Here is a 55494-nt window from a genome sequence, read left to right as displayed (position 1 = left end):
CAGAAGGGCAAGATCAACGCCCAGATCCCGGCTGCGCGTATGGGTTCGCCCGAAGAGATCGCGGCGGCGGTTCTGTATCTGGCCAGCAATGAAGCCGGTTATGTCACCGGTTCGACCTTGCATGTGAACGGTGGCATGGCCATGCTGTAAGCGGATTGCCCCCGATCAGGATGGTCGGGGGTTGTTCCGTTGGCAGGAGATGCCATATTGCGAAAGCGTTTGCCTTGGCATGAGGATGTGCTATAGGCGGCGCAGATTTATCGAGGGTGTGCTTGGGTTCACCCGTGAATTGCCGGTTCGCCGGTGAACAAGAGCCGCCCTTCGGGGCACAAACCAAACCCGCCATCGGGGCGGGCGATCACAGGGCCTCGGGCCCATGACGAATGAGGAATTGACATGAGCGACGTCGCAGACCGCGTGAAAAAGATCGTTGTAGAGCACCTGGGTGTTGAAGAAGACAAAGTTGTTGAGAACGCTTCGTTCATCGACGACCTGGGCGCAGACAGCCTCGACACCGTGGAACTCGTGATGGCTTTCGAAGAAGAGTTCGGCATCGAGATCCCGGACGACGCAGCCGAAACCATCCAGACCTTCGGCGACGCAGTGAAGTTCATCACTGAAGCTTCCTAAGTTCTGACGCCTTTCGAGGCGTAGAAGAGCCCCTGCCGAAAGGCGGGGGCTTTTTCCTTTTTGGGGCAGTTTTGCCCGCGTTGCCGGATTCGACTTCGATTTTGCCGATTTGGGAATATCACCCTGCGGTGTTAGGCTTTCATCCTGAGAGGGGCCGATGTGGAGAGGGCCATACATTTTCCGGGAGGAAACCATGATCGTATATCCAACAATCGAATTGAAAGGCGGCAAGTGCGTCTCGCTGTATCGCGGGCGTCCGGAAGAGCCGACAATCTGGCATGTGGATCCGGTAAAAACGGCGCAGTCCTTCGTGGAGAGCGGTGCCGAGTGGCTGCATGTGACCGACATGGACGCGTTGTTCGGGGACGGCAATAACGACGAGCTGATCGAAGACATCATCCGCACGGCCGGAGCATCGGTGCAGGTTGGCGGCGGTGTGCGGTCGCGTGAGCGGATCGAAAGCTGGATCGACAAGGGCGCGGGCCGCGTGGTGATCGGCACGCTGGCGGTGCAGGATTCGAACCTCGTGAAGGAGATGGCGAACCGCTATCCGGACCAGATTGTCGTGGCGATTGACGTCTTCGAAGGCAAGCTTATGACCGATGGCTGGCGCAACTCAGGCGCGCTTGAGCCGCAGGATGTGGTGAAGGCTTATGACGACGTGCCGCTGGCCGGTGTTCTGGTGACGGATATTGATGCCGATATTGGCGATCAGGACGGCCAGCTTGGTGTCATTTCGGGCATTTCGGCGGCGACGCGCCATCCGGTGATCGCTCGGGGAACCGTGCATGCGTCGGATGACGTGTCGCGTTTGAAATACGTATCCAATATCTCGGGCACGCTGATCAGCAAGTCGTTGTTCACCAAGGACGTTGATCTTGGCGAGGCACTGGCGCTGGCCCAGCCCGAACCGGAAGCGCGGGCGGCGTTCCAGTAAGCAAGTGATGTGACTCAAGGTCACCTATGGCGCTGGCCCAAGCCGGGTTGGCGCTATTTCTTTGGGCGGAAGGCAACCGATTGACTTCGTGAGGCTTGCCCCCATGTGCAAAGGCGCGGTAAGAGCGTGCAAGCAATTGAGGAAAGGGCAACATCATGCGTCGTGTCGTCGTTACTGGTCTGGGTTTGGTTACACCGCTTGCAAGCGGGGTCGAGGAAACCTGGTCGCGTATTCTTGACGGTCAGTCCGGGGCAGGGCCCATCACCCGTTTCAACACGGAACGCGTGACGACCAAATATGCCTGTGAAGTGCCTTATGGCGACGGAACTGACGGCACCTTCAACCCTGATGACTGGATGGCGCCGAAAGAGCGCCGCAAGGTGGATGACTTTATCCTCTACGGTCTGGCCGCAGCCCAGCAGGCAGTGGAAGACTCGGGCTGGAAGCCGGAAGAGACCGAGGCGCGTGAACGCACCGGTGTGATGATCGGGTCGGGTATCGGCGGTTTGCAGTCGATCGAACAGACCACGCTTTTGATGGCCGAAAAAGGCCCGCGCCGGGTATCGCCGTTCTTTATTCCGGGTGCCCTGATCAACCTGATTTCCGGTCAGGTCGGCATTCAATACGGTTTCAAAGGCCCGAACCACGCGGTTGTGACCGCCTGTTCGACCGGTGCGCACGCGATTGGTGACGCAGCCCGTCTGATCATGTTCGGCGATGCGGATGTGATGGTTGCCGGTGGTGCAGAAGCGGCGATCTGTGAAATCGGCATCGCGGGCTTCAACGCCTGTAAGGCGCTGTCGACCTCGCGCACGGAAGACCCGACCATTGCCAGCCGTCCCTATGACGCGGACCGCGATGGTTTCGTGATGGGCGAAGGGGCCGGTGTCGTGGTTCTGGAAGAATACGAACACGCGGTTGCCCGTGGTGCGAAAATCTATGCCGAGGTCCTGGGCTATGGCCTGTCGGGTGACGCCTATCACATCACCGCGCCGTCGGAAGATGGTGAAGGCGGTGAGCGTTCGATGCGCGCGGCGCTGAAGAACGCGGGTCTTGAGCCGAAGGACATCGATTACATCAACGCGCACGGCACCTCGACGATGGCTGACGTGATTGAACTGGGCGCGGTCGAGCGCATGATGGGCGAGGCTGCGGGCAAGGTGACCATGTCCTCGACCAAGTCGATGACCGGCCACTTGCTGGGTGCGGCTGGCGCGATCGAAGCGATCTTCTCGATCCTCGCGATCCGCGACCAGGTTGCGCCGCCGACCATCAACCTTGATACGCCGGCGGTTGAGACGCCTGTTGACCTTGCTCCGAACAAGAAGGTCGAGCGCGAGATCAACGTGGCGCTGTCCAACTCGTTCGGTTTCGGCGGCACCAACGCATCGGTGATTTTCGGAAAGGTCGACTAAATGTGGCGACACATCGCGTCGAACGCGATAACGCTGCTGATCGTGGCAGTGTTCCTTTTGGGCGGCGTCGTGATCTGGGGGAAATCCCAGTATGAAGGCGCTGGCCCGCTGGGCGAGCCGATCTGCCTGCGGGTTGCGCCCGGATCGACCATGAGCCGGGTGTCGCGTGATCTCGAGACACGCGGCGCAGTCAGCAATGGCGCGATTTTCCGGATTGGTGCGGATTACACCGAGAAAGCTGACAAGCTGAAAGCGGGGTCTTTCCTTGTGCCTGCCGGTGCGTCGATGGAAGAGATCGCCGATATCGTCACCCGCGGCGGAGCAAGCACCTGCGGCACCGAAGTGGTGTATCGCATCGGTGTGACCCGTCAGGCGGTGCAGGTGCGCGAGCTTGATCCCCAGACCGGCAAGTTCGTGGAAGTTGCAGCGTTCAACCCTGTTGAGGGCGAGGCGCCGGATGCCTTTACCAAGGTGCGTGCGCAGGCGGATACCCGGTATCGCATTGCCATTGCCGAAGGCGTGACCAGCTGGCAGATCGTCGATGGCCTGAAGCGGGTGGATCTCTTGAACGGCGAGGTCGATGTGCCTGCCGAAGGATCGCTTGCGCCCGACAGCTATGAGGTGCGCGTGGGTGACAGCCGAGCCTCGGTGATTGAGCGGATGCAGGACGCACAGGATGTGCTTGTGGCTGCAGCCTGGGAGGCGCGGTCGCCGGATACGCCCTTGAAATCTCCGGAGGAAATGCTGGTTCTGGCCTCGATCATCGAGAAGGAAACCGGCGTGCCGGAAGAACGTCGTCAGGTGGCGAGCGTGTTTACCAACCGTCTCAAGCGGGGCATGAAGCTGCAAACCGACCCGACGGTGATCTATGGCATCACGCGTGGTGAAGGGGTGCTGGGCCGTGGCCTGCGCCAGAGCGAATTGCGCCGCGAGACACCGTGGAACACCTATGTGATCGAGGGCCTGCCGCCGACACCGATTGCCAACCCGGGCCGTGCGAGCCTTGAGGCGGCGGTTGATCCGGACGAGACCAACTTTATCTTCTTTGTTGCGGATGGAACCGGTGGTCACGCTTTTGCGCGGACGCTGGAAGAGCACAACCGCAACGTGGCCAAGTGGCGCCAGATCGAGGCGGAACGGGCCAACCAGTAAGGTTAGCTAAATCAAAGTTTAGGGCGTCCGGTTGGGCGCCCTTTTGCTTTGGTGGGCCTTCTGCCTGCGTGCGCTGCGTTAACTGGAAATCGGTGGCCTCTGCCTAGCGTGCCCTTGCGGGACGGGGGATGTCTCGCGGTCGGGGGAACGTGGGCAGTGTGAGGCAGCAGGCAACTTATGACGACATCAATACCGCCAACCGGAGGCCGCGCGCTTGAGGGCGAGGTGACCCATGTCAGGGCGCTGTTGGCGGGGTTGGCCCGTACGATCCGGGGGCTTCAACAACGCTTGCAGACGGGGGAGGCGCAGACCTTGGCAGATGCGGGGGCGGCGATGGCCGAGCTGCGCGCGATGGTCCGCATTGCCATAGAGACGGAGAAACGGTTTGAAAAATGCCAGCAGCAAGAGACGGGACGCGGCGATGCCCGGCGGCTCGAACTTGAAACCGCAAGGGATACGATCGGGCGCCGCCTTGATCGCCTCAGAGCCGCACGAGACGCGGGAGAGGTTTCTGAATGACCTGAGCGAGGGAGAGCTGCTGGCTCTGCCTTACCTGTTCGAGTTCTGGGCGTTTGATCACCAGTTGCCACCCGAAGGGGACTGGACGACCTGGGTGATCCTGGGCGGTCGTGGGGCGGGCAAGACACGCGCCGGAGCGGAGTGGGTCAGGGCGCAGGTCGAAGGCAACGGGCCGGAAGATGCAGGGCCAGCCAGACGTGTGGCGCTGGTGGGTGAGACGGTGGATCAGGTGCGCGAGGTGATGGTCTTTGGGGACAGCGGGATCCTTGCCTGTTCCCCGCCTGACAGGATGCCGGAGTGGGAGGCCGGGCGCAGGCGGCTTGTCTGGCCCAACGGGGCGGTGGCGCAGGTGTTTTCAGCGCATGATCCTGAGAGTCTGCGTGGGCCGCAGTTTGATGCGGCCTGGGTGGACGAACTGGCGAAGTGGAAAAAGGCCCAGGAGACATGGGACATGTTGCAGTTCGGATTGCGTCTTGGGGTGCATCCGCGGGTCTGTGTGACCACGACACCGCGCAATGTCGAGGTTCTGAAGGCGTTGTTGTCGCGCGAGGGAACCGTTGTCACGCGGGCTGCAACCGAGGCCAACCGGGCGTTTCTGGCAGAGAGTTTTCTGGCGGAAGTGCGGGCGCGCTATGCGGGTACGCGGCTGGGACGGCAGGAGTTGGACGGGGTGCTATTGGACGAGGAAGACGGCGCCTTGTGGTCGCTGGACATGCTGGACGGGTTGCGGGTTGATGGGGTGCCGGACCTGGACCGCATAGTTGTGGCCGTCGATCCCCCCGTGACCGGGCATTCGGGATCGGATGAATGCGGGATCATCGTGGCAGGGGTCGTGACGCGCGGGGATGTCGGGCATTGGCAGGCCTATGTGCTGGACGATGCCACGGTCAGTGCAGCCAGCCCAGCAGCCTGGGCGCAGGTGGCGGTTGCGGCGATGGAGAGCTGGCAGGCAGACAAGCTGGTGGCCGAGGTCAATCAGGGCGGTGATCTGGTGGCCGAGGTGGTGCGCCAGATCGACCCGATGGTGCCGTTCAAGGCGGTGCGGGCCTCGCGCGGGAAGGTGGCGCGGGCCGAGCCTGTGGCGGCGCTTTATGAACAGGGGCGGGTGCATCACGTGGGTGCGCATTCGGCGCTTGAGGATCAGATGCGCCGCATGACGCAGGCCGGCTATCAGGGGCAGGGCAGCCCCGACCGTGTGGATGCGCTTGTCTGGGCCCTGCACGAGCTGATGGTGGAACCCGCGGCCAAGTGGCGGGCGCCCCGTATGCGCGGCCTCTGAGCACCGTACGGTGGCGAGGGCGCGAATTAACGAATTTCCCGCAGAGTGTGTCTTGTCCGGAGCGAAGAACAAAACGCCGGGTCCAGAGCAGGAGCAACATAAAGATGCTATTCGATTTTTTTCGACACCATGAGGCAGAGGCTGCGCCGGAGCAGAAAGCAAGTGCGACCGGTCGAGTGGTGGCCTGGCACAGCGCAGGTCGCGTGGCCTGGAGCCCGCGTGACACCGTTTCCCTGACCCGGACCGGGTTTTCGGGCAATCCGGTGGGGTATCGCTGTGTAAAGCTGATTGCCGAAAGCGCGGCGGCCCTGCCTTTGGTCTTGCAGGACGGGGTGCATCGCTACGAAACGCACCCGCTGGTGTCCCTTTTGAAGGCGCCGAATCCGGCACAGGGCCGCGCCGAGCTGTTCGAGGCGCTTTATGGCCAGATGCTTTTGTCCGGCAACGGCTATGTCGAGGCCGTGGGCGGTGACAGCGGTGTGCCGCTGGAACTGCACGTGCTGCGCTCGGACCGGATGAACGTGGTGCCGGGTGGGGATGGCTGGCCGGTGGCCTATGAATACAGCGTCGGCAATCGTAAGCACCGGTTTGATATGACGGCCGGTCAGCCGATCTGTCATTTGCGAAACTTCCATCCGCAGGATGATCATTACGGGTTTTCGCCGTTGCAGGCGGCGGCGATGGCGGTGGATGTCCACAATGCGGCGTCGCGGTGGTCAAAGGCGCTTTTGGACAATGCCGCGCGGCCGTCGGGGGCGATTGTTTACAAGGGCTCGGATGGTGCAGGGGGCCTGAGTGCGGATCAGTATGACCGCCTGGTCGGAGAGATGGAGACGCACCATCAGGGTGCGCGCAATGCCGGGCGACCGATGTTGCTGGAAGGCGGGCTGGACTGGAAGCCGATGGGATTTTCGCCGTCGGACATGGAGTTCCAGAAGACGAAAGAAGCCGCTGCGCGCGAGATTGCACTCGCCTTTGGGGTGCCGCCGATGTTGTTGGGAATCCAGGGGGACGCGACCTATTCCAATTATCAGGAGGCGAACCGCGCCTTCTATCGGCTGACGGTGCTGCCGCTGGCGACGCGAGTCGCACAAAGCGTCGGGGCGTGGCTGACCAAATTCTCAGGCGAGGATCTGACCTTGAAGCCCGACCTTGACCAGGTGCCCGCATTGGCCGCCGAGCGGGATGCGCAATGGGCGCGGGTGCAGGCGGCGGATTTCCTGACCCAGACCGAAAAACGCCGCTTGCTGGGACTGCCGGTCGAGGCGGATGGGGCTGCGGATGAGTGATGGCAAGCGGTTTGGGTTCGAGGCTTTTGACTGTGCGCCTGCCTTGCGGCTGGAAGCGCACGAGCGGGTGGCCAAGTTGCAGTTCGACAGTCTGAACCGGCGTTTGGACAAGATCGAGGCGTTGATCGAGCGGCTGGAGAAACGGCTTTGGTTAACGGTTTACGGGGTGGTCGGGGTGATCCTGGCGCAGGCGCTTCAATCGCTTCTGACAGTCACCCCCTAGGGATACGAGAGGACGGAACATGCAGGTGGATACGGGGTTGGAGCACAAGTTCGCGCGCTTTGGGGCGGCGATTTCGATGCAGGACGAGAACGTGATCGAAGGCTATGCCAGCCTGTTCGGCAAGGCCGATCAGGGGGGCGATGTAGTGGCAAAAGGCGCCTATGCGACATCGCTCAGGACGCTGCTGGCAGAGGGACGGGCCGTCAAGATGCTCTGGCAGCACGATCCGGCGCAGCCGATTGGCGTCTGGGAAGAGGTGCGCGAGGATGACAGGGGACTGTGGGTCAAGGGGCGGCTTCTGCCGGATGTCGCCAAGGCCCGCGAGGCGGCCGCGCTGATCGGTGCGGGGGCGATTGACGGGCTGTCGATCGGCTATCGCACGCTGCGGGCAACAAAGAACACCAAGGGCGAGCGGCTCTTGCAGGAACTGGAGCTTTGGGAGGTCTCATTGGTGACCTTTCCGATGCTGCCCAGTGCGCGTGTGTCGGCCAAGGGGGAGAGCCCCGAGGCGCAGACACTGCGGGAGATGGCGGCGGCCTTCGAGGGCGCCCGCCGGGAGCTGAGGCGCGAGTCGCGTCCGGCGTAACTCAAGGTTCGAGGAAAAATGGATGGGTAAGACCGAGACGAAGGCTCGGGCCGGAGAAGGCGTGTCTCTGGCAGCCGAGGTGAAGTCCTCAGTGCAGGGTTTTATGCGCGACTTCAGTGACTTCAAAGATGATATTCACGCGCGACTTAAGAAACAGGAAGAGCAATTGACCATGCTTGATCGCAAATCTCAGACTATCGCACGGCCCGCGCTGGCGGCCGCAACCGATTTTGACGCCCCGCATCAAAAGGCGTTCACCGCCTATCTGCGTTCGGGCGAGGACGACGCGCTGCGCGGCCTTGATCTTGAGGGCAAATCGATGTCGACGGCTGTCAACAGTGACGGCGGGTACCTGGTGGACCCCCAGACGGCGGACACCATCCGGTCGGTGCTGAACACCACGGCCTCGATCCGTTCGATTGCCAATGTGGTGAATGTCGAGGCCACGTCCTATGACGTGCTGATCGACACTTCGGATGCGGGCGCGGGCTGGGCGGACGAGACCACCAGCACCACCGAGACCGGTACGCCGAACATCGAGCGTATCACGATTGGCCTGCACGAGTTGTCGGCGCTTCCGAAGGCCTCGCAGCGTCTGCTGGATGACAGTGCCTTTGACATCGAAGGCTGGCTGGCCGGGCGTATCGCTGACAAGTTCGCCCGTGCTGAGGCCGCGGCCTTTGTGAACGGTGACGGCATCGACAAGCCGACGGGCTTCATGTCGCACCCGATTGTGGCTGATGACAGCTGGAGCTGGGGCAACCTTGGCTATGTCGCGACGGGCATCGATGGTCAGTTCGCCGACGGTGATGCGCTGATCGACGTGATCTATGCGCTGGGGGCGGACTATCGCGCCAATGCGAGCTTTGTGATGAACTCCAAAACTGCCGGTGCGGTACGCAAGCTGAAGGACAACGACGGCCGTTTCCTCTGGGCTGACAGCCTGGCCGCGGGTGAACCCGCGCGTCTGTTGGGCTATCCGGTGATGATTGCCGAAGACATGCCGGACATCGCGGCAGGTGCCAATGCGATCGCCTTTGGTGACTTTGCGGCCGGCTACACGATTGCGGAACGTCCGGACCTGCGCGTGCTGCGTGATCCGTTCAGCGCCAAGCCGCATGTGCTGTTCTATGCGACCAAGCGCATTGGCGGCGACGTGAGCGATTTCGCGGCGATCAAGTTCGTGAAGTTCTCGTCAACTTGATGAGCGCAAGGCAGGGCGGTTCGACCGCCTTGCCCGGGCGTGCGCCACGTTTAGGCGTTGTCAGGCAGTCCCCTCGGCCGGATCGGTGCGAGTGGCGCGCGCCCGAATTGTCGGAGGGAAGAGAGTTTCCGGAGTTTTTCCATGATGTTAGTCGAAGAGACATCTGTGCCCCTGGCGGTGCTTCCGGTTGCACAGTTCAAGGCCCATCTGAGATTGGGTAGCGGGTTTTCCAAGGACAGCCTTCAGGACGGTGTTCTGGAAAGCTTCCTTCGGGCGGCCATGGCGGCGATCGAGGCGCGGACCGGAAAGGTTCTGATCGTGCGGTCGTTCCTGTGGACGCTGCAAGACTGGCGCAACGAACAGGGGCAGGGTTTGCCCGTGGCCCCGGTCAGCACCGTGACTTCGGTGTCGCTGGTTGATGCGGCCGGTGATGATGCGGTTGTGGCGCCAAGCGCCTATCGCCTTATTGCTGACGGCCTGACGCCCGAACTGCGCCCGGTGGGGGGATGCCTGCCATCGGTGCCGCACAACGGGCAGGTCGAAATCAGATTTGACGCCGGTTTTGGCGCGGCATGGGAGGACGTTCCCGTCGATCTGCGGCAGGCAGTCTTCCTGCTGGCGGCGCATTACTATGAGTACCGCGATGAAACCGCGCTGTGTAGCGGCTGTATGCCTTTTGGCGTGAGCAGCCTGATCGAGCGGTACCGTCCCGTGCGTCTGGGGGGCACGCGATGAGCCGGGTGCTTCTTTCCCGCCAGCTGACGCTGGAGGCGGTCGAACGGGTGGCCGATGGGGCCGGTGGCTATGCCGAGACCTGGCAGGCGCTGGGTCTGGTTTGGGCCGAGGTGACGGCACGCAGCGGTCGCGAACGCGATGGCGGTGACGTCACGCTTTCAACTACGCGCTATCGGATCATCCTGCGTGCGGCACCTGTTGGACAGTCGTCGCGCCCGGTGCCGGGGATGCGGTTTCGCGAAGGAAACCGTGTTTTCACGGTCCTTGCCGTTGCCGAGCATGATGCGGCTGGCCGCTATCTGAGGTGTGAGACGACAGAAGAGGTGGTGGTATGAGCTATGGTGTTTCTGCCGCGCTTCAATTGGCAATATATGATTTTTTACAAGCAGATACGATGCTTTCCTCACTTCTTGGGGGGCGGTGTATGACGCGCTTCCTGCGGGTGATTTGCCAGCGACCTATCTTGTCCTGGGCGCAGAGACCGCTTTGGATCGGTCTGATGGGTCGGGTACGGGCGCAGAGCATCGCCTGATCATTTCGGTGGTCTCGCAGGCGGCTGGATTTGCCGAAGCCAAGGCCGTGGCGGCCGCGGTTTGCGATGCGCTGCAGGGGGCGGACCTCACGCTTTCGCGGGGACGACTGGTGTTCCTGAATTTCCAACGCGCGGTGGCGAAACGGGTTGGTAGCGACAACCAGCGCAGGATCGACCTGCGGTTTCATGCACGTGTCGAAGACGATTAACAACATATCGGAGTGACGAATATGGGTGCCCAGAATGGCAAGGATCTTCTGATCAAAGTGGACCTGACCGGAGATGGTCAGTTCGAGACAATCGCGGGGCTGCGGGCGACGCGGGTGAGTTTCAATGCCGAAAGCGTTGATGTCACCAGCCTTGAGAGCCAGGGGGGATGGCGTGAACTGCTGTCAGGCGCAGGGGTGAAATCGGCGGCGATTTCCGGTTCGGGCGTGTTCAAGGACGCCAATACAGACGAACGCGCGCGCCAGATTTTCTTTGACGGTGAAACCCCCGGTTTCCAGGTCATCATTCCCGATTTCGGCGTCGTCGAAGGGCCGTTCCAGATGACGGCGATCGAATACGCAGGCAGCCACAACGGTGAGGCGACCTACGAGATGTCGATGGCCTCTGCCGGGGCGCTGTCCTTCGTGGCGCTGTGAGCATGGTGAACCCTTGGGCCGGTGAGGTGGCGCTGGAGATCGATGGCCAGCGGCATGTTCTCAAGCTGACGCTTGGGGCGCTGGCCGAGCTGGAGGCGGGTCTCGAGAGTGAAACCTTGGTTGGCCTCGTAGAGCGGTTCGAAGGTGGGCGGTTTCAGACGCGAGATGTTCTTGCGCTGATCGTGGCCGGATTGCGTGGTGGCGGCTGGCAGGGGACCGCGCGGGATCTGTTGCAGGCCGAGATCGCGGGCGGGCCGATGCAGGCCGCGAAGGTGGCGGCCGATCTTTTGGCGCGGGCTTTTGCTGTACCGGACGGGGCTGATGGCGGGTCTTGATTGGCTGGGGCTGATGCGCGTGGGCCTGCAAGGGTTGGGTCTGCGACCTTCCGAGTTCTGGGCGCTTACGCCCGCTGAGTTGAACCTGATGCTGGGAAGACGGGGCGCGGCGCAGACGATGGATCGTGCCGGGCTGGATGCCCTGCTTGCCGCTTATCCTGACAGGAGGGAAGGACAGGACAATGACTGAGAGCGATGGATTGGATGACTTCGCCGACCAGGTAGACGCGCTTGAAGCCAATTTGGCCCAGGCCACATCGGTCGCCGCGAGCTTCGACACGGAGTTGCGCACGATGCGGCGTTCCCTGTCGGCAACGGGACAGGACGTGAAGACGCTGGAACGTGGTCTGAGCCGTGGATTGCGCAAGGCCTTTGAGGGGCTGGTGTTTGACGGAGACAGCCTGTCGGAGACTTTGGACCGGATGGCGCGGACCATGATGAACACCGCCTATAATGCGGCGCTGCGCCCCGTTACCGACCATTTCGGCGGCATGATCGCAAACGGTATTGGCGGCCTTGTGCAGAACATTCTGCCATTCGAACAGGGCGGCAGCTTTGTGCAGGGGCGCGTGATGCCTTTTGCCAAGGGGGGCGTTGTGACGGGCGCGACCACTTTTCCGATGCGGGGCGGTATCGGGTTGATGGGCGAGGCCGGACCGGAAGCCGTGATGCCGCTGGCGCGTGGTCCCGACGGGCGGCTTGGGGTGCAGGCGGCGGGAAGCGGGCGTGCCGTCAACGTTGTGATGAACATCCAGACGCCGGATGCCGAGAGCTTCCGCCGCTCATCGGGGCAGATCGCTGCGCAGATGGGGCGTGTTCTGGGGCGCGGGCAGCGCAACCTTTGATCGGAGGAATGTGACATGGGATTTCATGAGGTGCGGTTTCCGGCCAGCCTGAGTTTCGGGTCTGTTGGGGGGCCGGAGCGGCGCACGGATGTGGTGACGCTGGCCAATGGCTTCGAAGAGCGCAACACGCCCTGGGCGCACTCACGCCGCCGCTATGATGCGGGTGTGGGGATGCGCAGCCTGGATGATGTCGAGCAGCTGATCGCCTTTTTCGAAGCACGACGCGGGCAGCTTTACGGATTTCGCTGGAAAGACTGGTCGGATTTCAAATCCTGCCCTGCTTCGGGCGAGGTGGGATACCGGGATCAGACCATTGCCGTTGCGGATGGCGAGAGGGCCAGTTTCGCCCTTCAGAAAACCTATGTGTCGGGCGAGGGGCGCTATGACCGCCCGATCTGCAAGCCGGTCGCCGGTACGGTGCGCATGGGTATCGAGGGGGACGAGATGTTCGAGGGCGTGCACTATGAAGTGGATGTCGCCACGGGGGTCGTGACCTTCGACAAGATCCCCGACGAGGGGCGCGAGATCACCGCAGGGTTCGAATTTGATGTGCCGGTGCGGTTTGACACGGATCGCATCCAGACAAGCGTGGCGAGTTTCCAGGCGGGCGATGTGCCTAATGTGCCGGTTGTCGAGGTGCGGGTCTGATGGCGCTTCAGGAGGCATTGCAGGCGCATCTGCAAACGGGGTTGACCACGGTGGCCCGCTGTTGGGGCATTCGCCGCTCGGATGGTCTGCGATACGGGTTCACCGAGCATGATTGCGATCTTGCGTTCGAAGGGTTTGTTTTCAAGGCAGAGACCGGTTTGACGGCGCTGGCGATTGAACAGGCGACCGGGTTGTCGATCGACAACTCCGAGGCACTTGGCGCGCTGAGCGATGCGGGGATCACCGAGACCGATATCGAGGCCGGCCGTCTGGACGGGGCCGATGTGAGCTGCTGGCTGGTGAACTGGGGGGACGTGACCGAGCGCAGCCTGGTGTTTCGTGGGCAGATCGGCGCTTTGACCCGTGCGGGCGGTGCCTTTCGCGCCGAGTTGCGGGGCCTGAGCGAGATGCTGAACCGTCCCATCGGGCGCGTTTACCAGAAACCTTGTACGGCTGTGTTGGGGGATGCCGCCTGTGGCTTTGATCTGGACGGGGCGGGTTATCATACGCTGCTGACCGTTGAAGAGGTGCAGGAGGGCCGCGTGTTTCGCTGGGCAAGCCTTGCGGGGTTTGAGGACGGTTGGTTCACCCGTGGGGCGCTTTCCTTGCATTCGGGAGAGGCCGCTGGTTTGCGGGGGATGATCAAACGGGATGCGTTTGAGGCGGATGGCAGGCGCGTTGTGGAACTGTGGGAGCCGATCCGGGCCAGTATCAACGCTGGGGACGAGGTGCGGTTGGATGCGGGGTGTGACAAGCGGTTTGAGACCTGCCGTCTGAAGTTCGCCAATCAGCTCAACTTTCGGGGATTTCCTGACATTCCGGGCGAGGATTGGCAGATGAGCTATCCCAAGCAGAGCAGCGTGAACACCGGTGGGAGCCTGCGGGGATGACGGCGGTTGTGTCCCTGGCGCGGGAGTGGATTGGTACACCCTATCGGCATCAGTGCGCCGTGAAGGGCGCAGGCTGCGATTGTCTTGGGCTGGTGCTTGGGGTTTGGCAGTCTTTGAACGGTCGTTTGCCCGAACCCGTGCCTGCCTACACGATGGACTGGTCCGAGCCTCAGGGGGACGAGGTTCTGTGGCAGGCGGCGGCGCGCTGGCTGGTTGCCAAGCCGCTTGAGGAAGAGGCCCCGGGCGATGTTCTTCTGTTCCGGATGCGGGCGGGCAGCGTTGCCAAGCATCTGGGGATTGCGGGGCGGACCGGCGCGAGGGCGAGTTTCATTCATGCCTATGCCGGACGGGCCGTTGCCGAAAGTGCGCTGAGCACACCGTGGCGCCGCCGGATCGTGGCGCGGTTTTCATTTCCATTGGAGGGTGCGTGATGGCGACACTTGTTCTTTCGGCTGCCGGTGCGGCGATTGGGGGCTCGATCGGGGGCAGTGTTGCGGGGCTGTCGGCGGTTGCGATTGGGCGTCTGGCGGGGGCAACACTGGGTCGTGCCATTGACCAGCGCATCCTTGGGGATGGCACGCAGGCGGTGGAGACAGGCAAGATCGAGAGGTTTCGCCTGAATCAGGCGTCCGAGGGGCGGCCCGTTTCGCAAGTCTATGGTCGGATGCGGATTGGCGGGCAGGTGATCTGGGCAACGCGCTTTGCCGAAAGCGTTGCGGTCAGCGGGGGCGGCAAGGGCGCAGCGCCCCAGCCGGAAGTGCGCGACTATAGCTATACTGTTTCCCTTGCCATCGCGCTGTGTGAGGGCGAGATCAGCCATGTTGCGCGGGTCTGGGCGGATGGTGTCGAAGTCGCGGCCGGTGATCTTAACATGCGCGTCTACAAGGGGACGCAGACGCAACTGCCCGATCCGTTGATCGAGGTGGTCGAGGGAGAGGGGCTTGTGCCTGCTTATCGCGGCACGGCTTATGTGGTCATGGAGGATATGCCGCTTGCGCCCTTCGGGAACCGTGTGCCGCAGTTTTCATTTGAAGTGTGCAGGCCCACCCACAAGGAGCAAAATTCGGCAGAGGGCGATATTGCCCATGCGGTCAAGGCCGTCGCCCTGATGCCGGGCACCGGAGAGTATGCGCTGGCCACAACCCCTGTGTTCGTGAGCGGCGCGCCGGGCCAGTCGCAAAGTGCCAATGTGAATTCCCCGTCGGGGCAGACGGATTTTGTGACATCTGTTGGCGCGCTTGAGAACGAACTGCCGAACTGTGGTGCGGTGTCGCTGATCGTGAGCTGGTTCGGGGATGATTTGCGCTGTGGTGACTGCGAGATCCGGCCCAAGGTCGAGCGCAAGGAAGCCGATGGCAGCAATATGCCATGGCAGGTGTGCGGTGAGACGCGGGCCACGGCCGAGGAGATTGCCCGGATTGAGGACCGTCCGATCTATGGGGGGACGCCTGCGGATGCCGCGGTGATCGAAGCGATCCAGCACCTGAACGAGGAGGGTAAGAGCGTGATGTTCTACCCCTTCCTGTTGATGGAGCAGTTGGCGGGCAATGGCTTGGCCGATCCGTGGAGTGACAATGCCGACCAGCCGGTGCTGCCCTGGCGCGGGCGGATCACGACGTCGAAGGCGGCGGGTCAGGCGGGAACGCCGGATGGCATGTCGGCGGCAGAGGCTGAGGTTGCGGCCTTTTTCGGGAGCGCGACGGCTTCGGATTTCACGGTAGGCGAGGGAAGCGTATTTTACAGCGGGCCACAGGAGTGGCGCTACCGTCGTTTCATCCTGCATTGCGCCGCCCTGTGTGCCGCGGCTGGCGGGGTTGAGAGCTTCTGCATCGGGTCGGAAATGCGGGGGCTGACACGGATACGCGGGGCAGGGAACCAGTTTGTCGCTGTACAGGCCTTGCGGGCGCTGGTGAGCGAGGTTCGTGCGCTTCTTGGGCCAGATGTGAAGCTGACCTATGCGGCCGACTGGAGCGAGTATTTCGGATACCATCCGCAGGACGGATCGGGGGACGTGTTCTTCAACCTCGATCCGCTTTGGGCCGATCCCGAGATCGCCTTTGTCGGCATCGACAACTATATGCCGCTTTCGGATTGGCGTGAGGACGATGACCACGCCGATGCGGATTGGGGATCGGTTTACAATCCCGACTACCTCAAGGCCAATATCGAAGGGGGCGAGGGGTACGAGTGGTTCTACCATTCGAGTGAGGCGCGCGCGGCGCAGATCCGCACGCCGATCACCGATGGCGCGCATGATGAGCCTTGGGTGTTTCGCTACAAGGACATCGCCAACTGGTGGGGGCAGGATCACCACGAGCGCATTGGCGGTGTGCGTCAGGAAGACCCCACAGACTGGGTGCCGCAATCCAAACCCATCGTCTTTACCGAAATGGGCTGTGCGGCTGTGGACAAGGGCACGAACCAGCCCAACAAGTTTCTTGATCCCAAGTCGTCGGAAAGCAGCCTGCCACGATATTCCGACGGACGCCGGGACGATCATATCCAGGCCCAGTATCTGCGGGCGATGATCTCCTACTGGGGGAACAGTGAAAACAACCCGGTCTCGGAGATTTATGGTGCGCGGATGGTGGATATGAGCCGCGCCCATGTCTGGGCCTGGGATGCGCGCCCGTTTCCGTTCTTTCCCAATAGCCGCGATCTCTGGAGTGACGGCGCAAGCTATGCGCGGGGGCACTGGATCAACGGACGGAGCGCAACGCGGCCGCTGGCCTCGGTGGTGGCCGAGATTTGCCTGCGCTCGGACATGCCGCATTTCGATGTTTCGCAATTGCACGGTGTCGTGCAGGGATATGTGGTGGGCGAGGTCAGCGATGCGCGATCCGCTCTCCAGCCCCTGATGATGCAACACGGGTTTGATGCCGTGGAACGGGACGGGGTGATAAAGTTCATCATGCGCGCTGGGCAAGACGTGCATGTGTTGGACACCGATCGCTTTGCCGTTTCTGAGGATATTGACGGGACCGTTGACCGGCAGCGGGATGCCGAAGCCGAGACCACGGGGCGTGTGCGGGTTCAGTTTGTTGAAGCCGATGGCGACTTTGCGGCTCTTGCCGAGGAAGCGGTGCTTCCCGAGGACGCGACACATGGGATAACGGGGACTGAGCTGCCGATCAGCATGGGGCGTGCCGAAGGGCGCCAGATTGCAGAGCGCTGGCTGAGCGAGGCGCGTGTGGCGCGTGAACGGGCGCGTTTTGCCTTGCCGCCTTCAGTTTTGAACATCGGTGCAGGCGACGTGGTGAACCTGAAGGGCGACGGCGGGCCGTTTCGTATCGAGCGTATCGAGCAGGGGCACTACCAGATCGCCGAGGCCGTGCAGATCGAAGCCTCGGTCTACAAGCCAACCGGTTATGAGGATCAGACGGCCAGCACCAGGCCCTTTGCCGCGCCGGTTCCGGTTCTGCCGCTCTTCATGGACCTGCCGCTGCTGAGCGGTGACGAAACGCCCCATGCGCCGCATCTGGCGGTCACGGCAACGCCCTGGCCGGGGAGCGTGGCCGTCTATGGTTCGGACAGGGATGCCAACTATGCGCTGACCCAACTGGCCACCAAGCGCGCCACGATTGGTGTCACGGAAAGCGCCCTCTGGCGCGCGCCGACGGGGCTTTGGGACGAGGGGCCGGTGCTTCAAGTCAAACTCCTGTCCGGTGCCTTTGAGGGCGTTGATCCGGCGGCGCTGTTGGCAGGCGGCAATGCCGCGGTGCTCGGGGATGGCACGCCGGGCAACTGGGAGGTGTTCCAGTTCCGCGATGCCGAACTTGTGGCGCAGGACACATGGTGGCTGCGCGGCCGTCTGCGGGGGCAGCTTGGGACGGATGCCTTCGTGCCCGAGGTCTGGCCACTGGGGTCATGGGTTGTGCTTCTGGACAAGACCGTCGAACAGCTTGACCTTGCGCCCTCGACGCGTGGGCGTCAGCGGCACTATCGCATTGGTCCGGCGCAGCGGGGGTATGATGATCCGTCCTATCTGCACCAGACACATGCCTTTGCGGGCGCTGGGCTGCGCCCCTACAGCCCGTGCCACCTGAGCGCGACAGCGCATGGCTCGGGTGATCTTGCGGTGACCTGGGTGCGCCGGACGCGGTTTGATGGCGATGAGTGGGAGGTGCCGGAGGTGCCCCTGAACGAGGAGCGGGAGGCCTATGCCCTGCGTGTTCTCAAAGACGGGGCCTTGGTGCGCGAAGAGGAGGTTTCGCAACAGGGCTGGGATTACACGGTGGCAGACCAGTCTGCCGACGGCATTGTTCCACCTTACGAGATCCAGGTGGCGCAGGTTTCGGGGCGATTTGGACCGGGGCCATTTGCTTCGCTGACCATTTCCGCCTGAGATGCGGCGGGTCATGCACGGGGATGTGGTGGCGGTGGCGCGGGTTCTGCTTGCGCTGCCTAACGACAGCCGCAGGACCCGTTGTGAAAGCATGATCCGCCAGTCGCACGCGGCGCATCACTATTTCAAACGCTTCGGATACAGCCATCCGCGATGGGGGGACGGGTCTCTCATGTCGATCGCGCACAGATTTCCCATGCGGCCAGAGCCAAGCTTTTCCGACAGCGAATACTGCCGGTGCGTCGCGCAGGTGTTGAGATGTCTGGAGGAGTGGCGCCTTAGCCGGAGGCGCAGCTGATACAGCGCAGGACGGCCGGATCGAACTCCAGACGCTTGCGGGCGATCTCTTCGCCGCAGTCCTCGCAATATCCGAACTCGCCCTCGTCGATCCGCCGCAAGGCCGCGTGTAGCGCCAGCTCGGTCGCGTCCCTGCGGACCTGATTGGCCTTGGCCATGGCCTGGGATTGCAGGGCATCCATGCGGCTCAGGCGGCCCACGGCCTGCTGGTCCAGCATGACGGTGGATTGCCCGTCCTGTCCCCTTTGGTTTTCACGTTCCAACGCCGCAAGCCTGTCGTGGATCAGCGTTCGAAACCGGCTCAACTCTTTGTCATTCATGCGTGTGATGCCTTCGATCAGGGTTTTGAATTTGCTGCGCGTAGACTATGTAGTGTAGTCTAAAGCCAACAAAGGATGGATTGCCATGGCTGAGACACGCGCGAAAATCACTGCGGTTGACCCGGTTTGGGCCCGTATCACTGCGGAAGCGGAAGAGGCGGTTCGCGACGAACCCCTGATGGGCGGCCTGGTCCATGCCTGTGTGCTGCACCACAAATCCATCGAGCGGGCGCTGAGCTATCGCTTTGCGGCCAAGCTGTCGTCGAATGAGATGTCGATGGTGGTTCTGCGTGAAATCGCTGACGAGGCATTTTCCGAAGACAAGGGGCTGATCGAAGCGGCCCGCGCCGACCTGATGGCGATTTTCGACCGTGATCCGGCCTGCCACCGCCTGTTGCAACCGATCCTCTACTTCAAAGGATTTCAGGCGGTTCAGGCCTATCGCATCGGCAACTGGCTCTGGCGGGAAGGGCGCAAGGATCTGGCCTATTTCATCCAGATGCGCACCTCCGAGATTTTCGGCATCGACATTCATCCGGGCGCCCGTATCGGCAAGGGCATCATGATCGACCACGCGCATTCCATCGTGATCGGTGAAACCGCCGTGGTGGGCGACAACGTGTCGATGCTGCACTCGGTAACGCTTGGCGGGACCGGCAAGGAAGAAGAGGATCGCCACCCGAAAATCGGTGATGGGGTTCTGATTGGGGCTGGCGCGAAAGTGCTGGGCAACATCAAGGTTGGCCATTGCAGCCGCATCGCCGCCGGTTCGGTTGTCCTGCAGGAAGTGCCGCCCTGTTCGACCGTGGCAGGCGTTCCCGCCAAGATCGTCGGCGAGGCCGGTTGCGCCCAGCCGGCAGTCGAAATGGATCAGATCCTGCACGACGGTGCCAAGGGCTGAAGCATTGTTGATTTGTTGAGGGTGTAACCCTATATTTGACCCAGGAAAGGAGGTGCCGGATGGTTGAACTTATCAAGACTCACAAGGTCAATGCGATCTTCGCTCTGGCACCTGTCATGGGGGCCATCTTAGCTGTTGCCTTGGTGATCCTGTAACCTTTCCTTCGTCTTTCCGAGACCTGTCTCCACGCCCTCCAAGGTCAATTGCCGCGCCGACGGTCAGGCCAAGATAGATATATCCCAACACTGCTTCGAAACCGGCCAGCAGGCGCAGGTCCGGGTGCGGTTGAAAATCGCCATAGCCGAGGGTCGTGAAGGTCACGACCGAAAAATAGAGCCCCGAGAGAAAACGGCTGTCCAGATTCGCCGTTGCGACGCTGCCGTTCGCGATGTCAAACTGCACGGTCTGCGTTCCAACACAGATCGGTGAGGTGCACATGATGCCCGCTGCGCTGTGCAGCAGGGCGAAAAACAGGATCATCAACGCGCCGTTGGTAAAGATCGTGCCCCAGGCAAAGCGGTTGGACACATTCCTGCTAAAATGGGCAAGAAACACCGAGACCGCGCTTGCGCCCAGCAAAAGCGAAACGATCAGCGCGGCAAGTGGTTGCTCGGAAATCGGCTGTCCCCCGAAAAACGCTACGATTGTTCCGACAACAACGCCAGCTGTCGGAACAATGCAGAACAAAACCGTTTCACGGGTCATTCGGGCTTATACCAGCATGGTCATCGGGTTCTCGAGGTTGTCGACGATGGCCTTGAGGAACTCTGCCCCCAGCGCGCCGTCGATCACGCGGTGATCCACCGACATGGTGACAGACATTACCGTCGCCACCGTCACTTCGCCATCAGCACCGACCACGGGTTTCTTCACGCCTGTGCCCACGGCCAGGATCCCCGCATGCGGCGGGTTCACGATGGCGTCGAAATTGTCGATGCCGAACATGCCGAGGTTGGAGATCGCGAAACTGCCGCCCTGGTATTCATGCGGGGCCAGCTTGCGGTCCCGTGCGCGGCTGGCAAGGTCCTTCATCTCGGTCGATAGCGCCGAAAGGGTCTTGCTCTCCGCATCCTGAAGGACCGGGGTGAACAACCCGCCTTCGATAGCCACCGCAACCGCCACGTCCGAGGCTTTCATCTTCAAAACGCGATCACCGGCCCAGACGGCATTGGCATCGGGCACCTGTTGCAGGGCAAGGGCGCAGGCCTTGATGATGAAGTCATTGACCGACAGTTTCACACCCCGGCCTTCCAACTGCTTGTTAAGCTCCGAGCGGAACTTCAGCAGCGCATCGAGCTTGATATCGCGGCGCAGATAGAAATGCGGGATGGTCTGTTTGGCTTCCGACAGGCGCGCGGCGATTGTCTTACGCATCCCGTCGAGCGCGACTTCCTCGTAGGTGCGGCCTTCGTACATGCGGGCAACCGTTGCAGCGTCCGCACTCTGCGGCATTGGTGAGGGGGCTGCTGCCGGAGCGGTAGGGGCCGGAGCCGTTTCCACCGCCGCAGGGGCCGTGGCGGCACCTGGCTGGGCGCTTTCCACGTCGGCCTTGACGATCCGGCCACGCGGACCCGAGCCCTGAATGGCCGCGAGGTCCAACCCCTTGTCAGCCGCGATCCGCCGTGCAAGAGGCGAGGCGAAGATGCGGCTGCCATCCGCAGCGGCGGGGGCAGGGGCGGCAGGGGCCGACGCCTGTGGCGCAGGTGCGGCGGCCGCCTGTGCGGGTGCCGCAGAAGCCGCAGGCGCAGCAGCGACGCTCACGTCATCCGCGCTTTCGCCTTCCTCGAGAAGGACAGCGATGGCGGTGTTGACCTTGACGCCCTCGGTGCCCTCGGCCACGAGGATGGGGCCCATGATGCCCTCGTCCACGGCCTCGAACTCCATCGTCGCCTTATCGGTTTCGATCTCGGCGATGATATCGCCGGATTGCACTTCGTCGCCTTCCTTGACCAGCCACTTGGCCAGCGTGCCTTCCTCCATCGTGGGGGAGAGAGCAGGCATGAGGATTTCTGTTGGCATCTCTGATCCTCCTTACCGATAGGTCACTTCTTTGACCGCCGCGATCACCTCGTCGGTGGTCACAAGGGCCATCTTCTCGAGATTGGCCGCATAGGGCATCGGAACGTCCTTGCCGGTGCAGTTGATCACGGGGGCATCCAGATAGTCAAAGGCGCGCTGCATGATCGTGGCCGACAGGTGGTTGCCGATCGACCCAACGGGCCAGCCTTCTTCGACAGTGACACAGCGGTTGGTCTTCATCACCGAATTCAGCACCGTGTCATAGTCGATGGGGCGCAGGGTGCGCAGGTCGATGACTTCGGCGCTTATGCCGTCTTCGGCCAGCTTGTCAGCCGCTTCCAGCGCGTACTGCATCCCGATGCCAAAGCTGACGATGGTTACGTCCGTTCCCTCGCGCCAGATCTTGGCCTTGCCGAAGGGGATGGTGAAATCATCCAGAACCGGCACGTCAAAAGACCGCCCGTAAAGGATTTCGTTCTCAAGGAAGATCACCGGGTTCGGGTCGCGGATGGCCGACTTCAGCAGGCCTTTGGCATCCGCCGCCGAATAGGGCATCACCACCTTGAGGCCGGGGATCTGCGCATACCATGCGGCATAGTCCTGACTGTGCTGAGCGCCAACCCGCGCAGCGGCACCGTTCGGGCCACGGAACACCATCGGCGCACCCATCTGACCGCCCGACATATAGAGGGTCTTGGCTGCGGAATTGATAATTTGATCAACGGCTTGCATGGCAAAGTTGAATGTCATGAACTCGACAATCGGTTTCAATCCGCCAAAGGCCGCGCCCACCGCGATGCCGGCAAAACCGTGCTCGGTGATCGGGGTGTCGATCACCCGCTTGGAGCCGAATTCGTCCAAAAGCCCCTGGGACACCTTATAGGCCCCCTGGTACTCGGCAACCTCTTCGCCCATCAGGTAGACGTCTTCGTCCGAGCGCATCTCTTCGGCCATCGCATCACGCAGGGCCTCGCGCACGGTTTGTTGCTTGAGCTTGGTACCTTCGGGCCAGTCCGGGGTCTGTTCAACCGGTGCCACCTCGGGCGCGGCCGCAACCTGCGCCGCCGGGGCGGGCGCTGCCGCCGGAGCCGCCGCCGCAGCAGGTGCAGCACCTGCTTCTTCGCCGTCCTCAAGCAACGTGGCAATGGCCGTGTTGACCTTCACGTTCTCGGTGCCTTCCGGCACGAGGATGTGGCCAATCACACCGTCGTCGACCGCCTCGAATTCCATCGTGGCCTTGTCGGTTTCGATTTCGGCGATGATGTCACCGGATTGTACGGTGTCGCCTTCTTTCACCAGCCATTTCGCCAGCGTGCCTTCTTCCATCGTGGGCGACAGGGCGGGCATCAGGATTTCAGTAGCCATCTTTCAACTCTCCTCTGTCAGCTTACGCGTAGATATCCGTCCACAGCTCTTCGGCTGCGGGCAGGGGGCTTTCCTTGGCGAAGTCGGCGCTCGCATTGACCACGGCCTTGATCTCCTTGTCGATCGCCTTGAGGTCGTCTTCGGTCGCGTGTTTGCCGTCGATCAGAAGCTGGCGCACGTGGTCGATCGCGTCGCGTTCCTCGCGCATCTTCTGAACCTCTTCGCGGGTCCGGTACTTGGCCGGATCCGACATCGAGTGGCCACGGTAGCGGTAGGTCTTCACTTCGAGGATATAGGGGCCTTTGCCCTTGCGGCAGTGGGCCACGGCGCGCTCACCGGCCTCTTTCACGGCCAGAACGTCCATGCCGTCAACCGCTTCGCCGGGGATGCCAAAGCTCTGGCCTCGGGTGTGGATGTCCGGCGTCGAGGTCGACCGCTGCTGTGCAGTGCCCATGGCGTACTGGTTGTTTTCAATGACAAAAATTACCGGGAGATCCCAGAGTGCGGCCATGTTGAAGGTCTCGTAAACCTGCCCCTGGTTGGCGGCGCCATCACCGAAATAGGTAAAGGTGACACGGCCGTTGCCCTTGTACTTGTCGGCAAAGGCCAGACCCGCGCCCAGAGGCACCTGTGCCCCCACGATGCCATGGCCGCCGTAGAAATGCTTCTCCTTCGAGAACATGTGCATCGAGCCGCCCTTGCCTTTGGAGTAACCGCCGGCACGTCCGGTCAGTTCGGCCATAACGCCGTTCGGATCCATGCCGCAGGCCAGCATGTGGCCGTGGTCGCGGTACGAGGTGATGCGCTTGTCGCCTTCCTCCGCGGCGGCCTCCAGCCCAACCACAACCGCTTCCTGACCGATATAAAGGTGGCAGAAGCCGCCGATCAGACCCATGCCATACAGCTGTCCCGCCTTCTCTTCAAAGCGGCGGATCAGCAGCATTTCACGGTAATATTCCTTGAGTTCGTCGCCCGAGACATTCGTCTTCTTGGCCGGTTTTCTCGCAGCCATTTTGTCCTCCCAGCAGGCAAAAATAGTTTAACGTTAAACAAAATGATAACCCAACAACTTGCGCGTTGGTAGAGGAAATATTCAGAAAGTTGAGGAGGTATCGCGCCTTAGCGGATCACAATTTCATCCGTACGGATCAGGCCAAGAACATCGCGCGCCTGCTGATCCAGCAGATCAAGGTCCAGATATTCATCGGAGAGGCGTTGTGTCAGGTTTTCCATGCGCATGACTTCGGCCTGCAGCTGGGCCAGTTCCGCATCCAGCTTGGCCTTTTCCGCTTCGACCTCGACCCGGCGGAACAGGCCATAGTCGCCCTGAACGGCAGCGAAAGTGAAAATCGACGACAGCACCATCGCCACTCCGAAAAACAGGAGCGCACCAAACGCGGGACGTGATTTTTGTGCTGTCATTTCTGCCTCTTACGCACCCTTTTTCGGGCGTCTGCACGCACTATGCCACAAGGCAGACTCCCTGTGAATCCCCAAAAATCACGGATGTCACCAAATCATGACGCAACGGCTTTCTGGCAACAGGTGCAACCACAAGGGTAGCGTCGGGACCGGAGGAGCACATCATGACACAGTCACAGGCAAGCCGCCATTTAGGCACACACGAGGTGATGAACCAGCCCGACGTCCGGGGAGGGCGTGATCTCTGGTCCGAAGACCTGCCGCTTCGCGAAGCAGCCGAAGCCGCGGGCGCCCGGTTGGATCACCTGGCGCAGGCGGGCAAAACATATGGCGACGAAAACCTGCGTCAGGCGGCCGAGGATGCCCAGCGTGATTTGCCGCGTCTCAAGCTGTTTGACAGGGGCGGGCGGCGTCTGGACGAGGTGACGTTCAATCCCGGCTATCACAGGGTTATGGAAACGGGGCTTGGTGCGGGATATGCCGCGACCGCATGGGATGGGAAACCCGGCGGTCACGCCACCCATGCGGCCCTTGTTTATTACCAGATGCAGGTCGAACCGGGCGCAGGGTGCCCGATGACCATGACCTATGCCGCTGTTCCGGCCCTGCGCAACGATGCGCAACTTTCCGAGATATGGGCACCCAAGCTGACGTCCGGCGTCTATGACCCGTCGATCCGGCCCATAGATCAAAAGGCGGGCGCGACCCTTGGCATGGCGATGACCGAAAAACAGGGTGGTTCCGATGTCCGTGCCAACAGCACGATTGCCACCCGCGATGGCGACCACTATCGCCTGCGCGGGCACAAGTGGTTCTGTTCGGCCCCGATGTGCGACGGTTTCCTGACCCTCGCGCAGGCAGAAGGCGGGCTGACCTGTTTCCTTGTGCCGCGCTGGCTTGAGGGAGAGCGCAATTCGATCCGCCTGCAACGGCTCAAGAACAAGCTTGGCAATCAGGCGAACGCCAGTTCCGAAATCGAATATCACGACACGCTGGCCTATCGTCTTGGCGACGAAGGGGCAGGGGTGCGGACCATCATCGAGATGGTGCACCACACGCGGCTTGATACCGCGATTGCCCCGGCCGCCCTGATGCGGGCCGCCCTCTCCGAGGCACACTACTGGGTCTCTCACCGCTCCGCCTTTCAGCGTCGCCTGATCGACCAGCCTCTGATGCGCTCGGTTCTGGCCGATCTCGCGCTTGATTGGGAAGGCGCGCTGTCGGTGTCTATGTTCCTCGCCCAGGCCTTTGACCGCGATGATGAAGAGGCCCGCGCCCTGGCCCGGGTCGGTGTCGCGCTGGCCAAGTACCTTTCAAACAAACGGTGCATTTCCGTCGTGGCCGAGGCGATGGAGGTGCTTGGCGGGATGGGCTACGTCGAGGACACGCCAATGCCGATGCTCTACAAGGAGGCGCCGCTCAACTCGATCTGGGAGGGATCGGGGAATGTGATCTGCCTCGACATCATGCGCACCTTGGCCCGTGAACCGCGTGCGGTAGATGCCCTGAATGCCGTGCTCGATGGTGCGCGCGGGACAGATGCCCGCTATGACGCGGCACTTCGCCAGCACCGTGACCGCTGGCCAGCCCTGCCTGCCGAACACGAGGCCCGCTGGTTTGCCGAGAACCTCGCCTCGTTGCTGACAGCAGCGGCGCTGATGCGCACCGCGCCCAATGCGGTTGTCGATGGGTTCATCACCAGCCGCGTTGCCCAGCAGCGTGGCAGCGTGGCAGGTTCCGTGAGCGGGTTGGACACCGAGGGTATTCTCTCGCGGCTGGCTTGACCCGAAGGCCCCGCCGGGCGCCCCCGGCGAGACCTTCAAAATTCAGTCGTCGAACCAGTCAAAGCTGCGCTTCTTGCGTTTGCGCGGCTTGATGGACAGGTGCTTGTCCCGCTTGCGCCGCCTGAAGCTCCCGCCGTCCGGCCCGTCATCATCCTCTCCAAGGGCTTCGACCAACTCGTCGATCTTGGAACTCTGCATGAGCCGCGAGGCGTTCAGGAAATTCAGAAACCCCATCACGCGGCTCCTTCCTGATAGGCAGAGGCACCTTTGCGGGCAAGCGAATGGCCAGCGAGAGGCTTGAGCGATGACATCAGACCTTCGTAGCGCGCCACCTGATCGCGCAGGACAAGACGGCGTGCCTTGAGCCAGCGCAGCTTGCCATAGTCCGGTGCGGGGCGGTGCTGTTCCTCGAGGATCTGCCGGTCGAGTTTCCGGTGACGCGTCCTCAGCGCCGAAACATGTGCCGCCAAGGACTCAACGCGCTGTACGATTTTGCTGGTCATGCCAAGCCTCCCATCTGGTTTGCGAAAACGCAGGAGTTCCCTGCTGGTGATGAGATGGGCATTGCAATCATAGAAAGAATGCTAATTTTCCACTTAGTAACTTAGGTTTTTCCTATATTAGGTGGCTACTCATGCAAGATCCCCTGCCGACGCTGAAGCAACTGCGCTATTTCGCCGTGCTGGCCCAGTGCGGCCAATACCGGCGCGCGGCCGAACAGCTGGACCTCAGCCAGCCCTCGCTAAGTCAGCAGATCACCGCGCTCGAATCCACACTGGAGGTTGCCCTCGTCGAACGCGGACGGCGCGGCGTTGTGCTGACACCTGCGGGGCGCGAAGTTCTGGGGCATTGCCAGGGCATTCTCGACGGTGTCGAGCAGTTGATGGGGCTCTCTCAATCCCTGCAAGAAGGGGTATCCGGCACCCTGCGGCTTGCGGCGACCTCGACCATCGGCCCCTATGTCCTGCCGCAACTCCTGCGCCACCTGCACGCGGTACACCCTGATCTGAAACTGCTGGCGCGGGATGGCGCGCCGGCGGAGCTGCTCGAAGAGCTGAAGACCGGGCGACACGATCTTGTGCTGGCGCAACTGCCGGTGCGTTCCGACGATCTGGTCTCGGTGCCGCTTTACCGTGAACCCCTGTTGCTGGCCGTGGCGCGGGATCATCCGTTGGCGGGCAAGGCCCTGATCGAAAAGCACGACCTTGAAGGCCTGGATATGCTGTCACTTGGGGCGACATATGCGCTGAAGACACAGATCGCCCGCCTGAGCGCCGACGCCGGGGCCAACCTGCGCGATGACTATGAAGGCACCAGCCTGGACGCCCTGCGCCAGATGGTTGCGATGAACATGGGGGTAACGTTGCTTCCATCGCTTTATGTGCGGTCGGAAGTGCATGAGACAGACGGCGATGTGGTGGTGGTGCCGATGAAAGGCGGGCTTTATCGAACGGTTGGCCTGTTGTGGCGCAAAACCTCGGGCAAACCCGCCCTCATGAGACGGTTCCGCGATGCCGCGGAAACCGTCGTGTCAGATGTGTTCAAAGACCGCGTAACGGCCCTGAGACCTTAGCCCGCAACGGATGCGTTGTAGATGCTGTCGATGGTGCCGGCGATGGTGCTGTTGAACGCCTCGTCCGACTGCTGTGCAGACAGGCCTTCGGTCAGGGCGCGCGAGAACGACGCGATGACGCCGGTGTTGTTCGACAGGCGCTCGTTGGCTTCGTCACGGCTGTAACCGCCCGACAGGGCCACGACACGCATCACGCGAGGGTGGTCCACCAGCGGTTTGTAGTGGTTCGCGGTTTCCGGCAGGGTCAGCTTGAGCATGATCTGCTGATCTTCCGGCAGGGCGTCCAGCTGTTTGGTGATCTCTGCCAGCAGGATGTCTTCCGCTTCTGCCTTGTCTGCGATCGAGATGGTCACTTCCGGCTCGATGATCGGCACAAGGCCGTGGCCAAGGATCTGTTTGCCAACTTCGAACTGCTGCGCGACGATGGCGGCGATGCCTTCAGCGTTCGCGGCGCTGATGACCGAGCGCATCTTGGTGCCGAAGATACCCGCCTTGACCGCACGTTCGCAAAGCGCGTCGAGTTCGGGCATCGGTTTCATCAGCTGAACGCCGTTTTCTTCGTCAGCCAGACCCTTGTCGACCTTCAGGAAAGGCACGACGCCACGCTCTTCCCACATGTAGGCGGCGGTGGATTTGCCGTCGATCTCGCGGTCCATGGTCATTTCGAACAGGATCGCACCGATCACACGCTCGCCGGTAAAGGCCGGGGCCATCGCGATGCGCGCGCGCATGGCGTGGATCATGTCGAACATTTCGGCTTCGGAACCGTACTGGTCTTCTTCGACGCCATAGAGACGCAGAGCTTTCGGGGTCGAGCCACCGCTCTGGTCAAGGGCGGCAATGAAACCGGCGCCGGAGGTCATCTTTTCGATTTGTGCTTGGTTGGACATATCTGTTCCCGCCCTTGAAAAATTGCAATTTCCGCAGATGCATAATGAATGCGCCCCGCTCATAGGACAGCAGGGCGCGTCATGCAATCGTGGTGGCGCTAACGGGCTGCGGTTGATCCCGAAATTCGCGCCCCGCCTGATCTTATTGCTCGAGTGCCGCGACGCCGGGCAGAACCTTGCCTTCCATCCACTCAAGGAAGGCGCCACCAGCGGTCGAGATATAGCTGAAGTCACCCGCAGCGCCCGACGCGTTCAGCGCGGAAACGGTATCGCCACCGCCGGCAACCGAGACCAGCTGGCCCGAGCGGGTCAGGGCCGCAGCCTTGAGGGCGGCCGCGTTGGTGGCCGCGTCGAAGGGTTCGATTTCGAAGGCGCCCAGCGGGCCGTTCCAGATCAGGGTCTTGCTCTCGGACAGAACCGCGGCAATGGCCTCGACGCTGGCAGGGCCGGCATCAAGGATCATCGCGTCGTCGGGGCAGGCGTCCAGCGGCAGAATTTCGTGGTCAGCGTGGGCTTCGAACTTGCGGGCCACGACGATGTCGGTCGGCAACAGGATGTTGCAGCCGGTGCTTTCGGCCTTGGCCATGATCTCGTTGGCGGTATCCACCATCAGGCGTTCGGCCAGCGAGACACCGATGTCATAGCCCTTGGCCGCAAGGAAGGTGTTGGCCATGCCGCCACCGATCACAAGGTTGTCGACCTTCTCGATCAGGTTCGACAGCAGTTCCAGCTTGGTCGACACTTTCGCACCACCGACAACCGCAGTAACGGGGCGGTTCGGCTTGCCAAGCGCGCTTTCCAGCGCTTCGAGTTCGGCCTGCATCAGGCGGCCTGCGCACGCGGGCAGCAGGCGGGCAAGACCCTCGGTCGAGCTGTGCGCACGGTGCGCCGCCGAGAAGGCATCGTTACAATAGACATCGCCCAGCTTGGCCATGCCAGCGGCAAGGTCGGCGTCGTTCTTGGTTTCACCGGCATGGAAGCGGGTGTTTTCCAGCAGCAGCACCTGACCCGGTTGCAGGGTTTCCGCCGCCAGTTCGGCCTCGGTGCCAACACAGTCGGCGGCAAAGGCGACGGGTGCTTCGAAGGCGCGTTCCAGGGTCGGGACCAGCTGTTCCAGCGATAGGTTGGCGCGGCGCTCGCCACCGGGGCGACCAAAGTGTGCGAGCAGAACCGGACGGCCACCGGCTTCGAGGATATGCTTCACGGTGGGGGCGATACGCCGGATACGGGTCGCATCGGTCACAACCCCATCCACGATCGGCACATTGATATCCACGCGGGTCAGAACGCGCTTGCCGCTCAGGTCCATCTCGTCGAGTGTTTTCCAGCCCATCTTTGCAACTCCGAAAATGAAAACATTTGCCGCGTTCTCTATAGGAAACGCGGCTTAGGTCAATGGGGCGGCTTGGCTTTCGCGTGCGGCATGATTAACTAGCGCCCAAAGACATGACAGGAGGGCCCCATGGCCGAGATCAAAGATCCCGAAAACACCATCCTGATGGAGCTGAAAGACGGCACCGTCGTAATCGAACTGCTGACCGACATCGCGCCGGGTCACTGCGAACGCATGAAAGAACTGGCACGCTCGGGTCAGTATGACAACGTTGCCTTCCACCGTGTGATCGACGGCTTCATGGCCCAGACCGGCGATGTTGCCAACGGCAACATGGAAAACAACTTTGATCTGCGCCGCGCCGGCACCGGCGGTTCGGACCTGCCGAACCTCAAGGCCGAATTCTCGCGCATCCCGCATGATCGCGGCACCCTTGGTGCAGCCCGCAGCCAGATGCCCGACAGCGCGAACTCGCAGTTCTTCATCAACTTCAAGGACAACCACTTCCTGAACGGCCAATACACCGTTTACGGTCGTGTCATCGAAGGCATGGACCACGTCGACGCCATCGTGCGCGGCGAGCCGCCGATGTATCCCGACCGCATGGTTTCGGTGAAGGTGGCGGCCGATGTGGACGCGTAACCTCGGCTTTGCACTGGCCCTCATGGCCGGCCCGGCGTTTGCCAGCGGTCTCGAAATCGAGATCGAAGGCGAAGCCAACGGCACCGTCACCATCGATCTGTTCGAAGACGTCGCGCCCAAGCACGTAGAGCAGATCACCGCGCTGGCCGCTGAAGGCGCCTATGACAACGTGGTCTTCCACCGCGTCATCGACGGCTTCATGGCCCAGACCGGTGACGTGCAATTCGGCAAGATTGGCAGTGACATGCGTATGGCAGGCCGTGGCGGCTCGTCGCGCCCTGATCTGCCTGCCGAGTTCTCGGATGTGCATTATGAACGCGGCATCGTCGGCATGGCCCGTTCGCAAAGCCCGGACTCGGCCAACTCGCAATTCTTCATCATGTTTGCCGAAGGTGGCTTTCTGGACGGCCAGTACACCGTGGTTGGCAAGGTGACCGCGGGCATGGACGTTGTCGACGCCATCAAGCGCGGCAAGGGCCGCAACGGTGCCGTTCTGGGACAGCCGGACATGATGAAAAAGGTGACCGTGACCGAATAAGCTCGGTCAAAGGCATTCACACCATTGTGAGGGGGGCTATGCGGCCCCCCTTTTTCGTCGCACCCTTTCCGGCAAGCATGGAAGGGAGATCCCTCATGTTCATGAGACACGTCCTCGCCACCGCCTTGGCGATCGGGATTACGGGCAGCGCAAGCGCCGATCCGTCATTCTGGAAACACGAATGGCCCAACACGGACTTCAGCAAGACAACTGTGTCGAACTGGGTCGAGATCCTGTCGGGAGGGCCGCCCAAGGACGGCATACCGGCGATCTCCGATCCACAGTTCATCTTCGTCAAGGATGAAACCCGCATAAAGGGCACGGAACCTGTCATAACGGTCGAGCTTGAGGGATCGCTGCCAAGGGCCTATCCGCTGCGGTATCTGACCTGGCATGAGATCGTGAATGACGAGATCGACGGAACGCCCGTTGCGGTAACCTTTTGCCCGCTGTGCAATTCCGCACTGTCGTATTACCGACGTAATACCGACGCGATACTGACCTTCGGTGTAAGTGGTAAACTGCGCAATTCCGACATGGTCATGTACGACCGTGAAACCGAAAGCTGGTGGCAGCAGGCGACCGGCACCGCCATCGTCGGGGAGCTGACGGGCAGGGTGTTGAAGCCACTGCCGTCATGGCTTGAAAGCTGGGACCAGTTCCGCACCCGCAACCCTGATGCGCTGGTGATGGCCGAGCCGCCTTTCAACCGCCGTTACGGCCGCAATCCGTACGAAAGATACGACAGCTCCTACCGTCCGTTCCTTTACAGCGGTGAGTTGCCACCACATGACATTCCCGCGCTGGCTCGGGTCATTCGGGTGGGGGATCGGGCTTGGCCGATGGAACGGCTGCGCAAGGTCAAGACCCTGCGCGAAGCGGGTGTTGAGATCAGCTGGACCCCTGGACAGGCATCCGCGCTGGACACCGCCGACATTGCCAGCGGGCGGGACGTCGGATCAATCCGGGTGCGCGACGGGCAGGGAAGGGACCTGCCACATGATGTGATGTTCGCCTTTGCCTACCATGCGTTCTGGCCTGACGGGCAATGGATGCTGGGGCCGTAAGCACAGAAAGCGACCAATGAAAAACGCCGCCTCGAAGGGCGGCGTTTTCCTTTGTATTTGCAATCGCTTATGCGTCTGCGGCAGGCGCTGCCTTTTTGGCCGGCGCCGCGGCTTTCTTGGTCAGCGGATCGTCCTGACGCTGTACCGAACCTTCGAAGTGCGCACCGCTTTCGATCGCGATGGTCTTGTGGATGATGTCGCCTTCGACACGCGCGGTCGAGGTCAGGCGCACCTTGAGGCCACGCACGCGGCCCACGATGCGGCCGTTCACAACCACATCATCTGCAACCACTTCACCTTTGATGGTGGCAGTCTCACCAACCGTCAGCAGGTGGGCGCGGATGTCGCCTTCGACAGTGCCTTCGACCTGGATGTCACCGGTGGTCTTGAGGTTACCGGTGATGTGCAGGTCCGAGGACAGAACCGATGCCGGGGGTTTGGCCTTGGGGGCCGCCGGGGCAGGGCTTGCCTTGAAGTCGGCTGCCGGTTTCGGCGCAGGTGCGGCCTCGGGGGCAGCAGGCTTGGCCGGGTCGGCAGATTTCGGTGCGGGTTCGTTGATCTTGCTCTTAGAAAACATCTCTTCCAGCCTTGATAAATTTCATCGGGTTCACGGCCCGGCCATTGACCCGGATCTCGTAGTGAAGGTGTGTTCCGGTGGAACGTCCAGAGTTGCCCATATCACCAATAAGGTCTCCGCGCGAGACCCTTTGGCCTTTCTTTACACGGATTTTGGAGAGGTGGGCGTAACGTGTTTCGATACCAAACTCATGTTGGATCTTGATCAGGCGGCCATAGGCCGACTGCCAATCGGCGTGGATAACCACACCGTCTGCGGTGGCATAGATCGGCGTGCCGTGACGGGCCGCGAAATCCGTGCCTTTGTGCATCCGTCCCCAACGCATGCCAAATCCGCTGGTGTAGCGGAACGCGCCGCGCAGGGGTTCCGTGAACGGGGCGGTTTCTGCCGCGATACGGTAGATGTTCAGGCGATCCATCTTGTCCAGCAGATTGTTGGCGCGGATGGTTTCCTCGGTCAGTTCGCCGCCCTTCGTGGAGAACGACAGCGGCAGCATCGGGCCGCCCTGACCATCATATCCACGGCGCACTTCTTCCAGCAACGACTTGGTGTCGAGACCGGCGGATTGGAACATCTTTTCAAGAGGTTCCACAGATACGGTCATGGCGTCTTCTAGCTGGCGGAAGATCTGATCGTTCTTTTCTTCCATCAACGCCAGTTCCAGACGCATTTCTTCGGCAAGGTCCAGTGCGGCGCGGGCGTCACTGATCACCTTGTCACGCTCGGCAGCGGTCTCTTGCAACGCATCAGAAAGCGCGGTGACCATCTCATTTCCAAGCGGCGAGCCAGCGGCCAGCGCAGAAACATCGCCTGAAGCATCGTCTTTGAGTTCTGTCGCTTCCAGTCGGGCCAGATCACGCTCGCTCATGGTGCGGCGCAGGGTGGCCTGGATCACTTCGATACCGGTCTCAAGTTCACGACGACGCGTTTCCGAGGCCAGGAGTTCCGATTGCATGGCGGAAATCTGGGTCAGAGCAGAGTTGAACCGTTCCTGGGCCGCGAGGGCTTCTTCTGTGCGGGCGTCGCGCTCATCCGAGAGATCGTTCAGACGCTGTTCATAGGTCTGCTGATCACGGCGTGCCTGTTCACGGAAATTGCCAGCACCAATCGAGTCCATAAGCAGGATTGCGGTGGCAATGATCGTCCATGCCACAAAGAAGGTTCCGCCCAGAAAGCCGACCAATTGGGTGCTGGGGCGCAGGCGAATAAAACGCGTGTCATCTTCAGAGCGCAGAAACAGGCGACGTTCGGGGAAGTACCGTTCCAGAAAGGCGTGTGTTCGAATTGCCAGACGCGTGCGCACTTTGTTTTCCTTAGTCCCTTGCCCCATCTCCAGGCTCTTGGTTGGCCCGGTCGCGGATGTCTTAACGATTTGGGCGTAACCGGGCAAGTTTTTTGCCCAGTTCCGGGGATTTCTCAATGAGGCGCATGGGCGCGGTTGGCAATCTTCTGCCGATCAGCGCGCGTAGGGCGGCGGCAATTCATCGGCAAGCGGCCAGTAGAAGTCAGGCGGCAGTCCCGCTTCGGCGCGTTTTTCCTCGTTGAACGGAGGCTTGAGGGCCGAGTGGAAATACTTTTGAACAAGCGCGTGGAACTCGGCCTTGGGATCAAGGTTGTCCCTGCCGCAGAGAAAGTTGAACCATTTGGACCCGTATGCGACGTGGCCGACCTCTTCGGCGTAGATCACGTTCAGCGCTTCGATGGTCCGGGTTTCATTGGCCTTCTTGAAGATCTCGATCATGCCGGGCGTCACATCAAGGCCGCGGGCCTCGAGTACCATTGGAACCACCGCCAGCCGCCCGAGGAAATCCTGTGCCGTATCTTCTGCGGCTCGCCACATGCCTGCATGCGCAGGAAGCGCCCCATAGAAGCTGCCCATTTCTTCAAGGCAGTCGCATACCATGTTGAAATGTTTCGATTCTTCGTTGGCCGACTTGACCCAGTCGTCATAGAAACCAAGCGGCATCGGAGTGTCGGTGAACCGCGCGACGATGTCCCAATGCAAATCCACGGCATTCAATTCGATATGGGCAACGGCATGCAACAGGGCGATGCGTCCCTGCGGGCTGCCGGGGCGGCGTTTGGGGACATCACGCGGCGATAGGAGTTCGGGCTTTTCGGGACGCGACGGGCGGTCGGGCGGCGTTGCGTCCCCGATGGCCAGTGGTGCTTCGACCTTGCGAGACGCAAACCACTCCACAGCGTATTTGTGCGAAAGGGCCGTTTTGGCGCGGCCGTCGGCAGTGGTCAGCACTTCGACGGCCATTTGAGACAGAGATTTGGGTGTCACAGGGCTTTTGCCGCCTCCAGGACTTCGGCGACGTGTCCGTCGACCTTGACCTTGCGCCACATCGCGGCGACCCGGCCCTCTGTGTCAATCAGAAAGGTCGACCGTTCGATGCCCATGAAGGTTTTGCCGTACATCTTTTTCTCTTTCCAGACGCCGTAGCGCTCGCAGGCATCGCCTTCAGCGTCGGACACCAGCGGCATTCCCAGTTCCTTCTTGGCCACGAACTTCTCGTGTGACGCCATATCGTCTTTCGAGATGCCGATGATTTTCACGCCGAGCGCGTCAAACTCTGCAAGCGCCTCGGTAAAGCCGATGGCTTCCTTGGTGCAGCCCGGGGTGTTGTCGCGCGGATAGAAGAAGAGCACGACAGGGGAAGGGCGTATGTCAGAGAGCGTGATAGTTGCATCGCCGGTTGCCGGAAGTGTGAAGTCCGGAGCGGGGTCAAGCAGTTCAAACATCTTGAGATTCCTTGGGTCTGGTGGCCATAACGTATATGATGAGATAGGGCGGGCAAGTCCAAAGCAAACCGAAAGAGAAAACCTCTGAACGAGACCCCAAATAGCGCGCCTGAAGAACGTCCGCGGCCACGTCGCAGGCGTCGCATAGGCCTTTGGGTGTTGATCAGCCTTGCCGGTTTGGCCCTGTTTGTGGCGGTTGGAATCTTTGCTGTTGTCGGGCGTCCTATCACGCTGCCGGATTGGGCCAAGGACCGCATCGAACAAGAACTGGTCGAGCGCTTCCCCCAATTGGAGACGACAATCGGCGATATTTTGCTGGTGGTTGATGAGGGGTGGTCGCCCCGGATTCAGGCCCGGGGGATCACTCTGAGTGACCCGGACACCGGCGGTGTCGTGGAAGTCGAGGAAATCGAAACGGCGCTATCGGCCGGGGCCTTGGGGGATATGCAGATTGCCCCAAGTTCTATACGGATTTCTGGAATCTACCTGATCGTGCGCCGGCTTCGGGATGGGGCCATCGATGTGGCAATCGGTGGCGCAGGGCAGTCGGTTGATCCAATCAACCGGCAAACGCAAGTTCCGGATATCGGGCGTCAGATCAAAGCCGTTCTGTCGCGTGACGGCCTGAGTGATTTGGACAGTGTTCAGTTGGACTCCGTCACCCTGCGCTATGAGGATGTTCGCGCTGGCAAGGCATGGACAATCGATGGTGGGCAGGCACGTCTGAAACGGGACGGGGATGACGTTTCGCTGTCGGCCAACCTCGTGGCTGTCGGAGCGCGGGCCTATGTGTCTTCGCTTGAGGTGACGTATTCCACGCGGTTTGGCTCTGACGTCGCAGATTTCGGGGTGACCTTCGAGGATATGCCGTCGGAAGACATCGCGTCGCAGACACCTGCGCTTGCCTGGCTCGACATTCTGAGGGCGCCGATTTCCGGGTCTTTGCGGGCTTCGACCGACGAAAATGGTGCCCTGGGTCAGACCAGCATCGCACTTCAGATCGGCGAAGGGGTCGTTCAACCCAACGAAAGCGTGCGCCCTGTGCCCTTCGAGCAGGCCCACACCTATCTGTCGTATCACCCAGGCACAAATTCTCTTGTGCTGGATGAATTGTCTATTCAGGCCAATTGGTTGCGGGCGATTGCTCATGGAACCGCCCACCTGCGAAAGCTCACGCAGGGGGTGCCCGAAGAGATGGTGGTTCAGCTTCAACTGGACCAGCTTGAAGTCAACCCGATGCTCTTGGAGGAAACACCGGTTTCGCTGGATCAGTCGTTTGCTGACTTCAGATTGCAACTTGATCCCTTTGAACTCTCGCTCGGACAAATGGTGTTGCGGCAGGGGGGGCAGATGCTGCTTCTGGACGGCCAGCTCTCGACCGGGGAAGACAATTGGGAGTACGCCCTGAATGGTCACATGACCGCCACGCATCCGGAGTCTGTCCTGAACCTATGGCCGGAACAGGTGAAACCCAAGCTGCGCACCTGGATTTCAGAGAATGTTCACCAAATGAATATGCGTGACATCAATCTGGCCGTGAGATCCCGTGTCGCGCAACCTCCGTCAATCTATGCGGATTTTCAATTTCATGATCTGACCCTGCGCTTCATGAAGGCCCTTCCGGTCATCCAGGGTGGTGCCGGTTACGCGATGTTCAAGGACAATCAGTTCCGTGTCGGTGCGGAGCGAGGGATTGTCACGGCGGACGAGGGCGGAGACGTGGATGTCACGGGGACGGGTTTCACGATCCTGGATACCCGGCAGAAAATTGCACCGGCCCATGTTCAAGCCAAGGCGCAGGGCGATATCACCGCGGCTTTGTCGCTGTTGAACCGGCCTCCGCTTTCGATCATGGACAAGGTCAAACTTCCGGTTGGCCTGGCCAAAGGGCACGTGAAAGCAGAAGGCGACATTAAGCTTCGCCTCAAGAAGAAGGTGCCAATTGAAGAGGTTCACTTTGTCGCCAAGGCCACGAGTAGCGACATTCGAACCTCACATTTTATCAAGGACAAGGAAATCCGCGGGCAGGTTGAGAGCGTCATCACGAACGATTTGCTGACGATTTCGGGAACAGGCGTGGTGGGCGCGCTTCCGGTGTCCGCCACCTTCAAAACCGGGATAGGGCGGGGGAAAGGGGCCACGAGCGAGCTCGTTGGCATCAGCGAACTTAGCGAACGTGCGATTGACGAATTCAACATCGGCTTGCCAGAGGGGGCCGTGACGGGGCAGGGAACAGCAGATTTTCGCATTGATTTCGCAAGGGGAACGCCCCCCAAGCTCTCTTTGTCCTCGGATGTCTCCGGGGTGCGCCTGTCGCTTGCACCAATTGGCTGGAGCAAGCCGAAGGAGAAATCAGGTGAACTTGAGGTGGATGTGACCTTGACGACACCGGCCAAGGTGGATCGTCTTTCCTTCTCGGCCTCCGGACTGGATGCAAAGGGGAGTGTGACCCTCAGTGACGCTGGTGGTTTGCAGCTGGCCAGTTTCGATGAGCTTTCGATTGGCAACTGGTTTCAGGGACAGGCCGAGTTGCGCGGGCGTGGGAAGGGCAAGTCTCCGGAGGTGGTGATTACCGGAGGTGTCGCCGATGTTCGGGGCTTGCCGACGGGTGGTGGTCGCTCAAGCGGAGGGCAGGCTGCCGGGCCAATTTCTGCCCGTCTTGACCGTGTGCAGGTCAGCGAAAGCCTGTTTCTTTCCGGCGTGCGGGCCGAGTTTGTGCAATCGGGCGGTCTTCGAGGCGCATTTTCCGGAAACCTGAACGGGATTGCCCCGGTGAATGGCCAGGTACTTCCCCACGAAAACGGGCGCAGCGCCTTTCGCATTTTTTCAGAGCGGGCAGGTCAGGTGATCGATGCACTTGGGTTTGCCAAAGCCGCCCCGCAGGGCACGATGGATGTCTCGCTTGTTCCTCATGAACGCAAGGGCACCTACGATGGCACCGTTGCTGCGAATGGTGTGAAAGTTCAGGGCGCGCCGGCGCTTGCCGAATTGATCAACGCGATCAGTATTGTCGGTCTCTTGGATCAGCTGAATGGACCAGGTATCACTTTTTCCGAACTGTCCGGGCAGTTCCGTCTAACGCCTCGGCAGATTATCGTGACACAGAGCAGCGCGGTCGGTCCTTCGATGGGGGTCTCGATGGATGGGGCTTATGACATGAAGACTAAGCAGATGGACTTTCAGGGTGCGATCTCGCCGATCTACTTCGTAAATGCCATTGGTCGGGTGATCTCCAAGAAAGGAGAGGGCTTGATTGCCTTCAACTATCGTTTGCAAGGGCAGCCGGATGCACTTCGAGTATCCGTCAATCCGCTATCGGCCTTGACGCCGGGCTTCTTTCGAGAGATTTTCCGCCGCCCGCCACCCAAGCTAAAAGACTGAGCTTCATGCAGCTTTCCGATTTCGACTTCGACCTTCCCGAAGACCTCATTGCGACGCGTCCCGCGTCTCCTCGCAGTTCTGCCCGCCTTCTGGTGGCGAATGGGGACGAAATATTGGATCAAGTTGTGACCGACCTTGTCGACTGGCTGCAGCCGGGTGATCGGCTTGTTCTCAACGACACCAAGGTGATCCCTGCGCGGTTGACGGGATTTCGGGCGCGCAGCGGGCCGGAAGGGGAAACCCGCGCCAAGATCGAAGTGACCCTGCTTGAGCCGCAGGCCTCGGGCACGTGGATGGGATTGTTGAAACCATTGAAGAAAATCCGCGAAGGCGAAGTGATCGTTTTCTCGGATGCCTTGACTGCCACGCTTGAACACAAGGCGGACGGGCAGGGGGAACTGCGTTTCAATCTTGCCGGAGATGATTTCGACCAAGCGCTGGCGGATGTCGGGGCAATGCCCTTGCCGCCCTATATTGCCGCCAAGCGCGCGGCCGACGAGCAGGACAAGGATGACTATCAAACCGTCTTTGCCCGCAACACCGGAGCGGTGGCGGCCCCCACCGCATCGCTGCATTTCGACGAGCCGCTTCTGGAGAGGCTTGCCGCGAAGGGTGTCGGCTTTACCTATGTCACCCTGCATGTCGGTGCGGGCACCTTCCTACCGGTCAAGGTCGACGACGTGACCAAGCACAAGATGCACTCTGAGTGGGGGCAGGTCAGCGAGATCGCTGCGCAGGAAATCGCGGACACCAAAGCTGGCGGTGGGCGGGTCATTCCGGTGGGCACTACGGCGCTTCGGCTGATCGAAAGCGCGGGACGTGGCGGACAGATTGCACCCTGGACAGGCGCAACCGACATTTTCATCTACCCCAGTTTCACTTTTCACGTGGCCGATGCCTTGATGACCAATTTCCACCTGCCGAAGTCCACGCTGATGATGCTTGTTTCGGCACTCATGGGGCAGGATCGGATGCGCAGGGTGTATGATCATGCGATTTCAGAGCGCTACAGATTTTTCTCCTATGGCGATGCGTCTTTGCTGATACCGTAAGAGTCGTATTCTGCCGGGTTTGACACTTCGAAGTCGCAGATAAGGTTTATCTGCGACTCGCAACCGCGTTATCTCGCAGTGGATTCGAGTAAGGAGACCGCGATGTTCATGTTCCTTTCAAATGCTTGGGCGCTGCTGCTGGGCATGATGCTTCTGATGGTCGGCAACGGTCTTCAGTCAACGCTTTTGGGTATTCGCGGTGAAATCGAGGGCTTCTCGACGCTTGAGATGTCGATTGTCATGTCGGCCTACTTTCTTGGCTTCCTTGGTGGGTCGCGCATGGCACCCGAGATGATCCGCCGGGTTGGTCACGTGCGTGTCTTCGCGGCGCTTGCTTCGTTCATTTCGGCTGTTCTGATCCTCTTTCCAACCTTCGCGCATCCCTGGGTGTGGATCGTCGGGCGCGTGATCATCGGTTTCTGCTTTTCCGGCGTGTACGTGACCGCGGAAAGCTGGCTCAACAACGCAGCAACCAACGAGACTCGCGGCAAGGCATTGTCGCTCTACTTGATTGTCCAGATGATCGGGATCGTTGCCGCACAGGCGCTTTTGGTGACGGCAGACCCATCGGGGTACGTCTTGTTCATCATCCCGTCGGTGCTGGTTTCGATCTCCTTCGCCCCCATTCTTCTCAGCATTTCTCCGACGCCGGCATTCGATGCCACCAAACCGATGAGCCTCAGGGAGCTTGCCAAGAACTCGCCTTTGGGCGCTGTCGGTATGTTCCTGCTTGGGGGCGTGTTCTCGGCACAGTTTGGCATGTCGGCGGTGTACGGGGCCTCGATTGGCCTGTCCGTTGGGGAAATCTCGATCTTTGTAGGGGCCTTCTATGTCGGCGCGACGATTGTTCAATACCCGCTGGGGTGGATGTCGGACCGGATGGACCGTCGTGTCCTCATCATGGTTGCTGCTCTCGTGGGTGGTGTCGGCGCATTGATCGGCATGGCATCGGGCAGCAGCTTCTGGATGCTGCTTGTGGCGGCAACGCTGGTAGGAGGCATGTCCAACCCGCTGTATTCGCTGCTGATCGCCCACACCAACGACTTTCTTGATGTCGAAGACATGGCCGCAGCTTCTGGCGGGATGGTTTTCATCAACGGCGTTGGGGCAATTGCCGGCCCGGTTTTGACTGGCTGGATCATGGGGGCCATCGGCGCACAGGGGTTCTTCCTGTTCATCGCGGCCTTGCTTCTAGTGATGGGGGGCTATGCCGCGTACCGGATGACACGCCGTGCAACAGTTGCAGAAACAGGGGCTTACGCGCCGGTCTTGCCCACTTCGTCACCAGTTGCGGTTGAAGTTGCGCAGGAATTTGCCATCGAAACGGCCCAGGAAGAGGAAGAAAGCGCGACGGCGACATAATATGTCGTCATTGACGCAAATTGTTACTGTTAAACCTGACAACATCCTGTGTAACGTTTTTATGTCACTTGGGTGGTGATGAAGGTGAGGAGACAGGGCAATGAGCAGCCCCGAAGAGATTTTGAGTTTCTGGCTCGATGAAACCGGGCCAGAGGGTTGGTACGCTGTGTCCGAAGAGCTTGATCAGAAGATCAGAGACAAGTTCATGGACACGTGGAAAAAGGCTCAGGAAGGCAACTTCGCCCAGTGGCTGACCTATCCAAGCGGTGTTCTGGCTTACGTGATCTTGAACGATCAGTTCCCACGCAACATGTTCCGCGGCACATCCCGCGCCTTCGCGTCTGATCGGGCTGCGCTGGCTGCGGCCAAGGCGGCCGTGGACAAAAAGTGGGACCTTCGGATCGACGAGCCGGCCAGACAGTTCTTCTACCTGCCAATGATGCACTCCGAAAACCTGTGCGACCAGGAACGCTGTGTGCGCCTGATGAAAGAGCGGATGCCCGAAGGTGGAGATGACAACATCCTACACGCCCGGGCCCATCGAGAGATCATCCGGCTTTTCGGTCGGTTTCCGTATCGCAACGATGCGTTGGACCGCACCTTTACGGGGGCCGAGAAAGCTTATGTCGACAGCGGCGGATATGGACGCACTGTCGAGGATCTGCGCGCCGCAAGCTAGGCGGTTTCCTTCTAGTCGAAATCTGAGCTGCCCGTACCGATTGGTGCGGGCAGTTCGTTGATGTCTCAGGGAATCTCCTCTAGGCTTTTTCAAAAGAGATTGGGAGGTCCGGATGAGCGACAAAAGCTTCGACATGATTGTGATTGGTGCAGGGCCGGGGGGCTATGTGGCAGCTATCCGAGGTGCTCAGCTTGGTCTCAAGGTCGCCATCGTCGAACGCGAGCATATGGGCGGCATCTGTCTCAATTGGGGATGTATTCCAACCAAGGCGCTGTTGCGGTCGTCCGAGGTGTTTCATCTCATGGAGCGCGCCGGGGAATTCGGTCTGAGCGCGGACAAGATCGGTTTCGATCTTGATGCTGTTGTGAAACGGTCCCGTGGGGTTGCAAAGCAACTGAATTCCGGCATCGGCCACTTGATGAAAAAGAACAAAGTGGCCGTGTTTATGGGCGAGGCGAGTTTGCCAGCCAAGGGCAAAGTCAGCGTCAAAAGGGAGAAGGGCACCGAGACCCTTGCCGCCCCGAATATCGTTCTGGCGACAGGTGCGCGTGCGCGGGAATTGCCGGGCCTTGAAGCAGACGGAGATCTGGTCTGGACCTACAAACACGCTCTGACCCCGCCGCGGATGCCCAAGAAACTGCTGGTGATTGGGTCGGGCGCAATCGGTATCGAATTCGCGAGTTTCTATAATACGCTGGGCTCAGACACGACGGTGGTTGAAGTCATGGACCGGGTTCTGCCCGTGGAAGACGCCGAGATTTCGGCCTTCGCCAAGAAGGCCTTCCAGAAACAGGGTATGAAGATCATGGAGAAATCCATGGTCAAGCAGTTGGATCGCGCCAAAGGCAAGGTCACCGCGCATATTGAAACCGGCGGCAAGGTCGAAAAACTTGAGTTCGACACGGTCATCTCGGCGGTCGGGATCGTTGGCAACGTCGAAGGGCTTGGGCTTGAGGCATTGGGTGTGAAGGTTGATCGCACCCATGTTGTGACCGATCCCTATTGCCGGACGGGTGTTGACGGCCTTTTTGCCATTGGCGACATCGCAGGAGCGCCATGGCTTGCCCACAAGGCGAGCCACGAGGGTGTCATGGTAGCCGAATTGATTGCAGGTCAGAAACCGCATCCCGTCAAACCCGAAAGCATCGCAGGCTGCACCTATTGCCATCCGCAAGTGGCCTCGGTTGGCTATACCGAAGCCAAGGCCAAGGAATTGGGATACGACATCAAGGTCGGGCGGTTCCCCTTCATCGGCAATGGCAAGGCCATCGCGCTGGGGGAGCCGGAAGGCATGGTCAAAACCGTCTTTGATGCCAAGACCGGCGAACTCCTGGGCGCGCATATGGTCGGGGCCGAAGTGACCGAGATGATCCAGGGCTATGTGATTGGCCGCAAGCTGGAGACCACGGAAGAAGACCTGATGGAAACCGTCTTCCCGCATCCAACCCTTTCCGAGATGATGCACGAAAGCGTTTTGGATGCCTTTGGGCGCGTCATTCACATGTAAGTATTTGTTTGTGTTCATTTTCGGGGAGAGAGCGTGCCGAGTCTCAACCGTATTGTGATGGCCAAGTCGAGCCGGAAGATGATCCGGTCTCTTGGTCCGGAAAAGCTGGATGTAGCGGAGATTTCCGGGAATTGGGGCGAGATGTTCAAGTTTCGCTCGTACCAGAAATTTCGCTATCCGGCCTATGATATTTGCGCCGGACCGTACCTGACCGAAGAGGGCAAGCCGCGCAAGTTTGACCTGATCCTCGCCAATCAGGTCTGGGAGCATCTTGACCGGCCCTATGCCGCGACCAAGAACGTGCGCCGGATGCTCAAGAAGGGCGGGCACTTCTGGGTTGCCGTGCCGTTTTTCATCCCGTTCCACGCCGCGCCAATGGACAATTCCCGCTGGTCGGCCCGCGGTCTCAAGAACCTGTTGATCGAATGCGGGTTCGACGAGGACGAGGTTCATTCCGAACAGTGGGGCAATCGCAACGCCGCCAAGCGCAACCTCGAAGACGTCTGGCCGCCGATGTACGATGAAAAGATCGATAGCCTCGAGAATGATCCCAAGATGCCGATCTGTGCCTGGGCTCTGGCGCGTAAAACCTGATCAGGCGGTGGAAACCGCGCCACCTGCACGCACCCAGTGCGCAAGACCGCCGATGTTGTGAACGTCGTTGTAGCCTAATTGGGACAGGATCGACTTGGCCGAGTGCGAGCGGGCACCGGAAGCACAGTAGACCGCGATCTTGTCTGATGTTTTGAGAGACGGGTGGTAATCCGGATGGCGGGGGTCTGCCATGTCGCGAAGGCGCATGAGCGGGATGTGGACCGCGCCGTTGGCGATACCGGTTTGGGTGACTTCCCCCAGGTCGCGCACATCGAGAATGGTCACAGTTCCGTCTTCCGCACCGGCCACAGCATCCTGAGCACTCATTCCCGATTTTGCGGCTGAAAGAAATCCGAACATGTTGTCCCTCTCCGTCGTGGTTGGCCCGTTAGTGCTGAATATAACATTCCAAAATTAGAATACAAATGGAAAACCGCAGGTTCACACTTTGTTCACTTTTTCCTGTTGGAGACTCGCGCCATCTGCCCTATCTCTAGGCTACGTTTACTGGGGGCTTTGATGGCTGAGTTGAAGAACATCGAGGTGCGGGGCGCGCGCGAACACAATCTCAAGGGTATCGACGTCGATATTCCGCGCGACCAGCTTGTTGTGATTACAGGACTTTCCGGTTCGGGAAAGTCATCACTGGCGTTCGATACGATCTATGCGGAAGGCCAGCGCCGCTATGTCGAATCCCTGTCGGCCTATGCGCGCCAGTTCCTCGATATGATGGAAAAACCGGATGTCGACCACATCAGCGGCCTGTCACCTGCGATTTCCATAGAACAAAAGACCACCTCCAAGAACCCGCGTTCGACCGTTGGCACGGTTACGGAAATCTACGATTACCTGCGTCTGCTGTTCGCGCGTGCCGGTACCCCCTTTAGTCCAGCAACGGGCCTGCCGATCGAAGCCCAGCAGGTTCAGGATATGGTCGACCGGATCATGGGGCTGGAAGAGGGGACCCGTGGCTATCTGCTTGCCCCCATCGTGCGGGACCGCAAGGGCGAGTACCGCAAAGAGTTTCTGGAACTGCGCAAGCAGGGTTTCCAGCGGGTGAAGGTGGATGGCGAGTTCTATGAGCTGGACGAGCCGCCGACGCTGGACAAGAAATACCGCCATGACATTGATGTTGTCGTGGACCGTCTTGTCGTACGCGAGGGCATGGAAACCCGCCTCGCAGACAGCCTGCGCACCGCGCTTGATCTGGCGGATGGCATCGCGATCCTTGAAACCGCGCCGCGTGAAGGCGACGCCGAGCGTATCACGTTCTCGGAGAACTTTGCCTGCCCGGTGAGCGGGTTCACCATTCCCGAAATCGAACCGCGCCTGTTCTCGTTCAACGCCCCATTTGGCGCCTGTCCGGATTGCGATGGTCTTGGTGCAGAGCTGTTCTTTGATGAACGTCTTGTTGTGCCGGATGCCACGCTGAAGGTTTATGACGGTGCCCTGGCCCCGTGGCGAAAGGGAAAGTCGCCGTACTTCCTGCAGACCATCGAGGCGATCGCCAAACACTATGAGTTTGACAAGAACACCCCGTGGAAAAACCTGCCCAAGCATGTTCAGCAGGTGTTCCTCTATGGTTCGGGCGACGAGGAAATTCCGTTCCGATACGACGAAGGGGGCCGTGTTTACCAGGTCACCCGCGTGTTCGAAGGTGTCATTCCCAACATGGAGCGGCGGTACCGCGAGACGGATTCGAACTGGATTCGTGAGGAATTCGAACGCTATCAGAACAATCGTCCCTGCGGCTCCTGTGGTGGCTATCGCCTGCGGGAAGAAGCCCTTGCCGTGAAGATTGCCGGCCTGCACGTGGGGCAGGTTGTTCAGATGTCAATCCGGGAGGCTCTTGCGTGGATCGAAGATGTTCCCAATCATCTGACCGCGCAAAAACAGGAAATCGCGCGGGCCATCGTGAAGGAAATTCGCGAGCGTCTCGGATTTCTCAACAACGTTGGTTTGGAATACCTGTCGTTGTCGCGCTCGAGCGGCACGCTGAGCGGCGGTGAAAGCCAACGTATCCGCCTTGCCTCGCAAATCGGATCGGGCCTGACTGGCGTTCTCTATGTGCTCGACGAACCTTCGATCGGTCTGCACCAGCGGGACAATGATCGCCTGCTTGGCACGTTGAAAAACCTGCGGGATCAGGGAAATACCGTGATCGTTGTCGAACATGACGAAGAGGCGATCCGGGAAGCAGACTATGTCTTCGATATTGGTCCGGGGGCAGGTGTGCACGGCGGGCAGGTGGTCAGCCACGGAACGCCAGAGGCCATCAAGGCCGATGCCGCGTCGCTGACGGGACAATACCTGAGCGGCCAGCGCGAAATCGCGGTCCCGACGGAACGCCGCAAGGGCAATGGCAAGTCGATCAAGGTGGTCAAGGCCACGGGCAACAACCTTCAGAACGTGACGGCCGAATTCCCGCTGGGCAAATTTGTCTGCGTCACGGGTGTCTCCGGTGGCGGCAAGTCGACCCTGACCATTGAGACCCTGTTCAAGACGGCCTCCATGCGCCTCAATGGCGCCCGGCAAACCCCTGCGCCCTGCGAAAGCATCAAGGGGCTGGAACACCTCGACAAGGTCATCGACATTGACCAGCGGCCCATCGGGCGTACGCCACGGTCAAACCCGGCAACCTATACCGGCGCTTTCACCCCGATCCGTGACTGGTTTGCCGGTCTGCCCGAAGCAAAGGCACGTGGCTACAAGCCGGGCCGTTTCAGCTTTAACGTCAAGGGAGGGCGCTGCGAAGCCTGTCAGGGCGACGGTGTCATCAAGATCGAGATGCACTTCCTGCCCGACGTCTACGTGACCTGCGAAACCTGTGGTGGCGCGCGGTACAATCGCGAAACGCTGGAGATCAAGTTCAAGGGCAAGAGCATCGCCGACGTCCTGGATATGACGGTTGAGGACGCCAAGGAATTCTTCAAGGCGGTGCCGTCGATCCGCGACAAGATGGAAGCCCTAAGTCGTGTTGGCCTTGATTATATCAAGGTCGGACAGCAGGCGACCACGCTTTCGGGCGGCGAAGCGCAGCGCGTGAAACTGTCCAAGGAACTGGCCAAACGTTCAACCGGCAAGACGCTCTATATTCTCGACGAACCGACAACGGGTCTGCACTTTGAAGATGTGCGTAAGTTGTTGGAAGTGCTGCATGAACTGGTGGATCAGGGCAATACTGTGGTGGTGATTGAACACAACCTCGACGTTGTCAAAACCGCCGATTGGATCATCGATATCGGCCCCGAGGGGGGCGATGGCGGTGGTGAAATCGTTGCCGTTGGCACGCCGGAAGACGTGGCCAAGGTCGAGCGGAGCCACACAGGCCACTATCTCAAGGACATGCTGGAGCCAAAGAAGGTCGCCGCTGAATAACGGCGACCTCGCAAGGGTTTAGCTGCTTGTCTTTGCAGTGCTGAAGCCAATCAGCGAATACAGGAAGCAGGTCGAAAAGATACCTGTTGCTGCGATCGGTACACCGATCAAAAGCAGCGGGTTACCCGACACGAAGAACCCTGCGGTCAGGGTTGCGCCGCCGATGATACGAAGCCAGCGGTCGCTGCCGCCGACGTTCTTGGCAAAAATCTTGGAAGCCATGTTTCTCTCCAAACTCTCGATACCTTTCTATGTGGTGTCTGGTACCGGTTTGTCGAGAGGCGAGACGCGCGGTTGGCGCATCTCGCATGTTCTTTGGGACGATCAGCCGCGTCCGCGCTTTTCGAAACGCGGCAGCATGGCCGAGAAATCCATCCCCAGGCCGTCTTCGGATTCAACGAACTGTTCGTAAAGCGCTGTTGCGATCTGGCCCATAGGGGTATCGGCATCGGCGCTTTCCGCGGCCTGTTGCGAGAGGCGAAGGTCTTTCAGCATCAGTTCAGCCGCGAAACCGGGCTTGTAGTCGTTGTCGGACGGCGATTGCGGACCAACACCCGGGGCCGGGCAATAGGCATTCATCGTCCAGCTATAGCCGGAGGAGGTCGAGACGACGTCGAACATCTTTTGACGGTCAAGTCCGAGCTTGTCTGCCAGGGCAAAGGCCTCGCAGGTGGCAATCATGGTCACGCCAAGGATCATATTGTTGCATATCTTGGCAGCCTGGCCTGCGCCGGCTTCGCCGCAATGCACGGCTTTTTGGCCCATGATGTCAAACAACGGTTCAGCCTTGGCAAAGGCTTCGGCGGATCCGCCCGCCATGAAGGTCAGCGTGCCGCCGGCCGCGCCACCAACACCGCCGGACACCGGCGCATCGACCGACAGAAGGCCCGCTTCGGCGGCCTGTTCGGCCACGGCGCGGGCGCTGTCGACGTCGACGGTCGAGCAATCCACAAGGGCTGCACCTTTTTCCATCGCAGGGATGATGTCGCCCGCAACGGCGCGCAGGATCTGGCCGTTGGGTAGCATGGTGATCACCACATCCGCGCCTTTGGCGGCCTCAGTTCCGGATGCGGCCATGGTGACGCCATCAATGGCGACATCGGCCATGTCGAAGCCGGTGACTTCGTGGCCTGCTTTCGCAAGGTTGGCCGCCATCGGGCCGCCCATGTTGCCCAATCCGATAAATCCGATCTTCATGGCTCATTCTCCCTTTTCAAAACTCAGTTTCGCATCCCCAAGCGGCATGAGCATCTGGCTCACGGCGACGGCTGGCAGCGTTTCCAGGCTGTGTTGCCATTGCGGGTTGCGGTCTTTGTCGATGATCTGAGCGCGGATACCTTCGAGGAAGTCACCATGCTCCATTGCGCGGTAGGTAAAGCGATATTCCTGCTCAAGCGCGGCGCGAATGTCCTTGGTGCTGCGGACACGGTGGATGATCTCAAGGGCACATCCCATCGCGAGGGGGGAGTTGCGCGACAGTTTCTTTAGCGCGTCCTGCGCGAATGCGCTGTCTTGCGCCTTGAGCGCATTCACGATGTCGACAAGGCTCTCGCCGCCAAAGGTCGAGTTGATTTCCTCGAGCATCGGGCCAACTTGCCCTTCAGGTGCTTCTGTTGCCGCAGCATCGATCAAGGTCCAGTCACCGGTCTCTTCCAGATTGCCTATCAGGGCAGGCCACTTGCTTTCGGGGATATAGTAGTCCGCAAAGCCAGCGGTGATTGCATCGCCGGCATTGAGGCGCGCGGCCGTAAGGCCCAGATACTCGCCCATCCGCCCAGGTGCATGTGCAAGGATGTATGATCCACCGACGTCTGGCACCAGCCCGATCCCGCATTCCGGCATGGCGATCTGGCTGCTTTCTCCGACAACGCGGTGGCTGCCGTGACACCCTACACCTACGCCTCCACCCATCGTGAAGCCCTGCATAAAGCTTGCGACCGGCTTGCCGAATTCGAACATTTTGGCGTTCATTCTGTACTCATCGGCCCAGAATTTTTGCCCGTACGCGTAATCTTTGGCCCTTCCGGTGTTGTAGAGGTCGGCGATGTCACCGCCCGCGCAAAAGGCCTTTTCGCCCTCGGCGTCGATCACGATCATCTTGACGTCATCATCATTTTCCCAGGCATCCAATGCGTCTTCGATGGCGATGCACATCTCGTAGCTCATCGCGTTGAGCGCTTTTGGACGGGTAAAGGTGATGCGGCCGGTCTTACCTGCCTTGCGGATGGAAATGTCGCTCATGACGTAGGCGAGTCCCCGTGATTTTAGCCTTGCGGGTTGCAGGAAAGGCGCCCGGATTTCGCCGGACGCTTGAGTGGGTGGGTGATCAGGCCGCGTCTGCGATCATCTGGCGCGACACGATCAGGCGCATGATCTCGTTGGTGCCTTCCAGGATCTGGTGAACCCGCAGGTCACGTACGATCTTTTCGATACCATAGTCCGCCAGATAGCCATAACCGCCATGCAGTTGCAGACAGCCGTTTGCGACTTCAAAGGCTACGTCGGTTACCATCAGTTTCGCCATTGCGCAGAACTTGGTCGCGTCATGCGCGCCGGTGTCGAGCTTCCAAGCCGCCTGGCGCAGGAAGGTGCGGGCTGCTTGTAGTTTGGTTTCGTACTCTGCCAGACGGAATTGAAGCGCCTGGAACTGGTTGATCGGCTTCCCGAAGGCCTTGCGCTCGGACATGTACTGCATCGTCAGGTCAAGGGCGTTCTGCGCGCCGCCGAGGGCACCAGCCGAAATGTTCAGCCGGCCACCGTCAAGGCCCGCCATGGCGTAGGAAAAGCCTTTGCCTTCCTCACCCATCAGGTTTTCGTGCGGGACCATGCAGTCGTCGAACTGGACCTGGCTGGTAGGCTGGGCTTTCCAGCCCATCTTGTTTTCATTGGCACCATAGCTGAGACCGGGAGTGCCGTTTTCCACGATCATCGTCGAGATCCCCTTGGGGCCCTCTTCGCCGGTGCGGCACATCGTGACATAGACGTCCGAGTAGTTGCCGCCCGAGATGAAGGCTTTGGTGCCGTTCATCTTGTAGCCTTCATTGGTCTTTTCGGCGCGCGTGCGCAGCGCGGCGGCGTCAGACCCGGACCCAGGTTCGGTCAGGCAATAGGAAAAGACCTTTTCCATCGAGCAGAGAGCAGGGAGCCAGGCCTGCTTGGTTTCCTCGCTGCCGAACTTGTCGATCATGCCGCCGCACATGTTGTGGATCGACAGGAACGAGCCAACGGCGGGGCAGGACATGGCCAGTGCTTCGAAGACCAGTGTGGCATCAAGGCGCGACAGGCCCGAGCCACCGTATTCTTCGGAAACGTAAAGGCCCCCGAACCCAAGCTCGGCCAGCTGTGGCCAGAGTTCCTTGGGGATGCTGCCTTCGGCCTCCCACTTCTGGGCGTTGGGAGCGATATGCTCTTCGCCAAAGCCCTTGGCCATATCAAAGATCAGGGTTTGTTCTTCGGTGAGTGCGAAATCCATCGGTTCCTCCCAAAACGCGCAATTGAACAGTCGTTAAATTATACAAATCTTGCAGCAGTGTGTCAGCGCGCAAAATTGCAAAACAAACCCGCAAATTTGTGCTTCCGTATTTCTACCCATGCCTAGAGGTCGGTATGGAATTCCTCGATCAGGTGGCGCACGACGGCGCGCAGGGCGTCATCGTGGGAATAGTCGGCCTGTATCGCATCGTTGTAGACCGCTCGTTGCTGATCGGCGCTGTTGCCGGTCGCGATGATTGCCAGCGTGTTTTCCACCTCTCGCAGCGAAGACAACGCGGCCGCGTCTTCTTCGATCAGTTCGACGATTTCATGTGCGAGTTCCGAGAATGGCACGATTTCCCTGAGTCCCCAATCGATCAAACCTTCCGAGATTCCATAGCGTTGCGCGCGCCACCGGTTCTCTGCGACAAGGAAGTTGTCATAGAGCCGCCAACGCTGGTTCTTGGTGGCCAGACGCCAGAGCATCCGGCAGAGCGCTTGGTTCAGTGCGGCCAGCGTCAGCGTGTTCTCGAGGCGCGGAGAGACATCGCAGATGCGGCTTTCGATGGTCGGAAAACGCGATGAGGGGCGCAGGTCCCACCAGATTTTCGAGGCATCCTCGATCACCCCGATGTCGGTCATGGCGGCCACGGAACGTTCGAATTCCCCCCAGCCTTCCATGCGGGGCGGCAGGCCGGTGCGGGGCAGGTTGTCGAAAACGGTCAGGCGATAACAGCTGAGACCGGTGTCTTCGCCCTGCCAGAATGGCGAGGAACAGCTCAGTGCCAGCAAGTGTGGCAGGAAATACTTAAGCTGGTTCATCAGGTCGACGCGCTGGTCCTTGTTCTCGATGCCGACGTGCACGTGCATCCCGCAGATCAGCATCCGCCGCACGACGCCCGCGAGGTCATCGCGAAGCGCATTGTAGCGTTCCTTGTCGGTGTGGTGCTGCTTGCGCCAGTCCGAGAATGGATGGCAAGAGGCCGCGATCGGGGCGAGGTTATACTTACCCGCAACACGCGCCACCGTGGCACGCAGGCGCTTTAGTTCTTCGCGCGCGTCACCGACAGTTTGGCAGACGGTGGTGCCAATTTCGATCTGGCAGCTTAGGAACTCGGGGCTGACTTGCCCCTCAAGTTCGCTCATGCACTCTTGCATCAGAGCTTCGGGGGCAGGGGCCAGATCGAAGCTGTCCTTGTCGACGAGAAGGTATTCCTCTTCCACGCCAAGGGTAAAAGCGGGTTCTTTCAAAGACATGGCCGTCCTCCCTGCCAGTTGGGCACCAGTTCAACAGGAAAGCAGGGTGATTTCAAGCTTGTGACGGAAGGGCTGCGTCAGAATAACCCTCCAGCGCAGTAATGTTCTGACTTTAATACGTATTGATTTTGGAATATTTGTGACCGTGAAACGCGCTGAAGACTGGAGATGTCTATGAAAACGATTTTGAAACGGTTGGTTCTGGCGGTTGCCCTGGTTCTGAGCCCGATGCTCGCGGTTGCAGAGACCGTCAAGCCGCGCCTGTTTGTCAACCTGACCACCGATGACACTTGGGCCGCGGCCAAAGCGATTATGTTTGCCCATCAAAAGGCGCAGAAGCAGGGGCACGATACGGCGATCTGGATGAACGTGCGGGCCGTTTACCTTGCCGACAAGAAACGCCCAAGCCATGTTCACGGCCTTATGGCGGACAATGGGACCTCGGTTCAGGACATGCTCAAGGCCTTTATCGCGGATGGCGGCACCGTGATCATGTGCGGCGCCTGTTCGAAAGCGGCGGGCCTGAACAAGGCCGACTATATCGACGGGATCACCATGGGGAGTACCGACCTTGTTGCCGGTTGGTTGTTTGACCCCGATACCAAAACGCTTGCCTGGTAAGGCATGACCATCGCAGGAATTGGTAAAGCCCCGGTAAATCGCCGGGGCTTTGTGCTTTCAGTCAGGCCGCTGTGGTCAGGAGTTGGGAAATCGAGGTTTCGGCGAGGCCAAGAACCGACAGGGCCTGTGCTTCATCTTCCATGACCAGCGCGACAACCGAGTCAAAAGGCTCCCACGAGCGGACGATCATGTTGCACATTTTGCGGCTCAGGGCATTCGGGGCATAGTAGACGATGATCGTCTGCGCGCCCTCGGACATGAAGACATCGGCCTTGGCCGCCTGCAGCTTCATGAGTTCGGCGAAGTTTTCTTCGATCCCGGTCACATCGGAAAGATCGACAAGCTGTTTCTGGCCGGGGCGGCAATCGGGGTGCTGCGCGTATTCGCCGAAGGTGCGCATGGTGTCTTCGAGGCGGGCAAATCCCTCGTAGCGCACGTAAACAAGGCCGTGAGATTTGAGAATTTTGAAACTTACAGACAAGAGGCTACCGAAAATAAACGAAAGGGCCGGAGATATTCCGGCCCTTTTAAGATCAGATTTGACGATCAGGATCAATCCATAGGTTTGAAATTGAACTCGCCGCCTTCCTTGATGCCCGAGGGCCAGCGCGAGGTCACGGTCTTGGTGCGGGTGTAGAATTTGAACGCATCCGGGCCGTGCTGGTTCAGGTCACCGAAGGCAGATTTCTTCCAGCCGCCGAAGGTGTGGTAGGCCAGCGGTACCGGGATCGGAACGTTGATGCCGACCATGCCGATGTTGATCCGGTTGGCAAAGTCACGCGCGGTGTCGCCATCGCGTGTGTAGATCGCGGTGCCGTTGCCGTATTCGTGGCTGATGGCCAGATTGATCGCTTCCTCATAGGAACCTGCACGAACCGTCGACAGAACCGGGCCAAAGATCTCTTTCTTGTAGATGTCCATGTCGGGGGTGACGCGGTCAAAGAGGTGCGGGCCGACAAAGAAGCCGTCTTCATAGCCTTGCAGGCTAAAGTCGCGGCCGTCGACGACCAGTTCAGCGCCTTGCTCGACACCGCTTTCCACCAGGTTCAGGATGTTCTGCTTGGCGGCTGCGGTGACAACCGGACCATAGTCAACATCGTCACCAGCGGTGTAGGGGCCGACTTTCAGACTTTCGATACGCGGGATCAGTTTCTCGATCAGGGCGTCAGCGGTCTCTTCGCCAACCGGAACCGCAACCGAAATCGCCATGCAGCGTTCGCCGGCCGCGCCGTAGCCCGCGCCGATCAGCGCGTCGGCGGCCTGGTCGAGGTCCGCGTCGGGCATGATGATCATGTGGTTTTTCGCGCCGCCAAAGCACTGGACGCGCTTACCTTGCGAGCAACCGGTGCCGTAGATGTATTCGGCGATTGGGGTCGATCCCACAAAGCCGATCGACTGAACGGTGTCGTTGTAGAGCATGGCATCAACGGCTTCCTTGTCGCCGTTTACGACTTGCAGGATGCCCTTGGGCAGACCGGCTTCTTCCATCAGCTCGGCCAGCATCAGCGGCACGGAGGGGTCACGCTCGGACGGTTTGAGAATGAAGGCGTTGCCGCATGCGATGGCCGGGGCAAACATCCACATCGGGATCATGGCCGGGAAGTTGAACGGGGTGATACCGCCGGTGACGCCAAGAGCCTGGCGCATGGAGTACATATCGATGCCGGGGCCGGCGCTGTCGGTGAATTCACCTTTCAGCATCTGCGGCGCGCCGATGCAGTATTCGACAACTTCCAGGCCACGCTGAACGTCGCCCTTGGCATCGGGGAAGGTCTTGCCGTGCTCGCGCGACAGGGCTTCGGCCAGCTTGTCCATGTCGCGGTTCAGCAGGTCGACGAATTTCATCATGACGCGTGCGCGGCGCTGCGGGTTCACGGCTTCCCAAGCGGGCTGGGCTGCGGCGGCGATTTCGACGGCTGCGTCGAATTCTTCCTTGCTGGCCAGCGGAACCTTGGCCTGCACTTCACCGGTTGCGGGGTTGAAGACATCTGCGAAACGGCCGGACGTGCCTTTGACGTGTTCGCCGTTGATGTAGTGGGTCAGCTCTTGCATCGGGACTCCTCCTCAAATGGTCTGAGCGCAGATTAAGCTTGCAGAAATCACCGGAAAAGAGGCAAGATTTCAAAACAGCTTTGCAAAAATTCAGAGGTGATGATGGAGCCGCATTGGGATGATCTTCGTATTTTCCTTGCCGTTGCGCGGGAAGAAAGCCTGTCGGCAGCCGGAAGGCGGCTCAAGGTGGATCCAGCGACGGTTGGGCGGCGGGTCGGGCGGCTTGAGGCGGCGCTTGAGACGCCGTTGTTCGTGAAGTCGCCCACGGGCTATGCCCTGACAGATGCGGGGCAGCGCCTGATGGGCCATGCGGCGCGGGTCGAGCAGGCCTTGCAGATGGCCTCGGAAGAACTTGGTGGCGAGACGGGGGGGCTGTCGGGGCAGATCCGGATCGGGGCGCCGGATGGGTCTGCGAACTATCTCTTGCCGCAGGTCTGTTCAAAGATCGCGAACGAA

Annotated in this window: 59 protein-coding genes (2 of these 59 running past the window's edge); 37 read left to right on the top strand and 22 right to left on the bottom strand. The window is 60.4% G+C overall.

What is annotated here, in order from left to right; all coding sequences use genetic code 11:
- The 22 genes from fabG to NNA36_RS14500 form a co-directional block, all read left to right on the top strand.
- Nucleotides 1-150, top strand: the 3' end of a protein-coding gene (gene fabG / locus NNA36_RS14605) for a 3-oxoacyl-[acyl-carrier-protein] reductase (RefSeq protein ID WP_255108308.1). 588 nt of this gene lie to the left of the window's left edge; the window shows 150 of its 738 coding nt (coding positions 589-738); its start codon lies beyond the left edge, outside the window; it ends in the stop codon at nt 148-150.
- A 246-nt stretch (nt 151-396) separates the two neighbouring features.
- Nucleotides 397-630, top strand: a complete 234-nt coding sequence (locus tag NNA36_RS14600; RefSeq protein ID WP_073249626.1) for an acyl carrier protein — start codon at nt 397-399, stop codon at nt 628-630.
- Between the two features lie 193 nt (nt 631-823).
- Nucleotides 824-1567, top strand: a complete 744-nt coding sequence (locus NNA36_RS14595) for a 1-(5-phosphoribosyl)-5-[(5-phosphoribosylamino)methylideneamino] imidazole-4-carboxamide isomerase (protein ID WP_255108306.1) — start codon at nt 824-826, stop codon at nt 1565-1567.
- A 155-nt stretch (nt 1568-1722) separates the two neighbouring features.
- Nucleotides 1723-2982 carry a beta-ketoacyl-ACP synthase II gene (gene fabF / locus NNA36_RS14590; protein WP_255108304.1) on the top strand — a complete coding sequence of 420 codons (1260 nt, stop codon included), beginning with the start codon at nt 1723-1725 and terminating at the stop codon, nt 2980-2982.
- Nucleotides 2983-4134 carry an endolytic transglycosylase MltG gene (gene mltG / locus NNA36_RS14585; protein ID WP_255108302.1) on the top strand — a complete coding sequence of 384 codons (1152 nt, stop codon included), beginning with the start codon at nt 2983-2985 and terminating at the stop codon, nt 4132-4134. It begins immediately after the preceding gene.
- Nucleotides 4135-4311: 177 nt separating this feature from the next.
- Nucleotides 4312-4653 carry a hypothetical protein gene (locus tag NNA36_RS14580; protein WP_255108299.1) on the top strand — a complete coding sequence of 114 codons (342 nt, stop codon included), beginning with the start codon at nt 4312-4314 and terminating at the stop codon, nt 4651-4653.
- Nucleotides 4556-5932 carry a DNA-packaging protein gene (locus NNA36_RS14575; RefSeq protein WP_255108297.1) on the top strand — a complete coding sequence of 459 codons (1377 nt, stop codon included), beginning with the start codon at nt 4556-4558 and terminating at the stop codon, nt 5930-5932. The genes NNA36_RS14580 and NNA36_RS14575 overlap by 98 nt, the downstream gene beginning before the upstream one ends.
- 104 nt (nt 5933-6036) lie before the next feature.
- Nucleotides 6037-7221 carry a phage portal protein gene (locus NNA36_RS14570; protein WP_255108294.1) on the top strand — a complete coding sequence of 395 codons (1185 nt, stop codon included), beginning with the start codon at nt 6037-6039 and terminating at the stop codon, nt 7219-7221.
- Nucleotides 7214-7444 carry a hypothetical protein gene (locus NNA36_RS14565; protein ID WP_255108292.1) on the top strand — a complete coding sequence of 77 codons (231 nt, stop codon included), beginning with the start codon at nt 7214-7216 and terminating at the stop codon, nt 7442-7444. The genes NNA36_RS14570 and NNA36_RS14565 overlap by 8 nt, the downstream gene beginning before the upstream one ends.
- 19 nt (nt 7445-7463) lie before the next feature.
- Nucleotides 7464-8030: an HK97 family phage prohead protease gene (locus tag NNA36_RS14560; RefSeq protein WP_255108290.1), complete on the top strand. Its 567-nt coding sequence runs from the start codon at nt 7464-7466 to the stop codon at nt 8028-8030.
- A 22-nt stretch (nt 8031-8052) separates the two neighbouring features.
- Complete coding sequence (locus NNA36_RS14555; protein ID WP_255108286.1) at nt 8053-9234, top strand: phage major capsid protein; 1182 nt, start codon at nt 8053-8055, stop codon at nt 9232-9234.
- 141 nt (nt 9235-9375) lie between these two features.
- Complete coding sequence (locus NNA36_RS14550) at nt 9376-9969, top strand: hypothetical protein (RefSeq protein WP_255108285.1); 594 nt, start codon at nt 9376-9378, stop codon at nt 9967-9969.
- Entirely contained in the window at nt 9966-10304 is a 339-nt protein-coding gene (locus NNA36_RS14545) for a head-tail adaptor protein (RefSeq protein ID WP_255108283.1), read from the top strand. Before NNA36_RS14550 ends, NNA36_RS14545 begins: the two co-directional genes overlap by 4 nt.
- Nucleotides 10305-10389: 85 nt before the next feature.
- A complete protein-coding gene (locus tag NNA36_RS14540; RefSeq protein WP_369681673.1) occupies nt 10390-10710 on the top strand; it encodes a DUF3168 domain-containing protein in 321 nt (106 codons plus the stop codon).
- A 21-nt stretch (nt 10711-10731) separates the two neighbouring features.
- Entirely contained in the window at nt 10732-11145 is a 414-nt protein-coding gene (locus tag NNA36_RS14535; protein ID WP_255108281.1) for a phage major tail protein, TP901-1 family, read from the top strand.
- Nucleotides 11146-11147: 2 nt separating this feature from the next.
- The gene (locus tag NNA36_RS14530) at nt 11148-11480 is read left to right on the top strand and encodes a gene transfer agent family protein (RefSeq protein WP_255108279.1); all 333 of its coding nucleotides are present in this window, start codon (nt 11148-11150) and stop codon (nt 11478-11480) included.
- Nucleotides 11467-11670, top strand: a complete 204-nt coding sequence (locus tag NNA36_RS14525) for a rcc01693 family protein (RefSeq protein ID WP_255108277.1) — start codon at nt 11467-11469, stop codon at nt 11668-11670. The genes NNA36_RS14530 and NNA36_RS14525 overlap by 14 nt, the downstream gene beginning before the upstream one ends.
- A complete protein-coding gene (locus NNA36_RS14520; RefSeq protein ID WP_255108275.1) occupies nt 11663-12325 on the top strand; it encodes a phage tail tape measure protein in 663 nt (220 codons plus the stop codon). The genes NNA36_RS14525 and NNA36_RS14520 overlap by 8 nt, the downstream gene beginning before the upstream one ends.
- 15 nt (nt 12326-12340) lie before the next feature.
- Complete coding sequence (locus tag NNA36_RS14515) at nt 12341-12973, top strand: DUF2460 domain-containing protein (RefSeq protein ID WP_255108273.1); 633 nt, start codon at nt 12341-12343, stop codon at nt 12971-12973.
- Nucleotides 12973-13863, top strand: a complete 891-nt coding sequence (locus NNA36_RS14510) for a DUF2163 domain-containing protein (RefSeq protein ID WP_255108270.1) — start codon at nt 12973-12975, stop codon at nt 13861-13863. The genes NNA36_RS14515 and NNA36_RS14510 overlap by 1 nt, the downstream gene beginning before the upstream one ends.
- A complete protein-coding gene (locus NNA36_RS14505; RefSeq protein WP_255108267.1) occupies nt 13860-14294 on the top strand; it encodes a peptidase in 435 nt (144 codons plus the stop codon). The genes NNA36_RS14510 and NNA36_RS14505 overlap by 4 nt, the downstream gene beginning before the upstream one ends.
- A complete protein-coding gene (locus NNA36_RS14500) occupies nt 14294-18208 on the top strand; it encodes a glycoside hydrolase TIM-barrel-like domain-containing protein (protein ID WP_255108265.1) in 3915 nt (1304 codons plus the stop codon). The genes NNA36_RS14505 and NNA36_RS14500 overlap by 1 nt, the downstream gene beginning before the upstream one ends.
- Nucleotides 18209-18486: 278 nt before the next feature.
- Here NNA36_RS14500 and NNA36_RS14495 read toward each other — a convergent pair whose 3' ends face one another.
- Nucleotides 18487-18825, bottom strand: a complete 339-nt coding sequence (locus NNA36_RS14495) for a TraR/DksA C4-type zinc finger protein (protein WP_255108263.1) — start codon at nt 18823-18825, stop codon at nt 18487-18489.
- Nucleotides 18826-18910: 85 nt separating this feature from the next.
- Between NNA36_RS14495 and cysE the strand changes: the two genes are divergently transcribed.
- The gene (gene cysE, locus NNA36_RS14490; RefSeq protein WP_255108260.1) at nt 18911-19726 is read left to right on the top strand and encodes a serine O-acetyltransferase; all 816 of its coding nucleotides are present in this window, start codon (nt 18911-18913) and stop codon (nt 19724-19726) included.
- 114 nt (nt 19727-19840) lie between these two features.
- On the opposite strand, the gene NNA36_RS14485 is transcribed toward cysE, so the two are convergent.
- The 5 genes from NNA36_RS14485 to NNA36_RS14465 all read right to left on the bottom strand — a co-directional run bounded on the left by NNA36_RS14485 (nt 19841) and on the right by NNA36_RS14465 (nt 24532).
- Nucleotides 19841-20431, bottom strand: a complete 591-nt coding sequence (locus tag NNA36_RS14485; protein ID WP_255108257.1) for a potassium channel family protein — start codon at nt 20429-20431, stop codon at nt 19841-19843.
- Between the two features lie 6 nt (nt 20432-20437).
- On the bottom strand, nt 20438-21745 hold the full coding sequence (locus NNA36_RS14480) for a pyruvate dehydrogenase complex dihydrolipoamide acetyltransferase (protein WP_255108255.1): 1308 nt from the start codon (nt 21743-21745) through the stop codon (nt 20438-20440).
- Nucleotides 21746-21757: 12 nt separating this feature from the next.
- On the bottom strand, nt 21758-23110 hold the full coding sequence (locus tag NNA36_RS14475) for a pyruvate dehydrogenase complex E1 component subunit beta (RefSeq protein ID WP_255108252.1): 1353 nt from the start codon (nt 23108-23110) through the stop codon (nt 21758-21760).
- Nucleotides 23111-23132: 22 nt separating this feature from the next.
- Nucleotides 23133-24122 (bottom strand): pyruvate dehydrogenase (acetyl-transferring) E1 component subunit alpha, encoded by a 990-nt coding sequence (pdhA, locus tag NNA36_RS14470; RefSeq protein WP_255108250.1) that lies wholly within the window; start codon nt 24120-24122, stop codon nt 23133-23135.
- A gap of 107 nt (nt 24123-24229) precedes the next feature.
- Nucleotides 24230-24532 carry a septum formation initiator family protein gene (locus tag NNA36_RS14465; RefSeq protein ID WP_255108245.1) on the bottom strand — a complete coding sequence of 101 codons (303 nt, stop codon included), beginning with the start codon at nt 24530-24532 and terminating at the stop codon, nt 24230-24232.
- Between the two features lie 164 nt (nt 24533-24696).
- Between NNA36_RS14465 and NNA36_RS14460 the strand changes: the two genes are divergently transcribed.
- Nucleotides 24697-26316 carry an acyl-CoA dehydrogenase family protein gene (locus NNA36_RS14460; RefSeq protein WP_255108242.1) on the top strand — a complete coding sequence of 540 codons (1620 nt, stop codon included), beginning with the start codon at nt 24697-24699 and terminating at the stop codon, nt 26314-26316.
- A gap of 42 nt (nt 26317-26358) precedes the next feature.
- Here the strand turns inward: NNA36_RS14460 and NNA36_RS14455 are convergent, their stop codons facing one another.
- Nucleotides 26359-26550 (bottom strand): hypothetical protein, encoded by a 192-nt coding sequence (locus tag NNA36_RS14455; RefSeq protein ID WP_255108240.1) that lies wholly within the window; start codon nt 26548-26550, stop codon nt 26359-26361.
- A complete protein-coding gene (locus NNA36_RS14450) occupies nt 26550-26819 on the bottom strand; it encodes a YdcH family protein (protein ID WP_255108237.1) in 270 nt (89 codons plus the stop codon). Before NNA36_RS14450 ends, NNA36_RS14455 begins: the two co-directional genes overlap by 1 nt.
- A 131-nt stretch (nt 26820-26950) precedes the next feature.
- On the opposite strand from NNA36_RS14450, the gene NNA36_RS14445 reads away from it, so the two are divergent.
- A complete protein-coding gene (locus NNA36_RS14445; protein ID WP_255108235.1) occupies nt 26951-27889 on the top strand; it encodes a hydrogen peroxide-inducible genes activator in 939 nt (312 codons plus the stop codon).
- Here the strand turns inward: NNA36_RS14445 and NNA36_RS14440 are convergent.
- Together NNA36_RS14440 and pgk are read right to left on the bottom strand one after the other, a co-directional pair.
- Nucleotides 27886-28779 (bottom strand): fructose bisphosphate aldolase, encoded by an 894-nt coding sequence (locus tag NNA36_RS14440; RefSeq protein ID WP_255108232.1) that lies wholly within the window; start codon nt 28777-28779, stop codon nt 27886-27888. The two genes, NNA36_RS14445 and NNA36_RS14440, sit on opposite strands and share 4 nt — an antisense overlap.
- A gap of 142 nt (nt 28780-28921) precedes the next feature.
- On the bottom strand, nt 28922-30112 hold the full coding sequence (gene pgk / locus NNA36_RS14435) for a phosphoglycerate kinase (RefSeq protein WP_255108230.1): 1191 nt from the start codon (nt 30110-30112) through the stop codon (nt 28922-28924).
- Nucleotides 30113-30241: 129 nt separating this feature from the next.
- Here pgk and NNA36_RS14430 point away from each other — a divergent pair, with 129 nt between their 5' ends.
- The 3 genes from NNA36_RS14430 to NNA36_RS14420 all read left to right on the top strand — a co-directional run bounded on the left by NNA36_RS14430 (nt 30242) and on the right by NNA36_RS14420 (nt 32359).
- Nucleotides 30242-30754 (top strand): peptidylprolyl isomerase, encoded by a 513-nt coding sequence (locus NNA36_RS14430; RefSeq protein ID WP_255108227.1) that lies wholly within the window; start codon nt 30242-30244, stop codon nt 30752-30754.
- The gene (locus NNA36_RS14425; protein ID WP_255108225.1) at nt 30741-31292 is read left to right on the top strand and encodes a peptidylprolyl isomerase; all 552 of its coding nucleotides are present in this window, start codon (nt 30741-30743) and stop codon (nt 31290-31292) included. The genes NNA36_RS14430 and NNA36_RS14425 overlap by 14 nt, the downstream gene beginning before the upstream one ends.
- A 95-nt stretch (nt 31293-31387) precedes the next feature.
- A complete protein-coding gene (locus NNA36_RS14420) occupies nt 31388-32359 on the top strand; it encodes a DUF3179 domain-containing protein (protein WP_255108223.1) in 972 nt (323 codons plus the stop codon).
- Nucleotides 32360-32426: 67 nt separating this feature from the next.
- Here the strand turns inward: NNA36_RS14420 and NNA36_RS14415 are convergent, their stop codons facing one another.
- From NNA36_RS14415 to NNA36_RS14400, 4 genes are all read right to left on the bottom strand, one after another.
- The gene (locus NNA36_RS14415) at nt 32427-32936 is read right to left on the bottom strand and encodes a polymer-forming cytoskeletal protein (protein WP_255108219.1); all 510 of its coding nucleotides are present in this window, start codon (nt 32934-32936) and stop codon (nt 32427-32429) included.
- On the bottom strand, nt 32926-34239 hold the full coding sequence (locus tag NNA36_RS14410; RefSeq protein WP_255108217.1) for a M23 family metallopeptidase: 1314 nt from the start codon (nt 34237-34239) through the stop codon (nt 32926-32928). Before NNA36_RS14410 ends, NNA36_RS14415 begins: the two co-directional genes overlap by 11 nt.
- 153 nt (nt 34240-34392) lie before the next feature.
- Nucleotides 34393-35202: a ferritin-like domain-containing protein gene (locus tag NNA36_RS14405; protein WP_255108337.1), complete on the bottom strand. Its 810-nt coding sequence runs from the start codon at nt 35200-35202 to the stop codon at nt 34393-34395.
- 20 nt (nt 35203-35222) lie between these two features.
- A complete protein-coding gene (locus NNA36_RS14400) occupies nt 35223-35684 on the bottom strand; it encodes a peroxiredoxin (RefSeq protein WP_255108216.1) in 462 nt (153 codons plus the stop codon).
- 156 nt (nt 35685-35840) lie between these two features.
- On the opposite strand from NNA36_RS14400, the gene NNA36_RS14395 reads away from it, so the two are divergent.
- The 6 genes from NNA36_RS14395 to NNA36_RS14370 all read left to right on the top strand — a co-directional run bounded on the left by NNA36_RS14395 (nt 35841) and on the right by NNA36_RS14370 (nt 44259).
- Nucleotides 35841-39065 carry a DUF3971 domain-containing protein gene (locus tag NNA36_RS14395; RefSeq protein ID WP_255108215.1) on the top strand — a complete coding sequence of 1075 codons (3225 nt, stop codon included), beginning with the start codon at nt 35841-35843 and terminating at the stop codon, nt 39063-39065.
- 5 nt (nt 39066-39070) lie between these two features.
- Entirely contained in the window at nt 39071-40117 is a 1047-nt protein-coding gene (gene queA, locus NNA36_RS14390; protein WP_255108213.1) for a tRNA preQ1(34) S-adenosylmethionine ribosyltransferase-isomerase QueA, read from the top strand.
- A 102-nt stretch (nt 40118-40219) separates the two neighbouring features.
- Nucleotides 40220-41479, top strand: a complete 1260-nt coding sequence (locus NNA36_RS14385) for an MFS transporter (protein WP_255108210.1) — start codon at nt 40220-40222, stop codon at nt 41477-41479.
- A 100-nt stretch (nt 41480-41579) separates the two neighbouring features.
- Entirely contained in the window at nt 41580-42158 is a 579-nt protein-coding gene (locus NNA36_RS14380) for a DUF924 family protein (RefSeq protein ID WP_255108207.1), read from the top strand.
- A gap of 112 nt (nt 42159-42270) precedes the next feature.
- Nucleotides 42271-43665: a dihydrolipoyl dehydrogenase gene (lpdA, locus tag NNA36_RS14375; RefSeq protein WP_255108205.1), complete on the top strand. Its 1395-nt coding sequence runs from the start codon at nt 42271-42273 to the stop codon at nt 43663-43665.
- Nucleotides 43666-43698: 33 nt separating this feature from the next.
- Entirely contained in the window at nt 43699-44259 is a 561-nt protein-coding gene (locus tag NNA36_RS14370; protein ID WP_255108202.1) for a methyltransferase domain-containing protein, read from the top strand.
- On the opposite strand, the gene NNA36_RS14365 is transcribed toward NNA36_RS14370, so the two are convergent.
- Nucleotides 44260-44619 (bottom strand): rhodanese-like domain-containing protein, encoded by a 360-nt coding sequence (locus NNA36_RS14365; protein WP_255108199.1) that lies wholly within the window; start codon nt 44617-44619, stop codon nt 44260-44262.
- A gap of 159 nt (nt 44620-44778) precedes the next feature.
- On the opposite strand from NNA36_RS14365, the gene uvrA reads away from it, so the two are divergent.
- Nucleotides 44779-47637 carry an excinuclease ABC subunit UvrA gene (gene uvrA / locus NNA36_RS14360; RefSeq protein ID WP_255108197.1) on the top strand — a complete coding sequence of 953 codons (2859 nt, stop codon included), beginning with the start codon at nt 44779-44781 and terminating at the stop codon, nt 47635-47637.
- Nucleotides 47638-47655: 18 nt separating this feature from the next.
- On the opposite strand, the gene NNA36_RS14355 is transcribed toward uvrA, so the two are convergent.
- From NNA36_RS14355 to NNA36_RS14335, 5 genes are all read right to left on the bottom strand, one after another.
- Nucleotides 47656-47859, bottom strand: coding sequence for a DUF2892 domain-containing protein (locus tag NNA36_RS14355; RefSeq protein ID WP_303623754.1), 204 nt, complete (start codon nt 47857-47859; stop codon nt 47656-47658).
- A gap of 102 nt (nt 47860-47961) precedes the next feature.
- On the bottom strand, nt 47962-48834 hold the full coding sequence (gene mmsB, locus NNA36_RS14350) for a 3-hydroxyisobutyrate dehydrogenase (RefSeq protein ID WP_255108194.1): 873 nt from the start codon (nt 48832-48834) through the stop codon (nt 47962-47964).
- Between the two features lie 3 nt (nt 48835-48837).
- Nucleotides 48838-49878, bottom strand: a complete 1041-nt coding sequence (locus NNA36_RS14345) for an enoyl-CoA hydratase/isomerase family protein (RefSeq protein ID WP_255108192.1) — start codon at nt 49876-49878, stop codon at nt 48838-48840.
- Between the two features lie 85 nt (nt 49879-49963).
- Entirely contained in the window at nt 49964-51109 is a 1146-nt protein-coding gene (locus NNA36_RS14340) for an acyl-CoA dehydrogenase family protein (protein ID WP_255108190.1), read from the bottom strand.
- A gap of 122 nt (nt 51110-51231) precedes the next feature.
- Nucleotides 51232-52365, bottom strand: a complete 1134-nt coding sequence (locus NNA36_RS14335; RefSeq protein ID WP_255108188.1) for a carboxylate-amine ligase — start codon at nt 52363-52365, stop codon at nt 51232-51234.
- A 174-nt stretch (nt 52366-52539) separates the two neighbouring features.
- Here NNA36_RS14335 and NNA36_RS14330 point away from each other — a divergent pair, with 174 nt between their 5' ends.
- On the top strand, nt 52540-52986 hold the full coding sequence (locus tag NNA36_RS14330; protein WP_255108187.1) for a DsrE family protein: 447 nt from the start codon (nt 52540-52542) through the stop codon (nt 52984-52986).
- Nucleotides 52987-53047: 61 nt separating this feature from the next.
- Here the strand turns inward: NNA36_RS14330 and NNA36_RS14325 are convergent, their stop codons facing one another.
- Nucleotides 53048-53467 (bottom strand): hypothetical protein, encoded by a 420-nt coding sequence (locus NNA36_RS14325; RefSeq protein WP_255108185.1) that lies wholly within the window; start codon nt 53465-53467, stop codon nt 53048-53050.
- 71 nt (nt 53468-53538) lie between these two features.
- Entirely contained in the window at nt 53539-55038 is a 1500-nt protein-coding gene (locus NNA36_RS14320) for a CoA-acylating methylmalonate-semialdehyde dehydrogenase (RefSeq protein WP_255108182.1), read from the bottom strand.
- A 102-nt stretch (nt 55039-55140) separates the two neighbouring features.
- On the opposite strand from NNA36_RS14320, the gene NNA36_RS14315 reads away from it, so the two are divergent.
- A protein-coding gene (locus NNA36_RS14315) for a LysR family transcriptional regulator (protein WP_255108180.1) crosses the window boundary here: on the top strand, nt 55141-55494 show its beginning. Its footprint extends 543 nt past the window's final position; 354 of the gene's 897 nt are visible here — the first part of the coding sequence; it begins with the start codon at nt 55141-55143; its stop codon lies beyond the right edge, outside the window.

It is taken from the genome of Shimia sp. CNT1-13L.2 (assembly GCF_024331145.1).
Classification (GTDB): domain Bacteria; phylum Pseudomonadota; class Alphaproteobacteria; order Rhodobacterales; family Rhodobacteraceae; genus Shimia.
Note: the sequence above shows the minus strand (reverse complement) of the source record. Positions and strands in the feature narration are given on the sequence as shown.

Bases quoted from the DNA above. Each gene is read 5' to 3' on its own strand.
- NNA36_RS14600 (WP_073249626.1), top strand. From the start codon at position 397: ATGAGCGACGTCGCAGACCGCGTGAAAAAGATCGTTGTAGAGCACCTG.
- NNA36_RS14595 (WP_255108306.1), top strand. From the start codon at position 824: ATGATCGTATATCCAACAATCGAATTGAAAGGCGGCAAGTGCGTCTCG.
- fabF (WP_255108304.1), top strand. From the start codon at position 1,723: ATGCGTCGTGTCGTCGTTACTGGTCTGGGTTTGGTTACACCGCTTGCA.
- mltG (WP_255108302.1), top strand. From the start codon at position 2,983: ATGTGGCGACACATCGCGTCGAACGCGATAACGCTGCTGATCGTGGCA.
- NNA36_RS14580 (WP_255108299.1), top strand. From the start codon at position 4,312: ATGACGACATCAATACCGCCAACCGGAGGCCGCGCGCTTGAGGGCGAG.
- NNA36_RS14575 (WP_255108297.1), top strand. From the start codon at position 4,556: ATGCCCGGCGGCTCGAACTTGAAACCGCAAGGGATACGATCGGGCGCC.
- NNA36_RS14570 (WP_255108294.1), top strand. From the start codon at position 6,037: ATGCTATTCGATTTTTTTCGACACCATGAGGCAGAGGCTGCGCCGGAG.
- NNA36_RS14565 (WP_255108292.1), top strand. From the start codon at position 7,214: ATGAGTGATGGCAAGCGGTTTGGGTTCGAGGCTTTTGACTGTGCGCCT.
- NNA36_RS14560 (WP_255108290.1), top strand. From the start codon at position 7,464: ATGCAGGTGGATACGGGGTTGGAGCACAAGTTCGCGCGCTTTGGGGCG.
- NNA36_RS14555 (WP_255108286.1), top strand. From the start codon at position 8,053: ATGGGTAAGACCGAGACGAAGGCTCGGGCCGGAGAAGGCGTGTCTCTG.
- NNA36_RS14550 (WP_255108285.1), top strand. From the start codon at position 9,376: ATGATGTTAGTCGAAGAGACATCTGTGCCCCTGGCGGTGCTTCCGGTT.
- NNA36_RS14545 (WP_255108283.1), top strand. From the start codon at position 9,966: ATGAGCCGGGTGCTTCTTTCCCGCCAGCTGACGCTGGAGGCGGTCGAA.
- NNA36_RS14535 (WP_255108281.1), top strand. From the start codon at position 10,732: ATGGGTGCCCAGAATGGCAAGGATCTTCTGATCAAAGTGGACCTGACC.
- NNA36_RS14530 (WP_255108279.1), top strand. From the start codon at position 11,148: ATGGTGAACCCTTGGGCCGGTGAGGTGGCGCTGGAGATCGATGGCCAG.
- NNA36_RS14525 (WP_255108277.1), top strand. From the start codon at position 11,467: ATGGCGGGTCTTGATTGGCTGGGGCTGATGCGCGTGGGCCTGCAAGGG.
- NNA36_RS14520 (WP_255108275.1), top strand. From the start codon at position 11,663: ATGACTGAGAGCGATGGATTGGATGACTTCGCCGACCAGGTAGACGCG.
- NNA36_RS14515 (WP_255108273.1), top strand. From the start codon at position 12,341: ATGGGATTTCATGAGGTGCGGTTTCCGGCCAGCCTGAGTTTCGGGTCT.
- NNA36_RS14510 (WP_255108270.1), top strand. From the start codon at position 12,973: ATGGCGCTTCAGGAGGCATTGCAGGCGCATCTGCAAACGGGGTTGACC.
- NNA36_RS14505 (WP_255108267.1), top strand. From the start codon at position 13,860: ATGACGGCGGTTGTGTCCCTGGCGCGGGAGTGGATTGGTACACCCTAT.
- NNA36_RS14500 (WP_255108265.1), top strand. From the start codon at position 14,294: ATGGCGACACTTGTTCTTTCGGCTGCCGGTGCGGCGATTGGGGGCTCG.
- NNA36_RS14495 (WP_255108263.1), bottom strand. From the start codon at position 18,825: ATGAATGACAAAGAGTTGAGCCGGTTTCGAACGCTGATCCACGACAGG.
- cysE (WP_255108260.1), top strand. From the start codon at position 18,911: ATGGCTGAGACACGCGCGAAAATCACTGCGGTTGACCCGGTTTGGGCC.
- NNA36_RS14485 (WP_255108257.1), bottom strand. From the start codon at position 20,431: ATGACCCGTGAAACGGTTTTGTTCTGCATTGTTCCGACAGCTGGCGTT.
- NNA36_RS14480 (WP_255108255.1), bottom strand. From the start codon at position 21,745: ATGCCAACAGAAATCCTCATGCCTGCTCTCTCCCCCACGATGGAGGAA.
- NNA36_RS14475 (WP_255108252.1), bottom strand. From the start codon at position 23,110: ATGGCTACTGAAATCCTGATGCCCGCCCTGTCGCCCACGATGGAAGAA.
- pdhA (WP_255108250.1), bottom strand. From the start codon at position 24,122: ATGGCTGCGAGAAAACCGGCCAAGAAGACGAATGTCTCGGGCGACGAA.
- NNA36_RS14465 (WP_255108245.1), bottom strand. From the start codon at position 24,532: ATGACAGCACAAAAATCACGTCCCGCGTTTGGTGCGCTCCTGTTTTTC.
- NNA36_RS14460 (WP_255108242.1), top strand. From the start codon at position 24,697: ATGACACAGTCACAGGCAAGCCGCCATTTAGGCACACACGAGGTGATG.
- NNA36_RS14455 (WP_255108240.1), bottom strand. From the start codon at position 26,550: ATGGGGTTTCTGAATTTCCTGAACGCCTCGCGGCTCATGCAGAGTTCC.
- NNA36_RS14450 (WP_255108237.1), bottom strand. From the start codon at position 26,819: ATGACCAGCAAAATCGTACAGCGCGTTGAGTCCTTGGCGGCACATGTT.
- NNA36_RS14445 (WP_255108235.1), top strand. From the start codon at position 26,951: ATGCAAGATCCCCTGCCGACGCTGAAGCAACTGCGCTATTTCGCCGTG.
- NNA36_RS14440 (WP_255108232.1), bottom strand. From the start codon at position 28,779: ATGTCCAACCAAGCACAAATCGAAAAGATGACCTCCGGCGCCGGTTTC.
- pgk (WP_255108230.1), bottom strand. From the start codon at position 30,112: ATGGGCTGGAAAACACTCGACGAGATGGACCTGAGCGGCAAGCGCGTT.
- NNA36_RS14430 (WP_255108227.1), top strand. From the start codon at position 30,242: ATGGCCGAGATCAAAGATCCCGAAAACACCATCCTGATGGAGCTGAAA.
- NNA36_RS14425 (WP_255108225.1), top strand. From the start codon at position 30,741: ATGTGGACGCGTAACCTCGGCTTTGCACTGGCCCTCATGGCCGGCCCG.
- NNA36_RS14420 (WP_255108223.1), top strand. From the start codon at position 31,388: ATGTTCATGAGACACGTCCTCGCCACCGCCTTGGCGATCGGGATTACG.
- NNA36_RS14415 (WP_255108219.1), bottom strand. From the start codon at position 32,936: ATGTTTTCTAAGAGCAAGATCAACGAACCCGCACCGAAATCTGCCGAC.
- NNA36_RS14405 (WP_255108337.1), bottom strand. From the start codon at position 35,202: ATGGCCGTCGAAGTGCTGACCACTGCCGACGGCCGCGCCAAAACGGCC.
- NNA36_RS14400 (WP_255108216.1), bottom strand. From the start codon at position 35,684: ATGTTTGAACTGCTTGACCCCGCTCCGGACTTCACACTTCCGGCAACC.
- queA (WP_255108213.1), top strand. From the start codon at position 39,071: ATGCAGCTTTCCGATTTCGACTTCGACCTTCCCGAAGACCTCATTGCG.
- NNA36_RS14385 (WP_255108210.1), top strand. From the start codon at position 40,220: ATGTTCATGTTCCTTTCAAATGCTTGGGCGCTGCTGCTGGGCATGATG.
- NNA36_RS14380 (WP_255108207.1), top strand. From the start codon at position 41,580: ATGAGCAGCCCCGAAGAGATTTTGAGTTTCTGGCTCGATGAAACCGGG.
- lpdA (WP_255108205.1), top strand. From the start codon at position 42,271: ATGAGCGACAAAAGCTTCGACATGATTGTGATTGGTGCAGGGCCGGGG.
- NNA36_RS14365 (WP_255108199.1), bottom strand. From the start codon at position 44,619: ATGTTCGGATTTCTTTCAGCCGCAAAATCGGGAATGAGTGCTCAGGAT.
- uvrA (WP_255108197.1), top strand. From the start codon at position 44,779: ATGGCTGAGTTGAAGAACATCGAGGTGCGGGGCGCGCGCGAACACAAT.
- NNA36_RS14355 (WP_303623754.1), bottom strand. From the start codon at position 47,859: ATGGCTTCCAAGATTTTTGCCAAGAACGTCGGCGGCAGCGACCGCTGG.
- mmsB (WP_255108194.1), bottom strand. From the start codon at position 48,834: ATGAAGATCGGATTTATCGGATTGGGCAACATGGGCGGCCCGATGGCG.
- NNA36_RS14345 (WP_255108192.1), bottom strand. From the start codon at position 49,878: ATGAGCGACATTTCCATCCGCAAGGCAGGTAAGACCGGCCGCATCACC.
- NNA36_RS14340 (WP_255108190.1), bottom strand. From the start codon at position 51,109: ATGGATTTCGCACTCACCGAAGAACAAACCCTGATCTTTGATATGGCC.
- NNA36_RS14335 (WP_255108188.1), bottom strand. From the start codon at position 52,365: ATGTCTTTGAAAGAACCCGCTTTTACCCTTGGCGTGGAAGAGGAATAC.
- NNA36_RS14330 (WP_255108187.1), top strand. From the start codon at position 52,540: ATGAAAACGATTTTGAAACGGTTGGTTCTGGCGGTTGCCCTGGTTCTG.
- NNA36_RS14320 (WP_255108182.1), bottom strand. From the start codon at position 55,038: ATGCAAGAGCTGACCCACTACATCAACGGCGAACACGTCAAAGGCACG.